Origin of the sequence: Flavobacterium sp. Root420, assembly GCF_001427905.1 — a bacterium.
Classification (GTDB): Bacteria; Bacteroidota; Bacteroidia; order Flavobacteriales; family Flavobacteriaceae; genus Flavobacterium.
This window is the reverse complement of the sequence record NZ_LMEF01000030.1, coordinates 1-57,671: the sequence shown is the minus strand read 5'-3', so window position 1 is coordinate 57,671 and position 57,671 is coordinate 1. Positions and strand designations below refer to the sequence as shown.

Below are 57,671 nucleotides of genomic sequence, written 5' to 3'. Positions count from 1 at the left end.
AAATCAGTTTTCAACGGAATAAATTTCGTGAAAAATAAAAATAAAAAAAAAGTTCATTCTTGTAATTGGGATTCATTTTTTCTATGAAAATTTGAACTATATTCGCTAAAAGTTCATGCCACTGAATTTTTGAAAACCCAAAAACAATTAAACCTGCATAGAATGAATTTTATAAAACTACTTTTATTTAGCTTATTTTTAATTTCCGTAAACACTTATTCACAAGTCGAGGTAAATAAAATTTCTCACAATGGTCGTGATCGCTATATCACTACTACTATTGGTTATCCAGTTCCCGGAGTTTATATACCAATGAATCAAAAAGAACCAAGTACCGTATTAAATCCGGACGGAACCGGAGTTATTCAGGCTGACGATTTATCCAAAAGTAAAATGAATTGGGGAATTGAATGCACAGAAGAAGGAGTTCCAATTTTTAGAGAAGGCTTTAATAGTGCTTCTTACACTTTTTGGTACAGACCAAACGATAGCAATGAATGGGTTAACTCTCAATTTTCTATTCATTTTACCAAGAAAAAAATGTATCTGATGGGTGAAAGAGTGAAAGACTATGTAGATTATAATGTGCAATAATTGGATAAAAATACAGAACTCAAATTAAAGGATTTTTAGTTTTTTCGAAAATTTACTACAAAAAAGAAAACGTTTTCGTTGATTTTCAATAGTCCCTATAAATTTTCCCATAAAATTTCACAAAATTAAAAATTATCCCTATTTTTTATTTAATTTGCAGTAAAATTCAATATATTAAACATGGTTTCAATCACACGCCTTTTTGATTTTCCCTATTATCAACAAGAAACTTATAACCTTCCGGTTGCTTTGGCAACGAAAAAAAACGGAGTCTGGGAAAAAACATCTAGCCAGGAATATATTGCAAAAGCTAATGCTGTTTCGAGAGCATTATTGCGCATGGGCATTCAGAAAGATGACAAAATTGCCTTAATTACCTCAAATAACCGTACCGAATGGAATATTATGGATATTGGTATTCTGCAGACCGGTGCTCAGAACGTTCCGATTTATCCAACTATTTCTGAAGAAGATTACGAATATATATTGAATCACAGCGGCAGTATGTACTGTTTTGTGTCTGATGATGAAGTACTTCAAAAAGTAAGACTGATCCAGGCGAATGTACCGACTTTAAAAGAAGTATATTCTTTTAATGAAATTCCGGGCTGCAAACACTGGAGCGAATTATTGACTCTTGGTGCAGACGAAAGCAACCAAAGTGAAGTCGAGGCCAGAAAAGACAGCATTCAAACTGACGATTTAGCAACCATTATTTATACTTCGGGAACTACAGGAAGACCTAAAGGTGTTATGCTTTCGCACAAAAACATTGTTTCGAATGTTTTAGACAGCGCTCCAAGAATTCCGTTTGATCCGGGAAAAAGTACGGCTTTAAGCTTCTTGCCTATCTGCCATATTTTTGAAAGAATGATTTTGTACATCTATCAATATTATGGTGTTTCGGTTTATTTTGGAGAATCAATTGATAAAATCAGTGATAACTTAAAAGAAGTTAGCCCGACTGTAATTACAGCGGTACCAAGACTTTTAGAAAAAGTTTACGATAAAATTTACGCAAAAGGAAGCGAACTAACCGGCATCAAGAAAAAACTGTTTTTCTGGGCTATTGATTTAGGCTTAAAATATGAACCATACGGAGCCAATGGTTTCTGGTATGAATTTCAATTAAAAATTGCCCGCAAACTTATTTTGAGCAAATGGAAAGAAGGTTTGGGAGGGAAATTAGATTTAATGGTTTCCGGAAGTGCCGCTTTACAGCCGCGTTTAACAAGAGTTTTTGCTGCTGCAGAAATTCCGGTTATGGAAGGTTACGGTTTATCTGAAACATCACCGGTAATTGCCGTAAACGATCAGAGAAATAAAGGATTTAAAATTGGAACTGTCGGGAAAGTAATTCGCAACGTTGAAGTTACAATTGCTGCAGACGGTGAAATTCTTTGCAAAGGACCAAACGTAATGTTGGGTTACTTTAAAGATCCTGAAAAAACGGCCGAAGCATTGCAAGATGGCTATTTCCACACCGGAGATATTGGTGAAATTGACAGCGAAGGTTTCCTGAAAATTACAGATCGTAAAAAAGAAATGTTCAAGACTTCCGGAGGAAAATATATTGCACCTCAGTTGATCGAAAATGCTATGAAACAATCTCGTTTTATAGAGCAAATTATGGTAATTGGAGACGGTGAAAAGATGCCGGCTGCTTTTATTCAGCCAAACTTTGATTTTGTAAAAGAATGGGCAAAACTTCATAAAATAACTTTAGGAAGCACCAACGCCGAAATAAGCGCTAATCCGGACGTAATCAAACGTATAGACGAAGAAGTGGAAGGAATAAATGAGAAATTTGGAAACTGGGAAAAAATCAAACGTTTTGAGTTAACTCCGGATGTTTGGTCTATCGATGGCGGACAGCTTACCCCTACTCTAAAATTAAAACGTAAAATCATTAAAGAAATTTATAAAAATCTTTACGCTAAGATCTATGGTCACGAATAACATTCCAAAATAATTTAACCAATGAAAAGGCTGTCTCCCAAGGACAGCCTTTTTTAATTGTGCAAACACCAATGCAAAATTTTAGCAATATTCTTTGCATCATCAATTCCGCGGTGATGTGTTCCTTCCAGCGGAATATCCAATAAATGCAAAGCTCCGTTCATCCCGGTTGGTTTCTGCAGACCAAATTTTTCTCCAAACCAGACTTTTACATTAATATGCTCGTCGGCCATTGGATACGGAATCCCGAATGATTTACATTGTTTTTTAAGCATATTGAGATCGTACTGACCGTAACTTGCCCAGGTATATAAATCGGGATTATATTCGGCAACTAATTTTTCAATTGCTTCCTCAAAACTCACTCCGTTTTTATCCAGTAAATCCTGGGTAATAGTTGTCAATTCCGTACAAAACGGACTTACGCTCGAGCGCTGCGGTTTGATCAAAATACCCTGATTTTGAGTTATCTCACCAGTTTCTGAATCCAGAACTGCCAAACCAATCTCAATAATTTCATTCTCCTGCCCCTGTGGGACCGCACTTTGCCAACACGTGGCTTCTAAATCGATAATAATAATTTTATCTGTTGTTTTCATTTTTTTTACTTTTTTAATAATTTATAATTCTCTCTCTAAAAAAGAGCCATTACTTCCCGAAAATTTTTCTTGATTGATGAATAGCGTTTGTTCCATTTAGAATTTTCGTTATTGCTTTTAATTTCTTTAGCTCCTTCAAGTTTATACATTTCGTGAAACTTTTTAAAAGGACGCGGTTCAAAATCAACCAAAATTGCAGCCATATTGATCGCATCAATATTTGCTGGATCTGTTTCGCCTTTAAAGAAGGTTTCGATAGGTCTGAACTTATCTTTTTTCTCCTTAAACTTATTCTTCTTGGTATGATCAAAATCCATAGAAAATAAATTTCTAAAAACATTCAAATCATCCTTAGTTGGATTCTTCTCGAAAATAAGCCAGCAAAAATCACGTAGTTTTCCACGAGAAGGGCTTTGCAAATAATCGAAGTATTTTCCTTTTTTTTCGGTTTCGTATTGAATCTTAATTGCTTTTTTGTATTCTTTTAATATTGTACTCATTGTATATTTTTTTATTTATTAATTTTTAAATCCTATTAATTTTTGTCACTAAGGCACCAAGGCCCTAAGTTTATATTCTTTGTGTCTTTGCGCCTTCGTGGCAAAACATACGGGCATAAAAAAAGCACCAGATAAAAGGTGCTTCATAACAAATACGATAATACAAATTATCCTATGCCTATAGTGATGCACCGATATGTTAATCCATTCCAGACCCGAACTGGCGTCTAAAGACTTGGCTTTACTACTGTTAGTTTTAAAATTCATTTTATATGTATTATATATTAAAATCATTGTGTTGTATAAATCTTTTGTTCTGATTTGTTTGGCAAAGATAAAGTCGAAAAATTCATTTATCCAAATATCTTTTAATATTATTTTACTGATTATCAATTAGTTATAATTAAAATTAAAGCAAAGAAATTCCTGTCCGCATGCTGGTGCAGAATTCTTTTTTATCAATTCACTGTTTCTCAATCAGATTACTTTCCAAGTTATAATTCGCTATTTTGTTTACTCATAAAACATTTGGTCAATTTATTTTTTTAATCGTTTTTAGTTATATGCTATTTTTCTTTCATTTTCTTTTCTTACTTATTGAAGCCGATTCTGCTTTAAAACAAAAAAAGCGTCCCAATGAGGACGCTTTTATCTATTTATGTTGAGTTTGAAACTACAATACATTTCTAATTCATTAAATACATATGACATCCTGAGTCATTAGCCGGAGAAAATCCCGCTAAACGATCGCTAACTTTTATGGCTGACAGGTTCATATGAATGTTTTTTATTTTTAATTCTAAGACAAATATAAATCATTTTTCGATTTAATACAACTTTTCCTCTTATAAATGTTAAAATTAACACAAAAAAAATATCGTTGATTTCAACATATTTTCATTTTGAAAGCTACTTTTGATTATTTTTATCTCACTTAAATGAAACCTATGAAAGAATATATCGACAGTATTGTTTGGTCTGAAGTTTGGGAATTTTCGAAACAATTTATTTTACCCAATATTGGTTGGTTTATATTCTGGACAGTTTTATTTCTAATTCTGGGTCTTATTCTCGGAATCATTTTCAATGTCTTTTTGTACAGAAAAAATATTTTTACCCGTGACAAGAAATACTACAATTGGATTGCCAAACTCTGGATTCCGTATTTTATGGTTGTTTTCCTTTATTTCTTTGCTATGATTGGCCTTTTGTATGGGGGGAAGTCAGTTTTGAAATCAGAAAACAAAAACATAACCGCCAATATTTATTCTAAAACAATCGGAACTACTTTTTCATCTGAAAAAGAGAAAAAAGAATTTCTGCATTCGCTTCAATTGCTTTCTAATTCTTCAGAAGATGTGAGTAAATCTTTGACCCAGGCATTGGCACTTTACATCAAACAAAACAACAGCGGTTTGCAAACTGTAGATAACTTTAAGAATTCGTCGACTTCGTATTTGCTTCAAAAATACGAGTCTGAAGTTTACAGCGCGTGCGTGTATGGCTTTATGAAGGTCGTTGACGACAAAGCCGACATGAAAAACGTAAAAGATATTGATTATGCCAAATTCAAAACGCTTTTGCAAAAATTAGATCAAATCGAACCTCAACAAATCGAAAACTCCATACAATCTGAAATGGGACGCAAATTACAAGCCGGAATGGATCTTATTTTTAAAGAAATCCTGAAACATGAATTGCTTTTTTTCTTTTTGTTTCTGATTATTCCTTTTGTGGAGTATTTTGTTTATTGGAAGTTTGTGAAAACTAAGAAATCTGATTTTAGCCGGCCGAAAACTGTGGAAAATGTAATTAAACATTAATCATTTAACGCTGCCAATTGTACGTTTAAAGTTGTTGAGCTTTATATGTGTTTAGTTCAAAGCTGAAAGGAAATAATATTCTTGAGAGATTTTATATATAAAATGCGCAAATCACTTTGCGCATTTTTTTTTTGGGGTTATTGATACAACTCTCCCTCCTTATTGATTAAAGTTTGGATTACTTTTTCTTCGTCACTTTTGTATAAAAGAGTTGTTAAGTTTATTTATTCTTCAAGGTTTAAAATATGCAAACTGGAATGATTTATTTTTCCAAAATATTAAAGATTTTTTTTCCTCTCCGTTTATTTTGAAAGTAATTGGTTTAAATGGTATTTCGATAGCATCAATACCATAACTGCCACTTACTTTTCCAAGTAGTAATAGCTCGTGCTCTGGTGCTAATTTAACCATGCCTAAAAATTTGCCAGCATCAATACCTACTGTAACCAAGTTTAATAAATTACTTATAGGGCATTTTAATTGGAATTCCGGGTCTAAAAGCAAACTATGTAATGGACTAGGATTTATTGATGCATTATATCGAACTTTGTCTACTTTAATATTTAAAAATAAATCTTCTCCTTCTTGTCTTGGAGTAATCAATATTTTTGAGGTAACTTCTGGAATATCTACATTTATATTACTGGAAATCTTTTTATCGTAGTTGGTAAAGCAAAAAAAGATATTCCCTAAATCAATTGGTTTTAATTCCAAATTAGCTCTTAATTTAGCATCAACTCCTCCGGAATATTTTAGCATGATTTCTGAAAGATCAGAATTAAAATTAAAAGATCTAAGATTAATAGTTGCTTTTCCACTCCCTGATACATCTCCTTTAAATCTCCCTAAAGCTAAAATACCTGTCGCTTCTCTCCAAACATTGCATGCAGCTACCTTCGCTTCATTTTGTACTTGACGAGCAATTCGAGCAGTTTCACGAGCAGTTTGCCACGCTATTCTTTCTGCTTCTACTCTTATTCTACATACTCTTCGTGATGCGGCGCATGGAGGATCTTCCAATCTTACTTTTTTGCAGAATGGGCAAATTCCAACTTTTATCGTATGCATACAATCCCAATCACAGCTATCTCCATTAAAATTAGGATAATTAAAATCAGTTCTTACTTTTTGACAATCAATATCTTCTTTTTTTACTTCCAATTTTTCATTAAATGTCGCCTCAGGAATAATGAAATTTTGTTTCAAAATTATTTGCTTAGATAAAGTCTCATTTAAAATTTTTGAAATTTCTGATTTGCTAATATTTGTAACAGCTAAGTGTTTTATATCAATAGGTTCAAAAATGCTTATCCAAGTACTATCATACTTTTCATTGAATGCATTAAATATCTTTGTTAATTCTGGATTAGTTTTCTGAGTAATTGTTGGAGTAGTTGATGTATCCTTTATTGGTTTATCTTTCATCAATTGAATCATTACCGAAATGCCATTAGATTTTATACGAATGCAAGATTTCTTAATAAATCGAGTTGCTGTTAATGAGTCTGCTATAACTTCTGTATTAGGGTCTTTAAACATTTTTTTGAGGCTCACTTTATAAGTCTCACCCCAACCAGTATAGATTGTTGTTGGCTTTTTTAAAAAAGTCCCATTTAAATTTTCAATATAGTTTTTAAGAATTGGAGAAATTAATTTTGCTAAAGCTTCTTTTGGTAATTTCGGTTTTTTTGTAAATTTTATGCTCTTTACTTTTAATGAATTTACTGCGCTTCTTAAATATAAGGAATCTGATTTAGTAGAAACTGCAGTCAAACCATTTAAATATCCTTTTATTTCTATACTCTCTTTGGGAATTTTAATTTTTGCATTTTCATTTAAAATTTTAATTTCTACATCATTTTTTGGAATAAGAATTGAAAAATCAGCTTCAATAAGAATACCTTGCCTGTCCAAAGATACTTTTGGTTCAATATTTTGAATTATAATGTTTTCATCATCGATTGATTCCGCTTCATTCTTGATTTCTGTAGGCAAATATTTCAGGATAATATCTTTATCAATATTTATTCCTACATGTGGTTCAAAGTCTGATATTTCTCCAAGGTTTCTTTCAATAGATGCATATTGTTGATCAATTGTAGAAAGTGGAGGAAATTGATTGTTTATAGCCGTTTTTAGAGGTTTGCAACTTGTAAATACAATTGCAACTACAAATATCGAAAGGTATTTAGTGTATTTCATAAAAATGGATTTTGATGGTTAGAAATTGTCTCTGTTGTTTTTAAAACTTATTTACAACGACCTACTTAGCAGTTTTAATTGGAAGTCGTTTGCAGTAATTAATTTTCTTCAATTCCTTTGTCTAAACTTATTTTCTTAACTTTAGATAAATTGTACGTTATTCCGAAAAAATTACCAAATTTGAATTGACTTTGAGTAGGTATATTTCCGGAATCTCCCAAGTTATAAGAACCACCAACTTGATAACCATCTGCAATTCTATCTACTTTTCCCATAGAAATACCTGCAGAAAAAATAATGCGTTCCTGTTTTCCTAATATCACTCCGCCACCCAAAAGCACTTGCAGCTTCTCATTCTGGGTTATTACTGCACCAAAATTAAGAGTTGGAACAATCCAGGAATTCATTCGAACATAAGTATTAATTGTAGAACCAAATGCCATATCATAGTCTCCACTATTTTTTAGCATAATGATCTTATTACCTGCTATAGCCGGATCGTCTCTTTTGTCATATTCTGAATCATAAAGCGACGTAAAAAATATCCCGGCACTAACATCTATTTTTAAGCCGCCTTTTATCCAGATATTATAAGATGTAGGTGCAAAATTAGTTTCTTCTGCTTTTGTCTCTTTATTAAAACGGCGTAGTTTAAACTCTATAACGTCAATATTTTTACCTTGTACATCGATTGGAAACGTATAAATATTTAAATCAACACTGTAGAATTTTTGTATGATTATTTTAATACTTTTTTCTGCTTTATCTTTTGTTTCAATTACACTTTTTTGTGTGCTTAAATATTGAATATCATCGTCTGAATTTTGCAAATTGTCTAATAATTCATAAGAACTCTTTAACTGTTCTTTTGCCGCAGTAAGGAATTCTTCCCTTTTAATGCTATAATCATTTTCGATGAGCTTGCTTTTTTGTTTTAAAATTTCATAAAAGCTTTCTATTTCAAAATTTAGACTGTCAATATTTCGTGCTAAGCTTTTGTTTTTTTTGATAATGCTTTCAATCGTTTTATTTTTAGCCCCCCATTCTAAAACCATTTTATTTGATTCTGTTTTTACTTCTTGAATAATTTCATCAGATTTTTTTTCGTTATTAAAAAATGAAATTTCTTTAGTATCAATTTTATAAGTATACCTTAAGGGATTTCCATTTATTAATCTGACAGCTACCATTTCTCGCGATTTTGCAGAAAGCCATTTACTGCAATCTAAAGCTGTAGACAAAGAATCCTTATAAACTGTAATGCTTTTTTTATGTGGCTTACTCAAATCGACTGTTATAATTTTAGTATCCACTTGGCTATAGCCAACAAATCCAAAGAATAAAAAATAAAGAATAATTAATCTTGTTTTCATGATTTCTATGTTTTTAGTTATGTTTCAAATGTATTTACAGAACAACATATCAATCAATTACCCTTTAGGGTGATATTTTATTTCTTACATTCTTATAATTTTTTTTGTAAGTTTATTGAATGTTAAATTTTATATCCCGATTTAGCCTAATTTCAAATATCACCCAAAAGGGTAATTGCGATCAATGCATTTATTGCACAACTTTGTAATGAAAATGTAACACCATGAAAATAAGAGTTGCTATAGTAGAGGATGATAAAAATTATAATCAGGCGCTGAAGAATATCATCGACTTTCAGGAAGATATGGAATGTGTAGCTCAATTTTTTAATGGTAAAAATGCTTTGCAAAAATTGGAAGCCATAGAACCGGACGTGGTTTTAATGGATATTCAACTGCAAAATTTATCGGGTATTGATATTGTTTTTAAACTAACCGAATTAATGCCCGGCACCACTTTCGTAATGTGCACGAGTTTTGAAAATGACGAAAAAATCTTTTCTGCCTTGCGTGCCGGTGCGAGTGGTTATCTTGTAAAAGGAGATCCTTTGGCTAAAATTATTCAGGCGATTCTGGAAGCGCATAAAGGAGGTGCACCAATGAGTTTTGCTATTGCCAAGCGTGTTTTACAACATTTTCAGGAATCAAAAGTACAAGTACAAAGTTTAGCATTACTTACTGTAACCGAAAAAGAAGTTCTTGAATTGCTGGCGCAAGGACTTCTCTACAAAGAAATTGCCGACAAGAAAAATGTCACAATTGATACCATCAAAAAACACATTGGTAATATTTATAGAAAACTACAGGTAAGTAATAAAATTGAAGCAATTAATAAATTTAACACCAAAAACTAAAAATCATGAAATTATTAAAAAAAGAAATTGATATTATCTTTAAAAAGAGGATAGAAAAAAAAGACGAAGATCTTTTTGTTATGAAATATAACGTTCTATCCAAAAAAATAAAAGGATTAATCAAAAGTTTTACTGTCGATGCAAAAAGATTTAAGGAATTACTCTTAGCAAATGAAGGTAAAAGCTATTGTAAATTTTATTTTTTAGAAAAGAATAATACTTTAAATATAGGCCTGTCTTTTTCGGACAATATTGATTGTCCAATTATAGATGAGGACATCTTGTATGTCTTAAACAATGACTTATTGATTGAAAGTGATTCTGTAAATTTCAACAATTTAGTCAATGCTTTTGAAATAGGTATCGGCAGCGAATTAGAACAACTCACGAAGATCAAAACTAGTCTGGTTTATTACGATTTTGATATAGTTAATACCTACGTAGCTACTTTAGGATTGCACTTCCCTCTTAATCAATTGAAATTTAATATGCTTCAATTTCGTAATGCAGATTTAGATGACATAATTATCCCTTGCTCTATAGGCAAAGATGGCAGAATCTCCTTTTGTGTACACGCATTAATTAATCGTCAAGACGATAAGAATGTATTAGTTGAAAGCGACGGTTATGACCTAGGCAACCTAAGACCTTAATGATATATGTTTATGAAATAATATTACTTTTAGCACTATTAAAATCAGTAGTTTTGGTTAGGAAGTTTAGTCTTTCTAGCCAAAACTTTTTATTTGTTTATCTTCTTGTTACCTTTCTTGTAGAACTATTTTCATGGATAATTCTTTTAATAGATAAAGATTCTAAATTTAGTTTTCAATACATTGTATATTGTATATTCTGCATACTATTTTTTTGGTTTTATTATTCCAGGCAATTTCATAAAAAGCTAAAGAAAAAAGTCAATATACTATCTATTATTCTCATCGTTTATGTTTTGGTATTTCCTGGTTTTTTGGGAGAAAACTTAGATTCGAGGTTAGTCATTGCTTTACCTATCTTTTATATTTTATATACGATGTTATGGTTTTATCAAAAAATAGCTTTTCCATCCAAAGATAAAATTATAGATGATCCTAATTTTTGGACTTCAACAGCTTTACTTCTTTGGAGTTGTTTTTTTATTTTCAGAGTAATTCCGAGATATTTTTTTGATACTATAGATAAAGATTTTTTAATTTTATTGAGAGAATTGGTATATATCATAAATAGCATTATGTATCTTTTATTTTTCAAAGCTTTGATGAAATACGAAGCCATTGCAAAAAATCCAAATAAATGAGCCAGCTTCCGCAAGAAATAAAACTCACTTATATCATTGCCATCATCGTAATGTTGGTTTTTGTGTGTTTCATTATTATGGTTGTGTTTATTTACAATAAAAAGCAATTGATTCAGCAGCAACAAGATCAAATACGGGAAAGCGAATTCAAAAACCAATTGCTGCAAAACGAATTAGAACGCCAAAAATCTATTCAGTTAGAGAGAGAACGTATTTCACAAGATATGCACGATGATTTAGGTGCGGGAATTTCCGCCATAAAACTTCAGGCTGAGTTTTTAAAATATAAAATGCCCGAAGAAAGTTATACAGAAGATCTGGAAACGATTATAAATACTTCTGAAGATATGAATTTGGCGATGCGCGAAATTCTTTGGAGTCTGAATTCGCAAAATGACACCGTTGGTAATTTTATAGAATATACAAGTTTGTATGTCAAACGTTTTTTAGACAAAACTAATATTGTCGCAAAATTTGACTCAAACATTCTTGAAAAAGAAACTACTTTATCTGTAAAAGCAAGGCGTAATTTATTTTTAGTGATTAAAGAAGCTGCTCATAATGTGTACAAACATAGTCAGGCAAACAACATCAATCTTCGATTTGAGCAAACCGAAGATTATTTCAAAATTACAATCATTGATGATGGTATTGGATTATCAGACAATATCCAAAAAGGAAATGGTTTAACCAATATGTTGTTGCGAATGGAAAATATAAATGGAACTTTTCAGATTCTTCCTGTTCAAAAAGGCTTCTGTCTGTTATTTCTATATCCTTTACAAGACTAAGTTTTTCACTTCCCTAGAAGTAATTAATAACCCCAAATAGCTTTTAGAATTTTTGTATTTTACTTCGCAACTATAATTTTCAAACCAAAAAATCCGAAACCAGTCGTTGTTTAAATCGATCAATAGGTTTCAAATCGACATTGGTATCTCCGTTGAGAATATCAAAAGGATCGTCTAAACCGCTAATTAATAAATACAAATAGCAAAACAAAAACGTAATCGCAGACGTTACCAGATAATCGGCTGAGGGGCTTTTGAATTTGGTAATCAGTAAAAGCGACATGACGATAAACAATATACTTTGCAGCAAGGTATAAGCCGGCTTGATGAAGTTGTTTCTCGAAATCGAATAGGCACGGGTAAGCTGTTTTCGCATCGCATTCGTATTTTCCTGTATGCCTTTTATGGCTTCTTTGTCGACACCTCTTTCTGCAAAATAATAGGCAATCTCATTCGATTTTCGAATTAAGGGAAAGATAACCGTAGAATCTTTTCCGTGGGAATAAATCCATGCAATAATGCCATCGGTAATGGCGATCATTTGCTCGCGTAAAAAAGTGCTGTCTAATTCTTCTTTGCACAAATCAGAAGTTCCTGTTCTTGGCGCCTTGAAAGCAAGATAAATCCAATCTTTGATCGCTTCCAGATTCGAAGCGACTTCGCCCGGTATTTTTTCACTTTCTTTAAAATCGGTCATGGTTGCGGCCAATAACAATCCGAATACAAAAAAGGCTCCGGTAAAAATAATCGTGATATCAGACAGCTCTATCAAATCGTGAAAATCCTGTCCATAAAGGGAAAGCTTTTTGAACACAAAATTTTTAATTAATAATATGGCCAGTGCGGCAATAAGTGACTTTAAGATTATGGTTCGCTGTTGTATAAATTTCATTAATTTTTTTTTGCGCAAATTAAAGTATTTTAATGCCACAAAGGTACTAAGGCACAAAGTTTATTAAATCAATGCTGAACCTTAGTATCTCAGCAACTTAGAAACTCAGCATCTTAAAAAATCAAAAATTCCCATAGTAAACCTGAAAACAAGGCAATTTTAAATCTTTTCGCCAGGTATCAACCACTTGATTTCTGTCGTCTAAAACAAATTCTATAAAATATTTTCTTTTTATAAAATCATTGTAAATTTCTGTTTTAATGATCGAATCTTTTCGGTAATCTTTTGCTCTTCGCATTAACAATTCATCAAATGTAATTTCATGTTTTTCGAGGAAACGCAATGTGGCTTCTTTATACACATTCTCTCTTCCGGAAACCAAGAGTATTTTATATCCTAACGTTTTATAATTCTTTAAAAGATTCGCCACCGGATGATTTAATAAGTCATTATCGCATTTGCTGGCATCAAAAGGATTTCGGCCATTCATTAAAGCTAATGTTCCGTCGAAATCGCAAATGATTGCTTTTGGTAAATCTATATTTTGTTCGCAATAGGCTGGTTCGTCTTTTATAATTCTATTTTTTGGATTGGGTCTGTTTATTAAATTTTCACTTTTCATAATTCCGTTTTTTTGATGATACAAAGGTTTTACTTTACTACGCAATTATTTTGCGCAGTAAAAAAGAATCTTTATTTTTGAGAAAAAACTACATGAATCTGAAACATAAATTTACCGAATTACTCACAAATATTGGTTTTAAAAAAGAAGAGATTCAGCAAAATTGGCTTGATTTAGAAAAGGCTTATTCTAAAAAATCCAGACATTATCATAATCTAACGCATATACAAGATATGATCGCCAGTTATGGGACCTATTTCGATCAGCTTCAATTTCCGAATGAAGTTTTGTATTCCATCTTTTATCACGACTACATTTATGTAAGCAGCAAAAAAGATAACGAATTGAAAAGTGCTGAACATGCCGTAAAGATTCTTCCGAAGCAAACCACTTTGAATTCGGAATTGGTTTTTGATGCGATTTGTGCGACGCAATTGCATCAGCATAATGAAGTTGAAGATATTAACTGGCTAATCGATTTTGATTTGAAAATTCTCGCCAGAGATTGGGACGATTATAAAATCTATTTTGAACAGATTAGAAAAGAATACCGTATTTATCCTGATTTTCTTTATAAACCCGGAAGAGCAAAAGCGTTGAAGCATTTTCTGGAGAATGAATTTATTTTTCAAACGGATGAATTCAGTAAATTATATGAAGAGAAGGCACGAACTAATATTGAAAAAGAAATAAAAATATTAAGTTAAGGTTGAGACTGTTTGAATCTTGCAATCCCGATAGCTATCGGGAGCAGAGTCGCAAAGTTTTGTTTCACGCAGATTTGCTTCGCCTGTTCGCTATCGCTCGGGTTACAGATTTAAGCAGATTTTATAGATTTTTTTAATCAATTGAATCCTCTAATCTGTGGCTATAAAAAATTTGGTGCAAAATTTTTCTCTCGCAGATTTTGCAGATTTTGCAGATTTTTTTGAATTTAATTAAAGGCTCCAGAGGAGCAATATGTTTATAGCTTAATATTGAATTATTGAATCAAAGCTCCAGCGGAGCGATATTCGGCTTTTTGTCAGAATTACAAAAAATATTTCACCCCGATGGGGTTCTGTAAATACGTTTTATTATTTCTATAAATATGTTGTCCCGCTGGTTTCTATAAACATACTGTCCCGCTGGGATTTAAATATTGTGACGGTAAATAATATTCTTATAACAAAAATACAACTTAAGAAATGCAGGCGCGTGAGGGATAGAGGCGATATCCTTTTGTGAAGTGGAACGGAGCAAAAGATAAAGCCGAAAGCCCGGCCCGGAGGGACACGCCCAAAAACTGGAAATAATTATACGTAATTGAAATACTGAAAATTTGAATCGCGCAAAGACGCAGAGTCGCAAAGTTTTTATAGCCACAGATTAAAGAATTAAAATGATTTAAAAAAATCTGCAAAATCTGCGTAAATCTGCGTGAAACAAAACCTTTGAGCCTTAGCGCCTTTGTGGCAAAACCTCAAACTATGTCACAAAACAAAAATGCCTTAATACGCTACAAAACGATTGACAAATGTCTGCAGAATAAATACCGGCAATGGACTCTGGAAGATTTGATCGAATGCTGTTCTGAAGCTTTGTTTGAATATGAAGGCCGGGAAAACCCGATCAGTAAACGAACGATTCAGATGGATATTCAGCTGATGCGCAGTGAAAAATTGGGTTATAACGCGCCTATTGTCGTTTATGATAAAAAGTATTATAAATATGAAGATGAGGAATTTTCGATAACCGATATTCCGCTGACGGAAACCGATATGAATGTTTTGACCGAAACGGTTTCGATGCTGAAACAGTTTAAGGATTTCTCTTTGTTTAGTGATGTCTCGGATATTTTACAGCGTTTGGAGGATAAAATCTATGCGGAGAAATCGCATACGAAACCGGTTATTTATCTGGACAAAAATGAAAACTTGAAAGGGCTTCATTTTTTAGACGAGATTTATCAGGCAATTATTAAGAAGGTTACGCTTGTCATTACCTATAAATCGTTTAAATCGAGAGACGAAACCAAATTTCATTTCCATCCTTTTATATTGAAGGAATTTAATAACCGCTGGTTTTTGGTTGGAAAAAAGAAAGCTTCACAGCCAATTACTAATTTGGCTTTGGACCGGATTATCGCGATTGACTACGATTTTAACCTTTCTTATATAGAGGAAGATTTTGATGCCGATTTGTTTTACAAAAATGTAATTGGCGTTACGGTTAATCAGGGCTTACAGCCGCGCAGAATCGAACTTTGGATTGATGCCGTAAATGCACCGTATGTTTTAACAAAACCGCTGCATTCGTCACAACGATTGATTAAAGAAAATGACGACGGAAGTATCATTGTACATCTGTTCATTTTGCCGAATTATGAAATGGAACGTATTTTATTGGGTTTTGGCGACGGGATCGAAATTCTACGACCCGAAAACGTAAGAGACCGGATGAAAAAAACGCTGAAAAAGGCACTTTCTAAATATGAATTGGATAATAATACTGCAGTATAAACATGAATTTTTACATTATATGGAATTTAACCCTGATTTAAAGTCATAAAACAATTTTTATAGCAACAAATTTGTTAAAATCTCAGAAAAGAATAGTATATTTCAAATAAAAAATAACCATAAAACACTGAAAACCAGAACAAAAAATTTATTAACCTTAAATTTATCAAAAAATAATATGCATGCATAGTATTTTTTGATTATATTTGAAATCGATATAGTTACCTATGAAAGATAAAACAATAGATTATATTTTAAGAGCTACATGGCAGGCTGTTTCAAGAATGTATAACGAAGAAGCTGCAAAGTACGATGCCACTATGGCAACAGGCTTTGCACTTTTGAGTATCGACAAGGAAGAAGGAACTCCCTCGACTGCCTTGGGACCAAGAATGGGAATGGAAGCCACGAGCCTGACCAGAACATTAAAATCAATGGAAGACAAAGGTTTGATTGTTCGCAAAAAAAATCCATCTGACGGACGTGGTGTTTTGATCTACCTAACCGAATTTGGAAAAGAAAAAAGAGATTTATCTAAAAATACAGTTCTGAAATTTAATGAAACGGTTAGAAAACATGTCTCAGACGAAAAGCTAAAGCATTTTATCGAAGTTTCTGAAATAATCAACGAATTGATTCAGGACAAAAACATATTTACGCAAACAGAAAACAAAGAAAAGGAATAAGCAGTATTCACAAATGGAGACAGCTTATTTCAATTCAAAATAAAAAAACAAATATTAACGACTTATTATGAAACGCACAATTAAAAAAGTTGCTGTAATTGGATCCGGAATTATGGGTTCAGGAATAGCTTGTCATTTTGCCAACATTGGTGTTGAAGTTTTACTGCTTGACATCGTACCACGCGAGTTGACAGAAGCTGAAGCTAAAAAAGGATTAACACTTGAAAGTAAAGCAGTTCGCAACCGTGTGGTAAACGAGCATCTGGCGAATTCATTAAAATCGAAACCGTCTCCTATTTACAGTCAAAAATTTGCTAGCCGAATCACAACTGGAAATACGACTGATGATATGGCAAAAATTGCCAATGTTGATTGGATTATTGAGGTTGTAGTGGAACGTTTGGATATCAAAAAACTGGTTTTTGAACAAATCGAGAAATTCCGCACGCCGGGAACTTTGGTTACCTCAAATACTTCTGGTATTCCGATTCATTTTATGAGCGAAGGAAGAAGCGAAGATTTTCAACAACACTTCTGCGGAACCCACTTTTTTAACCCTGCGCGTTACTTAAAATTATTTGAAATTATTCCCGGTCCAAAAACTTCGACTGAAGTATTGGATTTCTTAAACGAATACGGATCTAAATTCTTAGGAAAAACTTCGGTTGTGGCTAAAGATACTCCGGCGTTTATTGGAAACAGAATCGGTATTTACGGCATTCAGAGTTTGTTCCATTTGGTAAAAGAAATGGGATTAACAATTGAAGAAGTTGATAAATTGACCGGCCCGGTAATTGGTCGTCCAAAATCGGCTACTTTCCGTACTGTTGACGTTGTTGGTTTGGATACTTTGGTACACGTTGCCAACGGTATTTATGAAAATTGCCCAACTGACGAACAACACGAATTGTTTAAACTTCCTGATTTCGTCAACAAAATGATGGCAAATAAATGGTTCGGAAGTAAAACAGGACAAGGTTTTTACAAAAAAGTAGACAAAGATATTTTGTCTTTAGACTTAGATACACTTGAATACCGTGCTGCTAAAAAAGCAAATTTTGCTACACTTGAACTGACAAAAACTATTGATAAACCTATCGATCGTTTTAAAGTTTTAGTAAAAGGAAAAGACAAAGCGGGAGAATTCTACCGTAAGAGTTTCTCTGGAATGTTTGCTTATGTGTCAAACAGGATTCCTGAAATCTCAGACGAATTATACAAAATTGATGATGCGATGAAAGCTGGTTTTGGATGGGAAAATGGTCCATTCGAAATTTGGGATGCGATTGGTGTTGCCAACGGAATCGAAATCATGAAAGCAGAAGGTTTAGAGCCAGCTGCATGGGTTACTGAAATGTTGGCTTCCGGAAGCGACAGTTTCTATACTGTAAAAGAAGGTGCTTCTTATTTCTACAATATCCCAACAAAATCACAAGTAAAAGTTCCGGGACAAGACTCCTTTATTATTCTGAACAACATTCGCGAAAGCAAAAAAGTTTGGAGCAATAGTGGAGCCATTATTCAGGATTTAGGAGACGGAATTTTGAACTTAGAATTCCAATCTAAAATGAATACTATTGGTGGCGATGTACTTCAGGCTATCAATAAAGCGATCGACTTATCTGAAAAAGAATATCAAGGTTTAGTTATTGGTAACCAGGCAGCGAATTTCTCTGTGGGTGCTAATATCGGAATGATTTTCATGATGGCAGTTGAGCAGGAATATGACGAATTGAACATGGCAATCAAATTGTTTCAGGACACTATGATGCGCGTTCGTTACTCTTCTATTCCAGTTGTTGTGGCTCCTCACGGAATGACTTTTGGTGGTGGATGCGAAATGAGCTTACATGCTGATAAAGTGGTAGCTGCGGCAGAAACTTATATGGGATTGGTTGAGTTTGGAGTTGGTGTACTCCCTGGTGGTGGTGGATCTAAAGAAATGGCTTTAAGAGCTTCAGATTTATTTCGCAAAAATGATGTGGAATTAAACGTTCTTCAGGAGTATTTCTTAACAATCGCTATGGCAAAAGTATCCACTTCTGGTTACGAAGCTTTTGATACCGGACTTCTTCAACATGGTAAAGATATTATCGTAGTAAACAAAGACCGTCAGATTGCTGAAGCTAAAAAACATGCTTTGTTAATGGCAGAAGCTGGTTATACACAACCGATCAGAAGAACTGATGTTAAGGTTTTAGGTAAACAGGCACTTGGAATGTTCTTAGTTGGAACAGATCAAATGGAAGCTGGAAAATACATTTCTGAGCACGATAAAAAAATCGCTAACAAACTGGCTTACGTAATGGCTGGTGGTGATTTATCTGAAGCTACTTTAGTATCTGAACAATATTTATTAGATATCGAACGTGAAGCTTTCCTGAGTTTATGTACAGAAAGAAAGACTTTAGAGAGAATTCAGTATATGTTAACTAAAGGAAAACCACTTCGTAACTAGAAAATAGAACAAAGAAAATAGAATATAGATTTTAGGACTTAGTAAAGTCTATTTTCTATACTCTATATTCTATCCTCTTAAAAAACAAAACACATGAAAACAGCATATATAGTAAAAGCATATAGAACAGCAGTTGGAAAAGCACCAAAAGGAGTCTTCAGATTTAAAAGACCTGATGAATTAGCAGCAGAAACGATTCAGTTTATGATGGACGAACTGCCTGATTTCGATAAAAAACGTATCGATGACGTTATGGTAGGAAACGCTATGCCGGAAGCAGAACAAGGACTTAACGTTGGACGTTTGATCTCTTTGATGGGATTAAAAGTAGAAGATGTACCAGGAGTTACTGTGAACCGTTATTGCGCATCAGGATTAGAAACTATCGGAATGGCAACTGCTAAAATCCAATCAGGAATGGCAGATTGTATTATCGCTGGTGGTGCAGAAAGTATGAGTTTTATTCCGATGGGAGGTTACAAACCAACTCCGGATTATAAAGTTGCGGCTGCAGGTCACGAAGATTATTACTGGGGAATGGGTTTAACTGCTGAAGCGGTTGCGAACCAATACAAAATCTCCAGAGAAGATCAGGATGAGTTTGCTTACAACTCTCATATGAAAGCATTGAAAGCTCAGGCTGAAGGGAAATTCGACAAACAAATCGTTCCGATTACTGTTGATCAGACTTTCATCAATGAAAATGGAAAAAAAGAAACTAAATCATATGTTGTAAAACAAGACGAAGGTCCTAGAGCCGGAACATCTGTAGCTGCTTTAGCCGGATTGAAACCTGTTTTTGCTGCCGACGGAAGCGTTACAGCAGGTAACTCATCACAAATGAGTGATGGTGCCGCTTTTGTTTTAATCATGAGTGAGGACATGGTTAAAGAATTAAACCTTGAGCCAATTGCCAGATTAGTAAATTTTGCTTCATCTGGCGTTGAGCCAAGAATTATGGGTATTGGTCCTGTAAAAGCAATTCCGAAAGCCTTAAAACAAGCTGGTTTAGAATTGAAAGATATTGACTTAGTTGAATTAAACGAAGCTTTTGCTTCTCAGTCTTTGGCTGTAATTCGCGAGTTAGGTTTAAATCCGGATATCGTAAACGTAAACGGTGGAGCAATCGCTTTAGGTCACCCTCTGGGATGTACAGGTGCTAAACTTTCTGTTCAGTTATTTGATGAGATGAAACGCAGAGGAAACAAATACGGAATTGTTTCTATGTGTGTGGGGACTGGACAAGGGTCTGCAGGGATTTACGAGGTATTATAGAAAAGAAAATAGAATATAGAGAATAGATGTTTTTATTGAGAAGAAAGAGATAGGACTTTTTGGAATGACAAGATGTTTTAAGAGCAATTAAAATAGTAATAATCCTACTTTTTTTTGCTTTAATTCTTTAACTTGCATCAAAAAACCTGAGACATAATTATAAGAACTTGAAGATTTGGAAACTTGGAATTTCAATTGCTAATGATATTTCGGATTTATTGTTAGACTTTCCGAAACATGAAAGATATGATCTAAGTTCTCAAATAAGTCGATGTTCTGTTTCGATGCCTAGTAATATTGCTGAAGGTTCATCACGAACAGATAAATCTTTCAGTCATTTTTTAGACATTTCTCTTGGTTCTTCATTTGAACTCATTACGCAATTATTGATTGCAACACATAGAAAATACATAAACGAAAAACAATTTAACCAATTAGAAATTAAAATAGAAGAATTTCAAAGAATGACAATGGGTTTCCAAAACGGACTAAAATAAGTTCAGTACGAAGTCTATTCTCTATATTCTATTTTCTTTTCTCTAAAAAAGAATAAAAAATGGCAGATACAATCGAAAAAAACGTAACCCGTGGTGGTCAGTTTTTAGTTAAGGAAACAAAGTGCGAAGATATCTTTACACCAGAAGATTTTTCGGAAGAGCAATTAATGATGCGTGACTCTGTAAAAGAGTTTGTAGACAAAGAAATTTGGCCTAATAAAAATCGTTTTGAGAAAAAAGATTACGCTTTTACTGAAGAAAGTATGCGCAAAGCAGGTGAACTAGGACTTCTTGGAGTTGCGGTTCCTGAAGAATACGGTGGATTAGGAATGGGATTCGTATCGACAATGTTAGTTTGCGATTACATTTCTGGTGCAACTGGATCTTTCTCAACTGCTTTTGGTGCTCATACCGGTATTGGAACTATGCCAATTACACTTTATGGAACTGAGGAACAAAAGAAAAAATACGTTCCTAAATTGGCTACCGGAGAATGGTTTGGAGCTTATTGCTTAACGGAGCCAGGCGCAGGATCTGATGCTAACTCAGGAAAAACAAAAGCTGTTTTATCTGAAGATGGAACGCATTATAAAATTACAGGACAAAAAATGTGGATTTCGAATGCAGGTTTCTGCAGCGTTTTCATTGTTTTTGCCCGTATTGGAGATGATAAAAATATTACCGGTTTCATTGTAGAAAACGATCCTTCAAACGGAATTTCTATGAATGAAGAAGAGCATAAATTAGGAATTCGTGCTTCTTCTACTCGTCAGGTTTTCTTTAACGAAACGAAAGTTCCGGTTGAAAACATGTTGTCTGAGAGAGGAAACGGTTTTAAAATTGCAATGAATGCTTTGAACGTTGGACGTATTAAATTGGCTGCTGCTTGTTTAGATGCACAACGTAGAGTAACTTCAGGAGCTGTAAAATATGCTAACGAAAGAATTCAATTCAACACTGCAATTTCATCTTTTGGAGCGATTCGTTCTAAACTAGCTGAAATGGCAACTAATGCATACGCTGGAGAAAGTGCTTCTTACAGAGCTGCAAAAGATATCGAAGACAGAATCGCTGCTCGTGAGGCAGAAGGAACTTCTCATCAGGAAGCTGAATTGAAAGGTGTTGAAGAATATGCTATCGAATGTTCTATTTTGAAAGTAGCGGTTTCTGAAGATGTTCAGAATTGTGCTGACGAAGGAATTCAGATTTTTGGTGGAATGGGATTCTCCGAAGACACTCCAATGGAAAGTGCGTGGAGAGATGCTCGTATTGCCAGAATTTACGAAGGAACAAACGAAATCAACAGAATGCTTTCTGTAGGTATGCTAATCAAAAAAGCAATGAAAGGCCATGTTGATTTATTAGGACCTGCAATGAAAGTTTCCGAAGAATTAATGGGAATTCCATCTTTTGATACTCCTGATTTCTCTGAATTATTTGCTGAAGAAAAAGGAATCATCGCTAACCTGAAAAAAGTGTTCTTGATGGTTGCTGGTAGCGCTGTTCAAAAATATGGTCCAGATTTAGATGCTCACCAACAGTTATTAATGGCCGCTTCTGATATCTTAATCGAAATCTATATGGCGGAAAGTACTATTCTAAGAACGGAGAAATTAGCCAAAAATCAAGGTGAAGCGAAAGTACAAGAGCAAATTGCTATGGCAAAATTATACTTGTATAAAGCGGTAGATATCGTAAACTCAAGAGGAAAAGAAGGAATTATTTCTTTTGCTGAAGGTGACGAACAACGTATGATGTTAATGGGATTAAAACGTTTTACAAAATACACAAACAATCCAAATGTTGTGGCATTAAGAGAAACGATTACGTCTAAATTAGTTGCAGAAAACGAATACTGCTTCTAATACAAAAATAGTTTTTAGCTTTTAATTTGTTTAAACCCGCACAAGTCCGAAACTGTGCGGGTTTATTTTTTATTTTATATTTCACCATATGTTTTTTTTTACCATATAAGTAATATAAGGTCCTTTAAAAGTAGAGACGCATAGCATATGTCTAAATCACAGTGCATAAGGTAGAGGCGCACAGCAGTGCGTCTACACGCAGCAGAGACGACTGCTGTGTGCCTCTATACTATCCTGCAAATCATTTCACAAATCTTTATTAAATTATATTTGTTCTACAAAATGGGTAGTGAATTTTCGATTCTAATGTTTTATATTTAGCATTCAAAAAACAACAAACTTTAAAATGAAACAAATTAACCTGATTGCCTTCTTTTTATTGTGCTTATTTACTACAAACAGTTTCGCACAAAAAAATAAAAAAATGGATATCATTGCTTACTACACAGGTGATGACAAATTAATTAACGAATATGAAGTCAACAAACTAGATCAAATTATTTTTAGTTTCTGCCACCTAAAAAACGGCAAACTAAGCGTTGATTCGCCTAAAGATTCGATAACAATTAAACACCTCGTTTCTTTAAAAGCTAAGAATCCACAATTAAAAATTGTTTTATCTCTTGGTGGCTGGGGTGGCTGTGAACCTTGCTCTGCTGCATTCTCAACTCCGGAAGGAAGGTTAGCTTTTGCAAAATCAGTAAAAGAAGTAAGTACTTATTTTAAAGTAGATGGTTTAGATTTGGATTGGGAATACCCGGCTATAGAAGGACTTCCTGGACATTTGTATCAAGCTGTTGATAAGCCAAATTTTACAGAACTAATCAAAATTTTACGTTCGACTTTAGGAAAAAAATATGAATTGAGTTTTGCTGCCGGTGGTTTTCAAAAATACCTGGACGAATCTATAGATTGGAAAGCTGTTGCGCCACTTGTAAATCGTATCAATATTATGAGTTACGATTTGGTTAACGGGTATTCTAAAGTTACGGGACACCACACTCCATTGTACAGCACAAAACCAAACGAAGAATCAACAGACAGAGCCGTAACCTACTTATTAAATCAGGGAGTCCCTGCTGATAAATTAGTTATTGGTGGCGCTTTTTATACCAGAACCTGGAAAAACGTTGAAAATATCAATAATGGTTTATATCAGGCTGGTGAACATATTGAAGGTGTAAATTTTAAAAACTTTGCTACAACTTATACAGAAGCAAACGGTTGGAAATATTTTTATGATGAAAAAGCGCAAGCACCTTATTGGTACAACGCAGGAACAAAAACATTTGCAACAGCTGATGATATTAAATCCATCAAAGCTAAAACAGAATATGTAAAAGCTAAAAAATTAGGCGGAATTATGTTTTGGGAACTTACTTTAGATAGTTCGAAGGATGGAATGGTTAACGCCATTTACGAAGTTAAAACAGCAAAATAAATAGTCTTAAAATAAGAAAAGCGGCAGTTATAGATTTCTACAACTGCCGCTTTTTTTAAACATTTATGCACTATCAAATAAACTAATTCTAAACACATTACATTATTTTCATTTCTAGAAGAAAGAGTATTGATAAGCAGCTGTTATTGCATAATAATTTAATCCATTGTTGGTATAAGCTCCCACATGATATTGAAATCTGATTGATTGCCCTTTTGCTATTGGCGTTGAAAATGTTGCTCCTACTCTCCAGTTATCTATTGCGCTGGCATCTGAAACTCCGTCTGTAATTGTTTTGCCTCCAAAAAACCAATTCGTATTAAAACCAACCCACATACTGTTCTTAAAATAATAACTGGTGTGTGCCTGTAAACTATAAGTTGGTTTCTGTTCCAATTTTTTTCCTAAAAAATCATTGTTATCGGTATAGAACCAAACACCGCCATAGACTTCGGCATAAAAATGAGAAAATCGTTGCGAGACACCAATTTCAGGCTTAAAGCCCCAACGGTTTGTACCTATATTCACTCGTTTATCGTCATAATATTTTCCTGTGGGAATAGACGTTACCAAACTCATCCCTAAAATGGTCTTTTGTTCGTACTTTCTAAACTCAGCTTTATCAAGAGCCGGAGAACCTAATAAATTAACTCCAAAGCGGACTTTCATGTCAGCAAAACCAGTTCTCGAACCTGTTATATTTTCACCGTTTACATTCGCCGATCCATCCATAAAAGTAAATGGCAATGCGACTTGTACACGCGCCAATTTGTTTGACAAACCAAATGTTCTTACATAAGTTGCGGCCAGATTATGACTTTGAATAGTGAAATCAGAAATAGGCAAGGATGGTTCTGTCAGGACATTTCCATCCATGTAGGCATATCCTATGGCGGCTACATTTAAATTTTTCGGAACATTAGCATAAACCCTTGGTTCTAAATCCTGACTAAAAGCTGAAAATATTCCCATGAAAAACAACATCATAAAATGATGTTTCTGAATCAAAACATTAAAAGTACTTTTTGGCATAAATTGAAAAATTCAGAGAATAATTAGACTAAAACGCTCTTTTTATTTTTTATTTTCATCCGCTTTTGGAGCTTCAATTTCTCCATCATATGAAATCGATGCCCTGTTATTACTATTTACAGACAGCGTTGCTCCTCCATCAAAGAAAACATTAAAGTAAAGTGTATAAACATCATCTTTACCTTTAACTGTTGCTTTGACATTAATCGATTTTTTCTTTTTCTCAATTTTTATATTTTCTGGGATACCTTCAAATTTAATTCCGCCATCTCCTCCATAGGCTACATTAAAAGCCCGACCAAAAAAAGGCAGATCGCAAGTTGTCTTTTCGGTATTAAATTTCAAAAAATAAGTATTGTAATCTAAATTCAACATTCGGCCGCCTTGTGGCGTGACTTTTTGTGCTTCAAAAACAAAATTTTTAGAATCGATAAGCGTTTCAATTTCTTTTTGTTTTTGTAATTCTCTGTCTGCTTTTAATTCTTTCTTTGTTTTTTCCTGAGCCAAGACCGGAAAACTTAAAAAGCACAATAACACTAGTAAAATCAATAGTTTACGTTTCATAAAATAAATATTTAATAGAGTTAATAAAGTAGAACTTACTTTTTGGTAAATCGCATCATAGCAATGTCACCAGAAATAAGATTCAGTGTTTTACCATCATCAGTTACATCATAAGATGTTATTTTTTGCAAAGTGCTCATAAACACCTGTTCTCCCTGTCCGTCCTGACACATCATTTTGGTCATCGCCATAGGTTGGGCAAAATCAATTTTATTAGCGTCGAGAACCAGTTTTCCGTTAAAAGAATTACAGCTACTGTTCCCGGAAATATGATTTTCTTTCAGGTCAAAATTTAGGATTGGTTTTTTATTTGGATACAAACCATCAAAAGCTATTCGTGGTCCTGAAATATAATTTAATTCCCAATTTCCTTCTAGTTTAGAAACTGAATCTGTTTTTTTGCATTTACACGAAAGTAAGACCGTGCTACAAAAAACAAGGATAAGAATATTCTTCATCATAATGTTAAGTGTTAAATATTAATGAATTAGAAAACCGGATTTGGGAATTTTTTGATTAAAAACCTTTACGAATTTAAGCAATATTTTTGTCTTCAGCCTTAAACTGTTATTAAAATACGATAAAATAGTTTTAGATTTTTTTAACTTAAGACGTTAAGTTATATCGTATTTTTTATGTTAAATTTACTTAATCTTTAATTTAAAAGTCTCACATATGAAAAAAATAATTGTTTCTTTCGCTATAATTACAGCCTTAATTATTGGCTGTAAGACAAATACAAAATCGAATGATGCCAAAACTTTAACTGTAAATTTAGAACCAAAAAGTAATAGTACCGTAAGTGGAACAGCTACTTTTACAGAGAAAAACGGAAAAGTAACTTTTGTTGCAAAAGTGGCCGGATTACAACCTGGAGTTCACGCGATTCACATTCATGAAAAATCAGATTGTACTGCAGCTGATGGAAGTTCAGCCGGTGGACACTGGAATCCTACCTTTAAAAAACACGGAAAATGGGGCGTTGGCGAATACCACAAAGGTGATATTGGTAACTTTACTGCTGATGCAAAAGGTAACGGAACCATTACATTAACGACAGACGAATGGTGTGTAGGTTGTGGTGATGAAACCAAAGATGTTTTAGGAAAAGGTTTGATCGTACATCAGGGAACAGATGATTTTACGACACAACCAACTGGAAATGCCGGTGGGAGGGTTGCCTGTGCAGGAATCATCAAATAAAATACAATAACCACTATTTTTCACAAAATCTAGTGGTTATTTCATTTTAAAAGTAATTCTAAAACAAGAAAAAGATATAGCTTTGTAGCCTCAAACAAAAGTTAATGATTAACCCATCAGCACCAGGTTGGATAGATAAGTTTTTTAGCGAACAAAAGTTTTCAGAAGCTATTCCTTTTGAAACTAATGAATCGTTTTATGATAAAGTCAGAGCGACCGGGTTCATTTATGGGCATATCATTTCTATTGATTCCCAAATTCCAATTCCGATAAAAGGCTGGTTTAAAACTGAAATTTCTAAAATTGCTTTATTAAACACTTTATATGGTGTCTTTTGCTTAGAGAAAAAAAATTCTGAGCCCAATAACTTTACTACCGAAGTTTTAAAATTTTATAAAGAAATGAATCCGGAAGGGTTTAGTTTGTTTAAAATTTTACTTCCAAAAGATACACCTTCCCTTTCGTTAGAAAGTATAATCGATCAGAGAGTTCAAACTAACGATAGCATCATCAGTAAAAACTTTTCGCATTTAGTAACCAACGCATTGTTGTTTATTGATGTACTGGCTTTTAGACAATATTTAGAACATGGCGCAATTCCGGAGAAATATTTAAAACGAATTGAAGAAACCGTTCTTGGAATTGTTGGTTTGGCCTTAAAAACCAAAACAGTAAAATCACAACACGACGATTTATTGATTAAACTTTTTGAAGCTTCAATTCGATATTCAAAATTTTCAAAAGTTACGGTTGATACTTTAGAAACTTTACAACTTGATAATTTTACCAATAAACTGGAGCATTATTACCTTATTGACATGGCCGGAATGGCTTTATGGAGTGATGGCGTTGTAGAAAATGAAGAAGCATACTTTTTATATTCATTAGGATCAATGATGAGAGTTTCTGATGATTTTATAACGCATAGTATTGATACCACCAATTCGTTTATAACAACACATAAAAAGAAAATTCCATATTTCAATTATTCAAATCCTGTAAAGCATTTTTACGATCAAATGACACACACTGTCGTAAAATTGATTATTAGAAACAAAAACAGGCTTGTTAAGGAAATAGTTCAGAGTAAAGAATTAATGGTTCTTTTAGCTTATTCCACTACCAGAGATCTGGATGCCAAGGAAAAGAAAAAAGTAAAAAAACAGCTTTTGGATATTTGTAAAACGATTCCGTCACTTACTATCTTTTTACTTCCCGGCGGAAGTTTATTATTGCCGATTTTAATAAAGTTTATTCCAACAATGTTACCATCAGCTTTCAACGAAAATCTAGATGAAAACGAATAAAAAAAATCGCCCTTTTGAGGCGATTTTTTATTCTTATAATTTAATCTTCTTAAAGATTACTTAATTGATATACATCATCTAATTCCTCATTTGAAGCAATGTTTACATTCAAATCAGTTATAAAACCAGAATTTAAACCGTAAACCCATCCGTGAAGCATTAATTCCTGACCATTTTTCCAGGCTCCCTGTACGATAGATGTTTTTGCTAAGTTGTAAACTTGCTCTTTAGCATTGATTTCAACAAAAGCATTGAAACGTTCTGTTTCATTTTCAATTGAATTTAAGTATTTATCGTGTAAACGGTATTCATCCTTAATATGACGAATCCAGTTGTCGATGATTCCAACAGACATATTTCCCATTGCAGCTTTTACACCACCACATCCGTAATGTCCGCAAACAATAACGTGTTTTACTTTTAAAACGTTTACTGCATAATCCAGTACACTTAACATATTCATGTCTGAGTGAACAACCATATTGGCAATATTACGGTGTACAAAAACTTCACCTGGTTTAGCACCAATAATTTCATTTGCAGGAACACGGCTGTCAGAACATCCAATCCATAACAATGGCGGTGTTTGTCCTTTAGCTAAATCCGCGAAATAATTTGGGTCTAATGCTAATGATTTTTCTACCCATTTTTTGTTGTTTTCTATTAACTGCTTATAAAACTCTTTCATTATTTTTTTAATTTTTGAGTGGCATTTCTATGCGATTAGACGTATCAAAAAGAACTTATGTAAAGTTACCTAAATTTTGATACTTCAAACAATTTAGAAATACCTTAATTTATTTAATTTGTTTTAAATTTCTATTTTAATGTTTCCTTTTTAACCAATGCTCTCTTTGCAACATCATAATAATGCTCGATCGAAACGTGATTGTCTTTATCAGGAGTATTTTCTAACTGATATGCTTTTTTAAAGCCTTTAAGTTTTACCTTGATATTTTCATCAATGGCACGCGTTTCTTTAAACTCACGAATTAAATCCAAAACATCGTGTGCTATATATTCGGTATCGTGCGCGTTGATAATCACTTTTGAGTTTTCAGGGATTTCATTCAAAGTCAATTTGATAGCTGCTTTGTTTAAGAATGAAACTTCCTGTGCTAAGTCGATATGAATAACATCGCCGTCTTCGTATTCTTCTTTTTTAAAGCTGTAAGCTCTTTTCAGGTTTCCTCTCAAAACAAAAATAATACTGATGATAATTCCTAATGCTACACCTTTCAATAAATCTGTTGCTACAACAAATACTAAAGTGGCAATAAAAGGTACGAACTGATATTTTCCTTTTTCCCAAAAATGGAAGAAAGTTGCCGGCTTCGCTAATTTATATCCAACTAATATCAAAACAGTAGCCAAAGTAGCCAACGGAATTTTATTTAATAACGCCGGAATACTCAAAACACTTACCAATAAAAGTACACCGTGAATAATAGCAGACATTTTAGATTTCGCTCCTGCATTATTATTCGCAGATGATCTCACCACAACAGATGTCATTGGTAATCCACCTAAAAGTGAACTTACAATGTTACCAATTCCCTGAGCCCTAAGTTCCACATTTGTATTGGTATAACGTTTTTGAACATCCATTCTGTCTGCAGCTTCAATACATAATAAAGTTTCAATAGATGCTACAATAGCAATGGTAACCCCTACTACCCAAACCTGCGGATTTGTAACAGCAGCAAAATTTGGCGTAATAAGAATTGATTTAAATTCGTCAAAAGATTTTGGAACTGGTAAGGAAACCAAGTGATCCTTTGCAATTGCTAAGGAACTTCCTGTTGAAATAAAAATCTCATTTAAAACAATACCAGCAATAACGGCTATTAGTGCACCCGGAACTAATTTTAATTTCTTCAAAAAAGAAACTTTATCCCAGGCAATTAATATTACTAATGAAACTAACGAAATAACTACAGCTCCTAATTGGATATGATTAATTACATCGAATAAAAAGGAGAACGAATTGCTTCCGTCATTCTGAATAAAAGCCTGATCACCTTCAAAATCAGCATCATAACCAAAAGCGTGCGGCAACTGTTTCAGAATGATAATAATTCCGATACCCGCTAACATTCCTTCAATTACATTGGTTGGAAAATAATTTGAAATACTTCCGGCTTTTAAAAATCCTAATGCTAATTGAATTAATCCAGCAATAAAAACAGACATTAAAAACACATCAAAGGCACCAAAATCAGTGATCGCGGTTAACACAATAGCTGTTAAACCAGCTGCCGGGCCAGATACACTAATATGCGACTGGCTCAAACAACCTACCACAATACCACCAATAACACCTGCGATAATTCCAGAAAATAAAGGCGCTCCAGAAGCCATTGCTATACCTAAACACAACGGAAGAGCCACCAAAAAAACCACTAAACCTGAAGCAAAATCAGATTTAAGGTTGGCAAAAAGATTAATTTTTTTTGACATAATACAATACTAAAAAATTGATACATTAAAGATCTACTGCATTTACTATAAATACAGTTAGTTTAAAATAATCGGAAGTATTATACCAAGTTGGGAGGTGGAGCAAATATGCTCGGCGAAATATTGTCTAGTTTTACAATATTTTCAGACACGATGGTCTTTTTTTCAATATATACAGGCATAATAACTTCATGCTGAAGTATTGCCGGATAAACAGCAGCCTTAAGTTCTTTGTGTGAATGCTCCTCTTCAGAAAAACTGAAAAACATAGACGTATCATTACTTTTCTTCATCAACGTCACAATAGTTGGCGTTGCTAAGAAAGCAATAAATATGAATAATAATATGCGAGCGATTAATTTCATTGTCGCAAAAATAGTGTTAAAGAAATAAAATCAAAGCCTGAAGCAAAAAATTTTATAGAAATTTAACATTCATAAAAAAAGCAGTACTATCCGCAGGGATCATACTACTTTTTAATCTATTTATAAACAACGAATTACAGCTCTTCTTCAAGCCATGCATTCATCATCCAGATCGTTTTTTCCTGCTCTGCAATGAAGTCGCTCATCATCGAATTTGTACCTTCATCATTGATTTCAGCTGATTGTTTTAGGATTTCCCTTTCAATTTTCAGCAAATCAGACAAAGAAGTAACGATCAGGTGAACTGCTTTTTCATCATTTGAGATATTTTTTCCAACGGTTAATTTGTTATTTTTAATATAATCTTCAAAAGTATGTAAAGGTGTTCCTCCAATTGTTAAAACTCTTTCCGCTATCATATCAATTTTTAACTGAGAATCTGTGTATAACTCTTCAAACTTTACATGTAAATCAAAGAAACGTTTACCTCTAATATTCCAATGAATTCCTCTTAAATTTTGATAGTAAACCTGAAAATTAGACAATAATACATTCAATTCTTTTACTAATAATTCTGACTCTTTTACAGGCAATCCTAAAATATTCGTTTTCATGTTTTTATTATTTTACAGTAAGTTACTACAAATTTAAAGGAACTTCTATAAAAAAGTTATAAAAAAAAATTATATTTTCTTATTTTTGCATCACAAAATACTATCAAAATGACTATAACTCAATTACAATATGTGTTAGCTGTTGCCGAACACAAAAACTTTACTCTTGCCGCCGAAAAATGCTTTGTGACCCAACCCACTTTAAGTATGCAGATTCAGAAAATTGAAGATGAACTTAATATCTTAATTTTCGACAGAAGCAAAAAACCCATTCAACTTACAGATATTGGTCAGAAAATTGTAAATCAGGCTAAAAACATTGTAAACGAAGCGGATCGAATCAAAGACATTGTAGAACAGCAAAAAGGTTTTATTGGCGGAGAATTTCGTTTGGGAATTATTCCGACGATTATGCCAACACTTTTACCGATGTTTCTGAACAATTTCATTAAAAAATATCCAAAAGTAAAACTCTTGATTGAAGAATTGAACACAGATGAAATTATCATAAAACTTAAAAATGGTCATTTGGATGCTGCAATTGCCGCTACTCCACTTGAAGATGAAAAAATAAAAGAGATCGTTTTGTATTTTGAGCCTTTTGTGGCTTATATACCAGAGCATCATGTCAATTTTCAGAAAGAAGAAATTGAGGTTTCCGATTTAAATATCAATGAAATTTTGTTGTTGCAAGACGGGCATTGTTTTAGAGATGGTATATTGAATTTATGCAAAAACGGAACTGATATCGAACAAAACAATTTTCAGATTCAAAGCGGAAGTTTTGAAACACTGATAAAATTGGCCGACGAAGGACTGGGCACAACGTTACTACCGTACTTGCACACCATGGATTTAAAAGATTCCGACAAGCTGAAACTTCGTAATTTTAAGGAACCAAAGCCTGCTCGTGAGGTAAGTTTAATTTACCCGAAGAGCGAATTAAAAATGCAAATCATTGACGCGCTTCGATCAACCATTGCCGGCGTTGTAAAAGGAGCAATCGTTTTTCAGAATGTTCAAATCATCAGTCCGCTACAAAAGAAATAAAAATAAAAAAGGAGCCAAATTGGCTCCTTTTTTTATACTTTAATTAGTAGTAGACTTTGTTTTAATTCTGGTTTTTCAATAATAAAATTCAACAACCATTCTTTCAGTTGTTCCATCTCATACGGTAACAGCGTTTTGATAGCTTTTTCTACTTCTTTGCAGAAAAGTATCGGATCGAAACTAACTCTCTCAAGTATTGATTTCGTGTAATCAAACATCATTTTTGACATAATAAAATAAGATTTTGGGGGGTTATCTATATTTTTAAACTCGCAGCAAATTTAAACAAATAACCTATACAACACTTCATTTTAACTCTTTTTTTTAAAAACTTTAGCAACGAAACCGTTTTCTTAGTACGGATAAATCAATATAGAATAATTCTAAATAACTCATTTAAACCTTTTTAAACGTCCGAAACATCTCGCGTTTTCCTGGAGGACCTGCCAATTTTTCGACCGTAAATCCTACTTCAATCATGCTTCTTTTAACAACTCCCCGGGCGGCATATGTTACTAAAACGCCATTTGGTTTTAAACTATTGTACATTTTCTGAAAAATTTCTGTACTCCATAATTCAGGTTGCACACGATATCCGAAGGCATCAAAGTAAATCAAATCAAAAGCTTCAAAATCGTTTATTTCATCAAAAAATTGTTTTCTTTTAGTTAAGGAAAATTCGGAACTAATTTCGTTTTTTTGATCCCACCCGACTTCATGCATTTTCTGAAAGATACTTTCAAAATCACCTGCTTCAAGTTCATCCACATAATTCATTCCTAAAACTTCTTTTGCGTCAACAGGATAAGCTTCTACTCCAACATAATCAATCTGCTGCTTTTTTTCTATTGATTCTAAAAAAGTGATAAAAGCATTTAGACCAGTTCCAAAACCAATTTCAAGAATACTAACCGGCTTATTTTCAAATAAGGAGAGTCCGTTTTTTATAAATACATGTTTTGCTTCCTGAATGGCACCATGTTTAGAATGATAACACTCATCCCACTCTTTCAAATGAATTGTTGTTGAGCCATCTAGCGTTTTAATTATTTCTCTTTCCACTTTTTCGATATTATCAATGTAATTATATTGTTTTTCAGCGCATTTTGTTAGTCAAATTTAGTCAAAACAAATGCGTAAAGCCTTAAAAATCGATACTTTTTTCATAAATTCTTTATAAAAGTCAGTGATTTTTTTAGGTTTATTATAGGATAAATAAATCTCAGTTAAACAGCGTAATTAATGCGGTTTTAGTAAGTAATTTATATATTTTTACTTAATTTTGCATTCAATAAAACCTATTTTACACCAAATCATTACTTTAGAATTCATTCTGTTGCGATGAAAATTAGATAAAACATATATTATTATGAGTACAACTCAAACAAGCAAAATTGAAATCAGAAAAGCTACTTCGTCAAAAATAAGCGCAGTAGACTTTGAAAACTTAAGCTTTGGTGCTGTTTTCACAGACCATTTATTCGAATGTGATTTTAAAAATGGGGAATGGCAAACTCCTGTCATTAAGCCATATGCTCCTATTTTGATGGATCCTTCTTCAAAAGTCTTTCATTATGGCCAGGCTATTTTTGAAGGAATGAAAGCTTATAAAGATGTCAATAATGATGTTTGGTTGTTTAGACCTGATGAAAATCATAAGCGTTTCAATAATTCTGCAGTTCGTATGGCAATGCCAGAAGTTCCGGAATCTATTTTTATGGATGGTTTGAATGAATTATTAAAAATAGACCAGGAATGGATTCAAAGAGGAAACGGAAGCAGTATGTACATCCGCCCATTTATGATTGCAACTGGCGCCGGAGTTGTTGCAAATCCTTCTGACGAATATAAATTCATGATTTTACTATCTCCTGCAAAATCATATTATGCTGGTGAAGTAAAAGTAATTATTGCAGAACATTATAGTAGAGCTGCAAATGGTGGAATTGGAGCTGCAAAAGCGGCAGGAAATTATGCTGCACAGTTTTACCCAACAAACCTGGCAAATAAAGACGGTTTCCAACAAGTAATCTGGACAGATGATGCAACGCATACTAAACTGGAAGAAGCAGGAACAATGAACGTATTCTTTAGAATTAACGATACTTTATTGACTGCTCCAACAAGTGAAAGAATTTTAGATGGTATTACCAGAAAAAGTTTGATTGCTATGGCAGAAAAAGAAGGTCTTAATGTAGATGTTCGTCCTGTTATTGTTTCAGAATTAGTTGAAGCAGCTAAAAACGGATCGTTAAAAGAAATTTTCGGAGCCGGAACTGCAGCTGTTGTAAGCGTAATCAAAGGATTCTCTTATCAGGATGTTTATTATGAAATGGCTCCAATTGAAAATTCTTATGCTTCTCTTTTAAAAGAAAAACTTACAAGTCTTCAAAACAAACTTTCTGAAGATACTTTTGGATGGACTGTTAAAGTTCAATAATCAAAAGACTTATATAAAAACAAAACCCGACAGCTTTTAGAAGTTGTCGGGTTTTCTATTTTATATTTGTTTTATAACTGCTAAAAAATGACTAAAAATCTAATTTTAAAAAATGTTGCAAAACATATTTCACTTGATGAGAATGAAACATCTTATTTTCTTTCAATTTTGAAGGAAAAAAAATATCCTAAAAAAAGCATTATTTTAAAAGAAGGAGAAACTTGCAGCGCGATTAATTTTGTACAATCAGGAACTTTAAGAGCATTTTACAGAAGTGCAGAAGGAAAAGAATCAACCATAATGTTCGCAATTGCTGATTGGTGGATTACTGATATAGCTTGTTTTATAAATCAACAGCCCGCCATTCTAAATATTGAAACAATAGAAGAAAGCGTTATATTTCATTTACGAAAAGAAGATTTAGATGATCTTTATCTTAAAATCCCAAAATTCGAACGTTTTTTCAGAATCATTATGCAAAATGCTTATATAAGAGAACAGTTAAGAGTCATTCAAAACCTTTCACTATCAGCAGAGCATCGTTATTATATCTTTTTAGAAAAGTATCCGCAGGTAGCAAAACAAGTTACTCAAAAACAAATAGCATCTTATTTAGGCATTACACCTGAATTTTTAAGTATGATAAGAGCCATTAAAAAATAGTTATTTCTTAAACTACATTATTTTTTTACTCTACTATCTTTACGTGCTTTGCTTTATAAAAAATAAAGCTATGGTTATACTTATTGCAGGTCCTTATCGTGGTGGAACAAACGACGATCCTAAATTAATTCAGCAAAATTTAGACAAATTAGAAGCCGTAGCGCTTCCTTTATTCAAAATGGGGCATTTGCCATTAATTGGCGAATGGATAGCGCTGCCATTAATGCATTTAGCTGGCTCAAAACATATTGGCGATAGCGTTTGGGATGAAATACAATATCCCGTGGCTCATCGACTTCTTGAAAAATGCGATGCGGTTCTTCGTCTTGAAGGAGAATCAAAAGGAGCAGACAATGATGTTAGAATTGCCAAAGAAAGAGGATTGAAAATTTATTATCGTTTAGAAGACATTCCCAACGAAGCGTTATAAAATAAAAAACCTAATAGGTTTTTAAGCCTATTAGGTTTTTTATTTTACAGTAATTTAGAAAAATCAGGTTTAAAATAATTTGGGCCTTTCATAACTTTTCCGTCTTCACGATAAATAGGTTGCCCGTCTTCACCTAATTTACTCATATTACTACGCTGAATTTCATCAAAAACAGCTTCAATTTTATCCTGCAAACCATGTTCGATAATGGTTCCGCATAAAATATACATCATATCTCCAAGAGCGTCAGCAATTTCGACCAAATCATTATTCTGAACTGCATCAAGATATTCTTCATTTTCTTCTTTCATTAAATTATAACGAAGAAATTTTTTGGTTTCGCCTACATCAGCAATTGGTGTTTCGCTATGTCCTATTTTAAAAGCAGTATGAAATTCCTTAACTGCGTCTATTTGTTTTTTCATATATAGATAAATTTGTTTTTTAATGAAATGAAAAGCCAAATTAGCAACTATTCATATACAATTCTCTAAATTTGCCAAAAATAATTTCAACTATGTTTAGTCAGGGACAATTAATATTCGCAGTCTGTTTTTTCATCGCCTTTGTAATCGTAATGATATTTGCTTATCGAAAAGATCTGGCATTGCACAAAATTTTTTACAAAGGAAATTATAAAGTCTTAATCGTTTTCCTACTTTTTATTGCCATTTTGTTTGTCATCAAATTCTTTTTTAAAAGGTAATTCCGTAATTTATTTCTATATTTAAAAATATAAAATAAATGCCGAAGTTTTACAATTAAACTACATCAGAATCGCTTTGTCTGAAGTTGATTTTAACCTGAAGAAACAATTTAAAAAGTATAATTTTATTTTTTTTCTGCTATAGTGCGACTAGTAATAAAATTTATAACTTTACGACACCAAACCTACACCAATGAAGATTTTAAAATATTTATTTCTTTTATCGTTATTAAGCTTAGTTGCGCTAACCGTTTTTGTTGCCACACAAAAAGGGATTTTTTCTGTAGAGAGAAGCAAAGTCATAAACTCACCACGAATTACTGTTTATAACTACGTAAACGATTTTAGAAATTATGAAGATTTTGAATCCTGGTCAGTAGAAGACCCTACTATGCGAATGACTTTTCCGAACAAAACAGTAGGAAATGGCGCTTCATTTTATTGGGAAGGTACTGATGGAAAAGGAAATGCTATAACCCTTAAAACAAAAGAAGGGGAAAGTATTCAGCAAAAAATCAATTTTGATGGCACTCAGGCTGATGTTAACTGGACATTTAAAGATACTCTGGCAGGTAAAACCAAAGTAACCTGGAAAGCCAAAGGAACCATGAGTTTTTTGTTTAAAATCTATACTGCCTTAAATGGAGGTTCAAATAATATTATTGGAACCGTTTCTGAAAAAAGTCTTGCTAACATTGATAAAAACCTGGATTACGAAACCAAAACTTACACGATAAAAGTAAATGGTGTTGTTAAGAAAATCGAAACACCTTACATTAAACAAACTTTTACAAGCGAAATTCAGAAAGTAAATAAAAATGCCAGAATTGTAATTCCGAAACTAATAGAATTTAGTGAAACGAATGGCTTATCTACCAACGGAAAACCGTTTATTATTTACCATACTTATGATACTGCTAGTGGATTGGCTAAAATTTCAATTTGCTTACCAATCAACAAAGAAATCTCGACAAGTGCAGGAAGCGATATTACAGCAGGAAAACTAAATGGGTTTGAAGCTGTAAAAACAACCTTAAAAGGAGATTACACACATATAAATGAAGCTATTGCTAAAACAACAGCTTTTATTAACAATGAAAAAATCACTCCTGAATTAAGTTGGTCACATCTTGAAATATGGACCATTAGCAAATTGGATGTAAAAAGTCCGTCAAAATTAATGACGGAAATTTATTTTCCAACGAAACCTAAAGTAATTCCGGTTGCAAAAGTTCCTGTTTATCAACCTCAGACCCAAACACAAACTGCAAAACCTGCAACTCCTGCTCCAACTACACCAAAAACAACTGAAGAAGAAGATTCGGAATTCTAAAAAAAGTAAAGACGATTAAACCTTTTGTTTAAAATTCATTCTAACTGATATAGAGTTAAAATTCCTAACTTTATATGTGGTAACAAGATAAAGTTTAAAGCTTGACAAACGAGAAGGAATTTATAGCACAATTATTAGATCCTAAAACGCAAAATACTGCGTTTCAAAAGCTCTTGTCTGATTATCAAAAACCGTTGTATAATCATATTCGAAACATTGTTTTGAATCATGATGATACAGATGATGTTTTACAGAATACTTTTGTGAAAGTTTTTCAGTATTTAAAAAGCTTTAAAGGAGAAAGTAAACTCTTTTCCTGGATGTATCGCATTGCTACCAATGAAGCATTAACATTCCTAAACCAAAAAGCAAAGCTAAACGGAATAACATCTGAAGCATTGCAAAACAAAACCATAGACAATTTAAAAGCTGATGTTTATTTTGATGGAGACGAAATTCAGATTAAACTTCAGAAAGCGATTGTCACATTACCGGAAAAACAACAATTAGTCTTTAAAATGAAATATTTTGAAGAGCTAAAATACGAAGAAATTGCAGAAATTTTAGGAACCTCAGTCGGTGCATTGAAAGCTTCTTATCATCATGCAGTTAAAAAAATTGAATTATATGTTACGTCAAATTAAACCTTTTGTAACTAAACCTATCTTATAGACATTATGAAAGCATTTAAATTAGAAAACGAGCCAAAAATAAAAACCGGGTTTAAAACTCCGGATCATTACTTTGATGATTTATCGGCAAAAGTTTTACAGCAAATAAACGAAAAAGAAGTAAAAGTAATTCCGATTTACAAACGTAAAAAAGTACTTTCGCTAATGGCTGCTGCTGCAATTGTAATAGCTCTTATGATCCCTGTAGTAAACAATTACAATGCAACATCAAAAAATCTTGATGAAGCTACTATAGAAACTTATTTATCCTATCAATCCAATTTAAATCAATATGATTTAATAAAGGAGCTTGACACAAAAGATATTGACAAACTTGGAAAAAGCGTAGTTCTTGAACAGGAAACGCTAGAAGATATTTTGTCTTCAAACCCTAATATTGAAAATTTAATTTCAGAATAAGATAAAAATTAAAAAAAGATGAAATTCAAAAACATACTACCGTTATTTATGTTCCTAATCACTTTTTCATTTTATGCCCAAAATGATAAAAAAGTAGATGAAAAACGCGAAAAAATCAAAGCCTACAAAGTATCCTTTTTAACTACAGAACTTGAGCTTACTTCGACCGAAGCAGAGAAATTCTGGCCTATTTATAACGCTTTTGATGACAAACAATATGAGTTGCGTCATGATAAAATGAAGACTTATATGAATAAGCTGGATGATGACAAGATCAATTCAATTTCAGAAAAAGAAGCAGCTACCCTTTTATGTCAAATCGAAAGTACAGATAAGGAACTTTATCTTTTACGAGAAAAATACATGTCAAATCTTAAGAAGATACTTTCACATAAAAAGATATTAAAGCTTAAAAAATCTGAAGACGATTTTAACCGAAAATTGCTAAAACAGTATAAAGAAAAAGCCGGCAAATAAAAGAAACAACAGCGATAAGCCCCCTATATAATAATACTTACTTTATTATTTAGGGGGCTTATTATTTTTTAACTATTTTTTTTAACTATTTAAATCGAAGTCTTACCACTTTATTATGACCTGCAGCAATTGCGGTATTTCTATTGATAAAACGAATTGTAAATAACTTCGAATCAGTAGATAATTGTGTCCAGTTTTCACCACCATTTTGAGAATATTGTATTCCTTCAGAGCCTACGCAAATAATTTCTTTACCATTTCCTCCCGGAACGTATTGCACACATGATGCGTAACCAAATCCCATATCCTGACCTATTAACAACCAACTCTTTCCTCCATCAGTAGTAAAAGCTTTATTACCTGATTTTTTGTTCGGAAGTTCATAATCCCCACCTGCAATAAACCCATGGTTAGAATCGTAAAAATCGGCAGTAAAAATACCCGTCATTGGTTTTCCCTGAACAATAGGGGTTTCAATTACTTTCCAGGTTTTAGCTTTATCCGGCGAATAAAAAACACGGGCTTTTTTTCCTCCTGAAACTAGCCACGTTTCATCTCCTTTTATTACAATATTGGTATTACTTGCCGCAAAAGCTCCTTCACCCTGAGAATTCGTTGGTAATTTATCTGACAATAATTTTGTCCAGGTCTCTCCTCCATCACGTGTAACAATCACTGAAAAAGTGTCTTCGGTTGGATCTCCAATGGCGATTCCTTCTTTATCATTCCAGAACTGCATACTATCATAAAAAACTTTTGGATGCACTTCTTTATAAACCAACCTCATTTTGTTGTCTTTTTTAGAAACAGCGTAAAGTAATGCAGGATTTCCTACACTTAATAAAAAGATATCTTTTGAAGTTTGAGCAATACTTCTGAACTCTAATTTTAAAGTATCGCGATAAATATGTTCTTCAAATTTTTCTTTTTTATCTAAATCATAATACCCAAAGCGAGAATTATCCCCTCCATACCAAACCTTATTTTTATCAATAACGATGGCTCTAATACTAATCTTATCCTGAAATAATGTGTCTATCTGCATTGATGTAAAACCACCAAAAACCATCCCTTTATCGCTATCACTCAATGTTTTAAAGGACATAAACAAAATAAAAGCGCAACAAAATAATAATACTTTTTTCATACAGGTTAAGATTTATTGGTGCTAAAATACAATTATTTACAACATATAAAATACGTTTTGTTTTTTTTTCTGGCACAGTAATTGGATATCTCAGAATATTAATCTTTAATATAATTTGCCATGAAAGCCAAAGTACTTTTTTTAGTGTTCTTAGCAATAGGTTTTAGCTCTTGTTCTGCACAAAGCCAAACCACAGTATATGCAAAAAATTCAGACATCAGCGATAATTTAGATTTAAGAGCTGTTGCTTCCATTTTCGGAGAATCAGCTAATCTACAGGATTTCGAAAGACGTTTAAATGATCCAAAATATCAAATATCAAATCTTGATTTAAATGGTGATGATCAGGTTGATTATCTTCGTGTAATCGAATCTGTAGAGGCCAGAACTCACGTAGTAATTATTCAGGCAGTTCTTGATCGTGACGTGTATCAGGATATTGCTACAATCGACGTAGAGCGTGATAATTCTAACCAGGTAAGCGTTCAGGTTGTTGGTAACAGTTATTTATATGGTGCAAACTATATTTATGAGCCCGTTTACAGCGTAGCTCCGGTAATTTATACCTCATTCTGGATAACAAACTACAGACCTTATATTTCTACCTGGAACTGGGGATATTATCCAACATACTATTATGCCTGGAGACCTTATCCAATTTACAGATACAGAAATAACATCAATGTATGTATAAATGTAAACAACCGTTACAATTACGTAAACTACAGAAGAAGCTACAGGGCTCCTGTTTTATACGAATCAAGACGTGCTTACGGATATGAAAGAATGCGTCCGAACAATAGTTTTGCGCAAAGACATTCTAACGTTAGTAATAGATACGAATTAGACCAAAGACGTGTTGCAAGCAGAGAAACAAACAGAAATTCGAATGTTTACAACAGTAACAGATCTAATACGAATAGAGTTTCTGATAACAATACCAGAAATATAAACAGAGATAATAATCAAAACAGAACAACTTCTGATAGAAATTACAACTCAAATCCTGTTGCAAGCAGAGACAATCAGAACAGAGTAAGTGTGCCTTCGAGAGCTGAAAATACTCCAAGAACTGCTGAACCAAGACGTGATTATTCTGAAAACAATAACTCAAGAGGAAATTCAGAAAACAGAATGAGTACAGACAGAACAGCTGCAACTCCCCGAGCAGAAGCTCCACGAAACTATGATAATAATATGAATAATTCCAGAGGAAATTCAGATAATAGAATGAATACTAACAGAGCGGCTTCGTCTCCAAGAGCAGAAGCACCAAGAAGCTACTCTGAAAACAGAGCGAATACTGCAAGACCACAAAATGCTCAAAGATCTGAAGCGCCACGAGTAAGTCAGGAGTCAAGAGGAGGAGGTCAATCACAAAGAGAGAACAACTCCGGAGGTTCAAGAGGCGGCGGTAGAAGAATGTAATTTGAAAACAGATTTTCTATAATAAAACTAAAAGCACAATTAAACAATTGTGCTTTTTTTTATTTTTACTATTAATTGACGCTAATTTATTTTAAAACAGTAAATTTGCAACCGTCTTTTATAAAAATATACATGAGCGCAGCGCATAAAAACTTACACAGTAAGTTGTCTATTGGAGGTTTATTGATCACATTAGGGATTATTTATGGAGATATTGGTACATCCCCATTGTATGTAATGAAAGCCATACTTGGTGAATATGCAATTAATGCGGATATTGTTTTAGGTGGAATCTCATGTGTCTTTTGGACCCTGACTTTACAGACTACTATAAAATACGTTCTTATAACACTAAGTGCTGATAATCATGGTGAAGGAGGTATTTTTGCTTTGTATGCCTTAGTTAAAAAAACCAAAATCCAGTGGCTCATTGTACCCGCCATTATTGGGGGGAGCGCGCTACTTGCTGATGGAATTATAACCCCTCCCATTTCGATTTCCTCTGCAGTAGAAGGGATCAGGGCATTCTATCCCACAATGGAAACTTCGACCATTGTCTATATTGTAATCGGAATTTTATTCATATTATTTACCATTCAACAATTTGGGACAAAGCTGGTTGGGAAGTTTTTTGCTCCGATGATGCTAATCTGGTTCGCAATGTTGGGAACATTGGGAGCTATCCAAATCCTAAATCATCCGGAGGTTATAAAAGCTGTTAATCCATATTATGCTTATCACCTGTTATCGATACATCCTGATGGTTTTTTCGTTTTAGGTTTTGTATTTTTATGTACTACGGGAGCTGAAGCACTTTATTCTGACATGGGTCACTGTGGAAGAAAAAACATCAGAATTAGCTGGATTTTTGTAAAAACAACTTTGGTCTTAAACTATTTTGGTCAGGCTGCTTATTTAATTCACCACGAAGGAAACACTTTACAACAATTAGGTGGAGAAAACGGAAACCCGTTTTATCTTATCATGCCACATTGGTTCCTGCCATTCGGAATTGTAGTAGCTACTTTGGCGGCCGTAATTGCGTCTCAGGCACTTATTAGTGGTTCATTTACATTGATCAATGAAGCAATGCGTTTGAATTTCTGGCCAAAAGTAAAAATTAAATATCCTACTGAAGTAAAAGGACAATTATATATTCCGTCAATCAACTGGTTATTGTTTTTTGGTTGTGTGGGCATCGTATTGCACTTCCAGGAATCAGGAAATATGGAGCATGCATACGGTCTTGCCATTATCTTATGTATGATCATGACAACCATTTTATTGAATTATTATTTAATCATGAAACGTGTGAAACTATACTTTATGGTTCCGCTGATTACGATTTATTTAATAATTGAATTCAGTTTTCTTTTTGCAAATATTACCAAATTTGCCGAAGGTGGTTACGTAACTTTAATCATTGCGATCATGCTTATTTCGATCATGACGATTTGGTATTTGGCTAAGAAAATTAATAAAAGCTACACTAAAATTATCAAGATTGATGATTATAAGAAAGTTTTAATGGAGCTGAGCGAAGATCTTTCGATCCCTAAATACGCAACGCATTTAGTATACATGACAAATGCGAATCGCGTTGATGAACTCGAGGAAAAAGTAATTTATTCGATTCTGCAAAAACGTCCAAAAAGAGCTGATATTTACTGGTTCGTTCACGTAAACATTTTGACAGAACCTTATAAAACACAATATAAAGTTACCGAAATTGCAAAAGACGATATTTACAGAATCGATTTTAACTTAGGATTTAGAGAGCCTACCAAAATCAATTTAATGTTCAGAGAAGTAATTCGCGATATGGTAAAACGTGGCGAAGTGGATATTACCAGCCGTTACGAATCATTGAACAAAAACAATATTATTGGTGACTTTAAATTTGTATTGTCTGAGAAGTTCTTATCAAATGACAACGATTTAAGATGGCATGAAAACATCATTATGAACTCCTACTTCTTCATTAAAAAACTGAGTTTATCTGAAGAAAGAGCTTTTGGTTTGGATAGTAGTTCGGTAAAAATTGAAAAATTCCCAATGGTGCTTCACGCTCCGGAAAACATCGGATTGACCCGAATTATAAAATAAATCATTTATAAAATAACTTAGAAAAACACTCTTTTAAACTTTATCAGAGTGTTTTTTTTCTTTTAGTGAAAGTCGAAAAATAACAATCAAAATTAAAAATTTAACTTTCAATCAATTAATAGTACCTTTGCAACTCAAATAATTAAAATGAGATTACACAGAAATTTAGTTTATACTACCATCGATTCTTTAAATGCAATCTTCAATGAAGGAGAATATGCAGACAAAGTGGTAGCAAGAGCATTAAAAAAAGACAAACGTTGGGGAAGTTCTGACAGGAAGTTTGTTGCTGAAACGATATACGAAATTGTTCGTTGGAAAAGATTATACGCTGAAATTGCCGAAGTTAAAGAACCTTTTGACAGAGACAATTTATGGAGAATGTTTGCTGTTTGGGCAGTTTTAAGAGGATATCCTATTCCGGATTGGAGACAATTGGAAGGAACTCCTGAAAGAAAAATAAAAGGCCGTTTTGACGAACTTTCAAAAATTAGAGCCCTAAAAGAATCTATTCCGGACTGGATGGATGAATTAGGCGTAAAAGAATTGGGAGAAAAAGTTTGGTCGACCGAAATTGCGGCTCAAAACCAACCTGCAAAAGTTATTTTAAGAACAAACACACTTAAAGGAACTAAGGAAAGTTTAAGAAATACGTTGATGGATTTAAATATTGAAACAGAATATTTAAAAGATCAGCCGGAAGCTTTAGTTTTAAAAGAAAGAGCAAACGTATTTTTAACAGATGCTTTTAAACAAGGGCTTTTTGAAGTTCAGGATGCCAACTCACAATTGGTTGCTGGTTTTCTTGATGTAAAACCTGGAATGCGTGTGGTAGATACTTGTGCCGGAGCCGGAGGAAAAACATTACATATTGCTTCTTTAATGGAAAACAAAGGACAATTGATTGCAATGGACTTGTATGAAAGTAAATTGAAACAATTGAAATTAAGAGCCAAAAGAAATGGCGCTTTTAATATCGAATATCGTATTATTGACACTACAAAAGTGATCAAAAAATTACATGAAAAAGCAGACAGAGTTTTAATTGATGCGCCATGTAGTGGTTTAGGAGTTTTAAAAAGAAACCCGGATGCGAAATGGAAATTACAACCTGAGTTTATCGATAATATCCGTAAGGTGCAGTCTGAAGTTTTAGAGAGTTATTCTAAAATTGTCAAACCAGGCGGAAAATTAGTTTACGCAACTTGTTCTGTATTACCATCAGAAAATCAGGAACAAGTGGAGAAATTCTTAAAAACTGAAATCGGAAAACAATTTACATTTATAAAAGATCGTAAAATTTTGGCTTCAGAATCTGGTTTTGATGGGTTTTATATGGCTCTTTTAGAAAGGAAAGCGTAAAATTCAAATTCCAAAAAATAAAAAATTCCAAATCCCAATTCTAAATTCTAACTTTGGGATTAAATTCCAATAAAAAAATTCCAAATTCCAACTTTACAATGGGGATTTGGAATTTTTTGTTTCCTTAGGATTATAAAATACCTGAAATGATTGTCTTATCCCGTTGGAGCTATATCAAAATTGGAATTTGGAATTTATATTTTGGAATTTAATTAAAGTAAACTTGGCTTTCTTAACAACTTTCCATTTTCATTTTCTTTGAATTTTGGCACAAAAACTATTTCTTTTGGTTTTTCGAATTTATGTAAAACATCAAAAAAGTCAGAAGAAAAATCTTGCTTTTCTCCTTCAACAACCAGAACTAATTTTTCTCCTAAAACAGGATCAGGCAATCCCGTTACAAAAAATCTGGAATCTATTTTTTCAATTAGCTTTGCTTCTATTTGCTCCGGAATCAGCTTCACTCCTCCACTATTAATTACATTATCAATTCTTCCTAAAAAAATAAATTGATTTTCTCTTACCACCTCAACCAAATCATTTGTAACAATTGGTTCTTCAGAAATAGCAGGAACTGTAATAACCAGACAACCCCGATCATCCTGAGCAATATTTACATTTGGTAAAACGGTAAAAACATTTTCCCCCAGTTTCTTTGCTGCAATATGGGTAATGGTTTCCGTCATGCCATAGGTTTCGTAAATCTCCGTTTTTAAAGGCAAAAGTTTCGCTTCAAGCGTTGTATCCATTTTTGCGCCCCCGATAATTAACTTTTTTACATTTCGTAAAGCTTCAATCGAATTTTGAACCTGTAACGGTACCATAGCAACAAAATCATATTGTGTTTCATTTAAGGCAAGCGGATCTGTACTTGGCGTTACTATATCTAAATCTAGTCCTAAAATTAAGCTTCGAACCAACATCATTTTACCTGCTATAAATTGTACAGGTAAACAAAGTAAAGCTTTATTGTGAGGCTCTAACCCAAAGAAATCACCTGTAGCTAATGCCGATTGAATCATGGCTTGTTTTTCTAACTTCACCACTTTAGGAAGTCCTGTTGTCCCCGAAGTTCTCATTTCAATATACTCCTTGTCATCGAACCAATCCAACAAAAATTCGCCTATCGCCTGTTCATTCGCATTTCCTTCTTTTATATAATCATAAGCCACACGACACAAATCAATTGCGTTTAAATGGAATCCATTTATTCTAAAATGGTTGTGAACGTTTTTGTGCGTTAATTCTAACATAAGTATTTAATTTGGTGACTCTAAGGTAATAATTTTCCCTGTTAATTTCTCTTTCCAATTGCTCCAATTGTATTTTTTACTAAAAATGAAGAGTAAAATAGGATACACCACAAAAATAGGAAGGATAACATCCAGCCCGGCGGAAGGCTCTGACATATCTTTAAAAATAGAATAGGTCTGAAAAACCGACCAATCTGAAGTCACTAATATTGCACCAACTAAATTGTTAGCAGCATGAAATCCTAAGGCCAGTTCTATTCCTTCATCCATTAGCGTGATAACCCCCAAAAACAACCCGGTTCCTATATAGTAAATCATAATAACGTAGCCCATCTTTGTCACTTCAGGATTAAAAACATGCATCGATCCAAAAATTAAAGAAGTCATGAGAAGCGGAAACCATTTGTTTTGTGCCAAATTGGCAAATCCCTGCATTAAATATCCTCTAAAGACATATTCTTCAGTACTAGTTTGAATGGGAATCATTATTACTCCAACTAACACTAAAATTAGAAAGGGAATTAATTTAAAATTCCACACGAAATTTTCCGGAGACCTCAGGTAAACTGCCCAAAAACTTAACGCTGAAAAAATAGACCATACTACAAATGAAAATAAAATACGGCTCCAGTCTACTTTTTTTCTTGATGTTGTTACTGATAAAAGCGTTTGATTATGCAAATATTTTACAACATAGTAAACTCCGGCAAAAGCAAAGACAAAAGAGATCATAACCAGAAATAATGTTAGATTTGGATCAAAAATTCTCATAACCTCAGCATTATCTGTCGGAAAAGCTTTTTTGTTTTTAAAAATAGAATACAAAATAGCAACAGAAAAAGGAATTTGTCCGATAAAAGATGCGATAATGATTAAAACTGACCCAATAAGATATAGCCAGAATTTATTCTGAGGTTTAATTCCTTGTTCTAAAAACATACTTTAAAATTTAAAAATGAGAATTCCATTTAATAAGTAAATCTTATTTTTGGTGTAGCTAAAATACCCAATTTTGCATTAACTATCTTACAACATCCTAAATATAACAAAATGATACAAATTTATCACAATCCACGTTGCGGAAAATCAAGAACTTGCCTCGCTTTTTTAGATCAGGCCAATCAGGAATATGAAATTATTCCTTATTTAACAGACACTCCAACATTTGATGATTTAAAGGTTTTACTTGAAAAATTAAACCTGGACCCAATTCAATTGATTAGAATTAAAGAAAAAATCTGGATTGAAAATTATAAAGGAAAAGCAATGACTAACGATGAAATCATTCAGGCAATGGTTGACAATCCCATTTTGATTGAACGCCCGATTGTCATAAAAGATGGAAAGGCCATTATTGGCAGAGATTTAGACGCCGTTGCCTCTTTTTTAGACTGAATATAAAGTATCGAATTAACATTTTTTTGTGATTTCACTCTTTAAACCAAAGGCTACATTTGCCGTCTAAGAGTAAATGAAACCAAAAATAACAATGAAAAAAATCAAATTTGCTGTATTACTTGTTCTTTTTTTTACAAGTTTTTACAACTATGCACAACAGGCACCTTCTGGCAAAAACAAGGTAAAAGTTACCGGAAAAGTATTCGAAAAAGTTAGCAAACAACCACTTGAGTATGCTACAATCTCGATCATGGCTCCTAATGACACCAAAGTTATTGCAGGCGGAATCACCAACCCAAAAGGTGAATTTGAAGTAGCTGTTGCTCCCGGAACTTATGATATTAAAGTTGAATTTATTTCATTTAAATCGACTGAAATCAAAGGAAAAACCATTTCAGGAGATACCAGTTTAGGAGTTGTAAATTTATCAGAAGATGCAGCACAATTGAATGAAGTTGTGGTTCGTGCCGAAAAATCTACAGTTGAAATAAAACTGGATAAAAAAGTATACAACGTTGGTCAGGATATGATGGTAAAAGGCGGAACTGTAAGTGACGTTTTAGACAATGTTCCCTCTGTTTCTGTTGATACTGAAGGAAATGTAAGCTTAAGAGGAAGTGATAATATCCGAATTTTAATTGACGGAAGACCTTCAAACGCTATAAATGTTGCTGAGGCTTTACGTCAGCTTCCTGCAGATGCCATTGATAAAGTTGAAGTTATTACCAATCCATCAGCCCGTTATGATGCTGAAGGTGGTTCAGGTTTGATTAATATTATCCTTAAAAAAGGTAAAAACCAAGGTGTAAACGGAACTTTTATAGCCTCTACCGGACTTCCGGAAACTTATGGTTTAAGTGCTAATTTGAACTATAAGACAGAGAAATTAAACTATTTCACTACAGCAGGTTATAACTACAGAACTAATGAAGGTGGTGGAGAAACTAATACCTCTTATTTTAATGCTGATGGCACACCAAAGGGATATCTGGATGAAGATCGTGATACAAAAAGAACAAATGAGGGATTTAACGGAAGAGCTGGTATAGAATGGACAGTTGCACCAAATACTTTTTGGACAAATGCTATTAATTATCAAAAAAATTCAGGAAGTACGACAGACTTAATCAATTATAACAACTTTGATGCCGCTCATGCTTTTACAGGATCTTCGTATCGTTTAAATAATGGTGATACCGGAAGTGAAAATGTAGAATATACTTCTAATTTAATTAAAAATTTCAACGACAAAGGACACAAACTTACAGCCGATTTATCGATTTCAAGAAATACAGACGACAGTAATAGTATCATTACAGCGTCACCAAATTTCAATACTACATTAAACGATCAGGTTCAGAAACAAATTCAGGTACAGGCGGATTATGTATTGCCTTTAGGAAAAGGAAGTCAACTTGAAGCTGGATACAAAGGGAGTTTTGGTGATCTAAACAACGAATATTTCGTTACTGATGATCAGGGTGTAAACGACCCAAATTTATCAAACACTTTAGAATACAAAGAAAACATTAATGCGCTATATACTTCATACGGATTTAAAGTAAACAAATTCTCTTATTTGTTTGGCTTACGTTGGGAAGACACTAATATACAGGTTAACTTGTTAGACACTAACGATTTCAATACAAAAAAATACAACAACCTGTTTCCAAGTGCTTTTATCAGTTATGAAATCTCAGATCAAAGTAACTTTACAGCCAGTTATAGTAAACGTTTAACGCGACCAAGAGGACGTTTCATGAATCCGGCAGTAAACTATTCAAGTAACGTTAATATTTTTCAGGGAAATCCAGATTTAGATCCTTCATTAACTGACAAATACGATATTGGATATATCAAGCGTTGGGAAAAAGTAACTTTTACAACATCAGCTTATTTTGAAGATACAAAAGATGTTTTCAGTTTTGTGAGAACGCCAAACGGTCAGGAAGTAAACGGAATTCCGGTTATTCTAAGCAGACCGATCAACTTAGGAGAAGAGCAAAAATTTGGTTTTGAATTTACATTCAATTACAATCCATACAAATGGTGGAGAATAAACAGTAACTTCAATCTTTATAATGTAAAAACTACCGGGTCAAACACTTATACAGACACCAATGGAAACGATGTTGTTCAGAATCTTGATAACCAAGCCAATACCTGGTTTGCCAGAATTAGCTCAAAAATAACTCTACCATACAAAATAGACTGGCAATTAAACGGTACTTATAATGGAGAGCAAAAAACAGCACAGGGTAAAAACTTAGGCCAATTTGCTATGAATACCGCTTTAAGCAAAGATGTATTAAAGGACAAAGGAACTATTGCTTTCAATATCAGCGATATTTTCAACTCAAGAATTATGAGATCGTATACGTACCTTCAGAATGATGCAACATTTGAAAGTCAAACTTCTTATGGTGAAATGCAATTTCGTAAACGTCAATTCAATTTATCGTTTACATATCGTTTCAACAAACCTAAAAGTGAAAGAGATAAGAATGCCCAGCCTAGAAATGAAGACGGTGGCGGAGATTTTCCTGGATAATATAGGTTAAATTCCAAAAATAAAAATTCCAAATTCCAATAGTAAGACTTATAAAAGTTTTTAAAATTGGAATTTGGAATTTTTTTTACAAAAAAAAAGGACTCGTATAAACGGGTCCTTTCTTTATGAAGTCAATTTAAAATTAAATTGATTGTTCTTCTTGTCTCTTTTTTGCTCTTTTCTCTTTGAACATTTCCCAGCTTGCTCCCGTAACCCAATAAGATACGAAACCAACTAAGAAAAACATCAACCAAAACCCTATAGTTAGTATGGTCAAGAAAAGTAAAAAGCCTAAGTACTGTGAAAATTCAAACATGTTTTCCGGAATTTTTGAATGTAAGGACAAATGTAAGTTTTATATTTTTCCTTAGCAATAAAATCCAAATCAATTTTTATAAAAACACAATTATCCGTATATTTAAACTCATTTTAAATAAGGGATTTTTTCAATTATTATTTAACTACCTAAATTAGAAGAATATGAGTGTTTTCAGGAGCTGGTTCCTGCTGTCCACTATATCTTTTATGGTGAACCCCACCATAAAAGGATGCCGTTTCCATCAGGGCTAGGGAATCATTTTCAAAAGACCATTCATTTTAATAACATTTTGAATTTTTAGTCATCCAAACAACAAACAACAAACACACATATATAATGAAATACAGAATAGAAAAAGACACCATGGGCGAAGTACAAGTCCCGGCAGATAAATATTGGGGTGCACAGACTGAACGTTCCCGAAATAATTTCAAAATTGGACCGTCTGGCTCGATGCCACCAGAAATCATCGAAGGTTTTGCTTATCTAAAAAAAGCAGCTGCTTATGCCAATTATGATCTCGGTGTTTTACCTATAGAAAAAAGAGATGCTATTGCAGCAGTCTGCGACGAAATTTTAGAAGGAAAATTAGACGATCAATTTCCACTTGTAATCTGGCAAACCGGTTCAGGCACGCAAAGTAACATGAATGTAAATGAAGTAATTGCAAATCGCGCTCAAGTCCTAAAAGGTTTTAAAATTGGCGAAGGCGAACAATTTATAAAAGCCAATGATGATGTCAATAAATCACAATCATCAAACGATACTTTCCCAACCGGAATGCATATTGCGGCATACAAAATGATCGTGGAAACCACAATTCCCGGAGTCGAAAAATTACACGCTACATTATCCGCGAAAGCGAACGAATTCAAAGACGTCGTAAAAATTGGCCGTACGCATCTTATGGATGCCACACCTTTAACTTTAGGTCAGGAAATTTCAGGTTATACCGCTCAATTGTCTTTTGGTTTAAAAGCGCTTAAAAACACTTTGGCGCATTTATCAGAAATTGCTCTGGGTGGAACCGCTGTCGGAACCGGACTTAATACGCCAAAAGGGTACGACAAAAAAGTAGCCGAATATATTGCCGAATTTACCAATCACCCTTTTGTAACGGCAGAAAACAAATTTGAAGCTTTGGCGGCACATGATGCTATTGTTGAAACACATGGTGCTTTGAAACAATTGGCAGTGTCTTTAAACAAAATTGCCAACGATATTAGAATGCTGGCTTCAGGCCCTCGATCCGGAATTGGAGAAATTCACATTCCTGAAAATGAACCGGGATCTTCTATCATGCCTGGAAAAGTAAACCCAACACAATGTGAAGCCTTAACTATGGTTTGCGCACAAGTAATTGGAAATGACATGGCAATTACCGTTGGCGGAATGCAGGGACATTATGAATTAAATGTTTTTAAACCGGTTATGGCGGCAAATTTCCTTCAATCAGCACGATTATTGGGTGATGCCTGCGTTTCATTCGACGAACATTGCGCTCAGGGAATTGAGCCGAACTACAAACGTATTAAAGAGTTAGTAGATAATTCGTTAATGTTGGTTACCGCTTTAAATACAAAAATTGGATATTATAAGGCTGCGGAAATCGCGCAAACAGCTCACAAAAACGGAACAACCTTAAAAGACGAAGCTGTTCGTTTGGGATATGTTACTCCAGAAGATTTTGATGACTGGGTAAAACCGGAAGAAATGGTTTAAACTAATTGTGAATGGTGAATGGTAAATTGTGAATTATTAATTTAAAAAAAGAGCTTCATAAATTTTAAGTTTTATGAAGCTCTTTTTTTAAATGAAAGTGTGAAAAATAATTCACAAATTAATAATTATTTCCCGTCTACATAATCTTGCAAATAAGCAAATCTTGGAGTTAATTTTCCTTTCTCTGTAATTTTGGCGCGTTGTAGAATTCCGTCTTTGTCTCCATTAAAAAATGCAGGAATAACATGTTCCATAAATTGTTCTCCAAAACCTTCACTTGCATCTTTCGGGATTTCGCATGGTAAATTATCAACTGCCATCACTACAATTGCTGCAGGATGAAAAACGTCAACTTCTTTATTCTCTAATGGAAAGTACCCATAAAGAGGTTCTTCAATTGTCGAAGAACGCAATGTGCAGGCAATTGGTCCGTTAACATCACATGAAATATCAGCAACGACTCTTAATTTGCAGTCACTTGCATTCAGCATTTCCTGTGTTAAAATCATTGGCGCTGCATTGTCATAAAAGTGACCTGCATAATAAATATCAGACACTTTAGTGAATTTTTCAAAATCAGAAACATAGGCTTCAGGATGCGAGGTAAAATCATTAAAATCTAAAACCCGGCCGTCAATTCGTTTGTTATATTCTAAAACATCCAACTGCACGTAAACCGACTGTGTATAATTTTTAGTCAAATAATTATCTACCGTAACTTCTTTTACTTTAATGGCGTCTAAAATTTCTTTTGCACCACTCCCTACTTTTCCGGTTCCTGTAACAACAAATTTCAAAGGTGGTAAAGTAATGCGTTTTAAGTGCGCGATTAAAGCTTCTTTCCCCGCTAATGTTTCGGCTTTAGGCAATTTGAACAATTCAAATTTTATTCCGAAAGCACGAATTCCGTTATAAACACCAACCATTCCGGCATATTTTCCGAAGCCAATTAAACGACGATTTTCAGCATCAACAATAGTTTCATGATCGTATAAATCGATATTCTTTTCTAAAATTGCCTTTAATAGTTTTCTATTATAAGGTTGCTTTTTTATGGTATGCGAAAAAAAGAAATAGGCCTTGTTTGGAATCAAATTTTCAACAGGAACTTCTTTTACACCGAATAAAACGTCGCAATCCGAAACATCATCCGTAACAGTTATACCCATGCTTTTGTACTGGGCGTCTGAAAAAATTCGGATATCAGAATTTTCAACCTCAACAGTGGCTTCATGATAAAGCTGTTTTAATTTAGCAAGTTCATTAGGTGAGAATACTACACGTCTGTCTGGTGGGGATTTTCTTTCTTTTATAATTCCAAATTTCATTTATACGAGATTAAGATAGGTATTAATATAACTTTTTTAATTCAATTTGTTTCAAATATAACAAAATTAGTTAAATTTTTGTTGTTATTTTCTTATTTCAAACATTTTTATAACGCTACTAGCTGATGCACAATTAACTAACAAAAAAAGAAGTTAAAACAATGTTAAAATAAGTTTTTTAAAGGAGTCAAAAAAACAAAAACATAAATATTGAATTCTATATATTTGTTTTTAAAGAATGATGAAAATGAGTCTCCTAAAAAAAACAAATATACCACAAATACTTTTTCTAATCTTAGTTTTAAGCTCATGCGGAAAAGATAAAAAAACAATTGTTGACACTACTCCAACAGTTGAAGATACAATGCCAAAGATGAAGCCATTAGGTCCGGAGAAGAGACTTAGCCAGGCTTATATCAATTCAGTAAAAGGAAGAATAAATCATTTTTACGTTAAAAACTGGCCAAACAACAGTATGAACGGCAGCTTTCTGGTTGCCAGAAATGGTCAGATTATCTTTGAAAGATATAATGGATATGCCAATAAAAACGAAGGCACCAAAATAACGGCAGATACTCCTGTACAAATTGCTTCTGTCAGTAAAGTTTTAACTGCTACAGCTGTTCTAAAATTGGTCAATGCAGGTAAAATTGATCTGGACCAAAAAGTAAATACAATTTTAAAAACATTTCCATATGAAGATTGTACAGTCCGAATGCTTTTGAGTCATCGCAGCGGCATGCGTAATTACGCCTATTTTACAGACCACGACAAATCCGTTTGGGACAGGCACAATCAGCTTACCAATGCAGCCATTTTAGATATTTTAGCAACAAAAGATATTGGATTGGAATCAAAAACAGGAACACGTTTTGGTTATTGCAATACCAATTACGCAATGCTGGCGCTTATCATCGAAAAAGTTACCGGATTGACTTATAAGGAAGCAATGTCTGAAATCATTTTTAAACCTTTAGGCATGAGACATACTTATGTTTTTGATGATGACAAGGATAGAAAAAAAATTGTTCCTTCATACAAAGGCAATGGTGCAGAAATTGGTTTTGATTATCTCGATAATGTTTACGGAGATAAAAATATCTTTTCGACTGTTCGCGATCTTTTAAAATTTGACAGAGCCAGAAATTCACCTGACTTTTTGAAACCTGCTTTGCTAAAAGAAGTATTTACAGGTTACAGCAATGAAAGAAAAGGTACAAAAAATTATGGATTAGGTATCCGAATGATCAATTGGGAAACCGGACAAAATTTCTATTTCCATAATGGCTGGTGGCATGGTAATACCTCATCTTACATTACTTTAAAGAAAGAAAATGTTACCATTCTTGCCTTATCCAATAAAATGACCCGAAATACGTATGCAGTTCGCAAACTGGCACCAATTTTTGGAGATTATCCTTTTAATTTCAAGGACGAAGAATAATATAATTTTAAGTCAAATTTATTATTTATCTAACAACAAATAGTATAAATTTGCAAACTCAATTTTGGGGTCGACTGGTTTTGACAGCAAGTCGAATTGAAAAGTAAGCACGTCGAGCATTGAGACCTTGCTCGTAAATATAAGATCTTACAATCTTACACGGCGAAAATAACTACGCTTTAGCTGCATAATCTGAATTATAGTAAGATTAGCCACGTCCCTATCAGATAGGGAAGCTGGATTCTCCTTGAAAGCCTTGGTTTGTGGCGTTCAGTATAGGAGAACCGTAAAAATAAACCTAGATTTCCATGAGCTTCGGGTGGATTTCGAAATTAAGAAGATAAGTGTTGAGTGGTTGTTCCTGACCTAACTTAACATTGAAAATCCAATCAGGAAATAAACGCGTAGAAAGCTCTTTAGTTGCTTGTTTGGACCCGGGTTCGATTCCCGGCGACTCCACTGGACGGGATGATATCAAAATCATCCCGTTTTTTTATAAATCAAACATCTTTTTTTCTTCATTATCACGAGTATTAGTAAAAATACTTTCAGAGAAATCTGGAGCTTTTTTATTTTATACTATTTTTCTCAAAGTATTCTTAACTTAATTTAGATTGTGGGTGCGAAATCAGTCGGTATTCGTACAGCTTTTCACAAGGAACACTTCGAGAGCGTGAAAAGTATAGAACTAAATAAGTAATAAAAGTGATTTTAATCGAAATCTCTTTTATTTTTGCCAAATGTTAGAAATTCTTTACCAAGACGAATATATTATAGCAATTAATAAACCAAGTGGATTGTTGGTTCATAAATCATTTTATGCACGCGATGCAAAAGTGTATGCTATTCAAGAATTGAGAAATCAAATAGGAGGCCGACACGTTTATCCTATTCATCGGTTAGACCGCAAAACATCTGGTGTCTTATTATTTGCGTTGAATAAAGAGGTTTTGAAAATTATGAATGATCGTTTTGCCACACGCGAAGTCGAAAAAAAATATTTAGCAATTTTACGTGGTTGGTCACCCGAAGAACTAACGATTGATTATGATTTAACCAATGATGATGACGTTAAACAAAATGCAATAACATACTTTCACCGTTTGCAAAATGCCGAAGTTGAGTTAGAATTTAACAATCAACCAACGTCACGATATTGTTTGGTAGAAGCGATTCCTGAAACTGGACGTATGCATCAATTACGAAAACATTTCAAGCATATTTTTCATCCCATTTTAGGAAGTCGTCCACATGGTTGTAACAAACAAAATAAATTATGGTTGGAGAATTATGACCTGACAGGAATGATGCTTCATGCACATCAGTTAATTTTTAATCATCCAATAAAGAATGAACGACTAATCCTGAATGCAAAGATTAATGAAGAGTTTAGCAGAGTAGGCACTATTCTTAATCTAGATTTGAGTAAATATAAATAGAATAATAATTTGAAATCTAAGACGCGCATACTAAAATATTATAACAATCCTCAAAAAAACTGGTTAGCTATTTCAATGTTTCCCGTTACGAGACAAAAAAGCTTCAGAGAAATCGAGGGCACTGAAAAACATCCCTTATTTTAATCAGGTTTATTTTTTAGACAACAAAAAAACGCTTATAACGGGATTTAAAAAGATCCGTTGTAAGCGTTT

55 protein-coding genes and 1 other RNA gene (1 of these 56 running past the window's edge) are annotated in these 57,671 nt (G+C 33.3%); 35 read left to right on the top strand and 21 right to left on the bottom strand.

The window, feature by feature from the left end:
* From ASC72_RS17660 to ASC72_RS17650, 3 genes are all read left to right on the top strand, one after another.
* A protein-coding gene (locus ASC72_RS17660; protein ID WP_056193797.1) for a TonB-dependent receptor domain-containing protein crosses the window boundary here: on the top strand, positions 1 to 22 show its end. Its footprint begins 2,384 nt before the window's first position; the window shows 22 of its 2,406 coding nt (coding positions 2,385-2,406); its start codon lies off the left edge, out of view; the stop codon is at positions 20 to 22.
* 140 nt (positions 23 to 162) lie between these two features.
* Positions 163 to 594, top strand: coding sequence for a hypothetical protein (locus ASC72_RS17655; protein ID WP_056193794.1), 432 nt, complete (start codon positions 163 to 165; stop codon positions 592 to 594).
* A 180-nt stretch (positions 595 to 774) separates the two neighbouring features.
* Entirely contained in the window at positions 775 to 2,553 is a 1,779-nt protein-coding gene (locus ASC72_RS17650) for a long-chain fatty acid--CoA ligase (protein WP_056193792.1), read from the top strand.
* A 53-nt stretch (positions 2,554 to 2,606) separates the two neighbouring features.
* Here the strand turns inward: ASC72_RS17650 and ASC72_RS17645 are convergent, their stop codons facing one another.
* Complete coding sequence (locus ASC72_RS17645) at positions 2,607 to 3,152, bottom strand: 3'-5' exonuclease (protein WP_056193789.1); 546 nt, start codon at positions 3,150 to 3,152, stop codon at positions 2,607 to 2,609.
* 35 nt (positions 3,153 to 3,187) lie between these two features.
* Complete coding sequence (locus tag ASC72_RS17640) at positions 3,188 to 3,652, bottom strand: hypothetical protein (RefSeq protein ID WP_056193785.1); 465 nt, start codon at positions 3,650 to 3,652, stop codon at positions 3,188 to 3,190.
* A 947-nt stretch (positions 3,653 to 4,599) separates the two neighbouring features.
* On the opposite strand from ASC72_RS17640, the gene ASC72_RS17630 reads away from it, so the two are divergent.
* Complete coding sequence (locus ASC72_RS17630; RefSeq protein WP_131725837.1) at positions 4,600 to 5,475, top strand: hypothetical protein; 876 nt, start codon at positions 4,600 to 4,602, stop codon at positions 5,473 to 5,475.
* A gap of 231 nt (positions 5,476 to 5,706) precedes the next feature.
* Here ASC72_RS17630 and ASC72_RS17625 read toward each other — a convergent pair whose 3' ends face one another.
* The gene (locus ASC72_RS17625) at positions 5,707 to 7,677 is read right to left on the bottom strand and encodes a hypothetical protein (RefSeq protein ID WP_056193775.1); all 1,971 of its coding nucleotides are present in this window, start codon (positions 7,675 to 7,677) and stop codon (positions 5,707 to 5,709) included.
* 98 nt (positions 7,678 to 7,775) lie between these two features.
* Positions 7,776 to 9,050, bottom strand: a complete 1,275-nt coding sequence (locus ASC72_RS17620) for a hypothetical protein (RefSeq protein WP_056193772.1) — start codon at positions 9,048 to 9,050, stop codon at positions 7,776 to 7,778.
* 224 nt (positions 9,051 to 9,274) lie between these two features.
* Here ASC72_RS17620 and ASC72_RS17615 point away from each other — a divergent pair, with 224 nt between their 5' ends.
* From ASC72_RS17615 to ASC72_RS17600, 3 genes are all read left to right on the top strand, one after another.
* Positions 9,275 to 9,904 (top strand): response regulator transcription factor, encoded by a 630-nt coding sequence (locus ASC72_RS17615; protein ID WP_056193769.1) that lies wholly within the window; start codon positions 9,275 to 9,277, stop codon positions 9,902 to 9,904.
* 5 nt (positions 9,905 to 9,909) lie between these two features.
* Positions 9,910 to 10,557, top strand: a complete 648-nt coding sequence (locus tag ASC72_RS17610; protein ID WP_056193764.1) for a hypothetical protein — start codon at positions 9,910 to 9,912, stop codon at positions 10,555 to 10,557.
* A 637-nt stretch (positions 10,558 to 11,194) separates the two neighbouring features.
* Positions 11,195 to 11,989: a sensor histidine kinase gene (locus tag ASC72_RS17600; RefSeq protein ID WP_056193758.1), complete on the top strand. Its 795-nt coding sequence runs from the start codon at positions 11,195 to 11,197 to the stop codon at positions 11,987 to 11,989.
* Between the two features lie 79 nt (positions 11,990 to 12,068).
* Here the strand turns inward: ASC72_RS17600 and ASC72_RS17595 are convergent, their stop codons facing one another.
* Both ASC72_RS17595 and ASC72_RS17590 read right to left on the bottom strand, forming a co-directional pair.
* A complete protein-coding gene (locus ASC72_RS17595; protein WP_056193755.1) occupies positions 12,069 to 12,881 on the bottom strand; it encodes a hypothetical protein in 813 nt (270 codons plus the stop codon).
* 121 nt (positions 12,882 to 13,002) lie between these two features.
* Positions 13,003 to 13,503: a hypothetical protein gene (locus tag ASC72_RS17590; RefSeq protein ID WP_056193752.1), complete on the bottom strand. Its 501-nt coding sequence runs from the start codon at positions 13,501 to 13,503 to the stop codon at positions 13,003 to 13,005.
* A 77-nt stretch (positions 13,504 to 13,580) separates the two neighbouring features.
* Here ASC72_RS17590 and ASC72_RS17585 point away from each other — a divergent pair, with 77 nt between their 5' ends.
* From ASC72_RS17585 to ASC72_RS17550, 8 genes are all read left to right on the top strand, one after another.
* Positions 13,581 to 14,210 (top strand): hypothetical protein, encoded by a 630-nt coding sequence (locus tag ASC72_RS17585; RefSeq protein ID WP_371258470.1) that lies wholly within the window; start codon positions 13,581 to 13,583, stop codon positions 14,208 to 14,210.
* Between the two features lie 762 nt (positions 14,211 to 14,972).
* Complete coding sequence (locus ASC72_RS17580; protein WP_056193746.1) at positions 14,973 to 16,004, top strand: YafY family protein; 1,032 nt, start codon at positions 14,973 to 14,975, stop codon at positions 16,002 to 16,004.
* A 227-nt stretch (positions 16,005 to 16,231) separates the two neighbouring features.
* Positions 16,232 to 16,690 (top strand): MarR family winged helix-turn-helix transcriptional regulator, encoded by a 459-nt coding sequence (locus ASC72_RS17575; RefSeq protein WP_056193743.1) that lies wholly within the window; start codon positions 16,232 to 16,234, stop codon positions 16,688 to 16,690.
* Between the two features lie 67 nt (positions 16,691 to 16,757).
* A complete protein-coding gene (locus ASC72_RS17570; RefSeq protein WP_056193740.1) occupies positions 16,758 to 19,148 on the top strand; it encodes a 3-hydroxyacyl-CoA dehydrogenase/enoyl-CoA hydratase family protein in 2,391 nt (796 codons plus the stop codon).
* A 93-nt stretch (positions 19,149 to 19,241) separates the two neighbouring features.
* Positions 19,242 to 20,423 carry an acetyl-CoA C-acyltransferase gene (locus tag ASC72_RS17565; RefSeq protein WP_056193737.1) on the top strand — a complete coding sequence of 394 codons (1,182 nt, stop codon included), beginning with the start codon at positions 19,242 to 19,244 and terminating at the stop codon, positions 20,421 to 20,423.
* A 146-nt stretch (positions 20,424 to 20,569) separates the two neighbouring features.
* On the top strand, positions 20,570 to 20,920 hold the full coding sequence (locus tag ASC72_RS17560; RefSeq protein ID WP_056193734.1) for a four helix bundle protein: 351 nt from the start codon (positions 20,570 to 20,572) through the stop codon (positions 20,918 to 20,920).
* A gap of 59 nt (positions 20,921 to 20,979) precedes the next feature.
* Positions 20,980 to 22,785: an acyl-CoA dehydrogenase family protein gene (locus ASC72_RS17555; RefSeq protein ID WP_056193731.1), complete on the top strand. Its 1,806-nt coding sequence runs from the start codon at positions 20,980 to 20,982 to the stop codon at positions 22,783 to 22,785.
* Between the two features lie 424 nt (positions 22,786 to 23,209).
* Complete coding sequence (locus ASC72_RS17550) at positions 23,210 to 24,226, top strand: glycoside hydrolase family 18 protein (protein WP_241775749.1); 1,017 nt, start codon at positions 23,210 to 23,212, stop codon at positions 24,224 to 24,226.
* Positions 24,227 to 24,340: 114 nt separating this feature from the next.
* Here ASC72_RS17550 and ASC72_RS17545 read toward each other — a convergent pair whose 3' ends face one another.
* From ASC72_RS17545 to ASC72_RS17535, 3 genes are read right to left on the bottom strand one after another with little or no spacing between them, the layout of a single operon-like run.
* Positions 24,341 to 25,258, bottom strand: a complete 918-nt coding sequence (locus ASC72_RS17545) for a transporter (protein ID WP_241775748.1) — start codon at positions 25,256 to 25,258, stop codon at positions 24,341 to 24,343.
* 42 nt (positions 25,259 to 25,300) lie between these two features.
* On the bottom strand, positions 25,301 to 25,822 hold the full coding sequence (locus ASC72_RS17540; RefSeq protein WP_056193724.1) for a DUF4251 domain-containing protein: 522 nt from the start codon (positions 25,820 to 25,822) through the stop codon (positions 25,301 to 25,303).
* A gap of 35 nt (positions 25,823 to 25,857) precedes the next feature.
* Positions 25,858 to 26,283, bottom strand: coding sequence for an META domain-containing protein (locus ASC72_RS17535; RefSeq protein ID WP_117595814.1), 426 nt, complete (start codon positions 26,281 to 26,283; stop codon positions 25,858 to 25,860).
* 214 nt (positions 26,284 to 26,497) lie between these two features.
* Here ASC72_RS17535 and ASC72_RS17530 point away from each other — a divergent pair, with 214 nt between their 5' ends.
* Together ASC72_RS17530 and ASC72_RS17525 are read left to right on the top strand one after the other, a co-directional pair.
* A complete protein-coding gene (locus ASC72_RS17530; protein ID WP_056193722.1) occupies positions 26,498 to 27,025 on the top strand; it encodes a superoxide dismutase family protein in 528 nt (175 codons plus the stop codon).
* 104 nt (positions 27,026 to 27,129) lie between these two features.
* Positions 27,130 to 28,332 carry an LETM1-related biofilm-associated protein gene (locus tag ASC72_RS17525; RefSeq protein ID WP_056193719.1) on the top strand — a complete coding sequence of 401 codons (1,203 nt, stop codon included), beginning with the start codon at positions 27,130 to 27,132 and terminating at the stop codon, positions 28,330 to 28,332.
* Positions 28,333 to 28,381: 49 nt separating this feature from the next.
* Here the strand turns inward: ASC72_RS17525 and can are convergent, their stop codons facing one another.
* The 4 genes from can to ASC72_RS17505 form a co-directional block, all read right to left on the bottom strand.
* Positions 28,382 to 29,020: a carbonate dehydratase gene (can, locus tag ASC72_RS17520; RefSeq protein WP_056193716.1), complete on the bottom strand. Its 639-nt coding sequence runs from the start codon at positions 29,018 to 29,020 to the stop codon at positions 28,382 to 28,384.
* Between the two features lie 131 nt (positions 29,021 to 29,151).
* The gene (locus ASC72_RS17515) at positions 29,152 to 30,792 is read right to left on the bottom strand and encodes a SulP family inorganic anion transporter (RefSeq protein ID WP_056193713.1); all 1,641 of its coding nucleotides are present in this window, start codon (positions 30,790 to 30,792) and stop codon (positions 29,152 to 29,154) included.
* A gap of 80 nt (positions 30,793 to 30,872) precedes the next feature.
* On the bottom strand, positions 30,873 to 31,157 hold the full coding sequence (locus tag ASC72_RS17510) for a hypothetical protein (protein WP_056193710.1): 285 nt from the start codon (positions 31,155 to 31,157) through the stop codon (positions 30,873 to 30,875).
* A gap of 134 nt (positions 31,158 to 31,291) precedes the next feature.
* On the bottom strand, positions 31,292 to 31,771 hold the full coding sequence (locus tag ASC72_RS17505; RefSeq protein ID WP_056193707.1) for a Dps family protein: 480 nt from the start codon (positions 31,769 to 31,771) through the stop codon (positions 31,292 to 31,294).
* 108 nt (positions 31,772 to 31,879) lie between these two features.
* On the opposite strand from ASC72_RS17505, the gene ASC72_RS17500 reads away from it, so the two are divergent.
* The gene (locus ASC72_RS17500; protein WP_056193704.1) at positions 31,880 to 32,821 is read left to right on the top strand and encodes a LysR substrate-binding domain-containing protein; all 942 of its coding nucleotides are present in this window, start codon (positions 31,880 to 31,882) and stop codon (positions 32,819 to 32,821) included.
* Between the two features lie 32 nt (positions 32,822 to 32,853).
* Here ASC72_RS17500 and ASC72_RS24630 read toward each other — a convergent pair whose 3' ends face one another.
* Entirely contained in the window at positions 32,854 to 33,051 is a 198-nt protein-coding gene (locus ASC72_RS24630) for a hypothetical protein (RefSeq protein ID WP_026984669.1), read from the bottom strand.
* Positions 33,052 to 33,217: 166 nt separating this feature from the next.
* Entirely contained in the window at positions 33,218 to 33,883 is a 666-nt protein-coding gene (gene mnmD / locus ASC72_RS17490) for a tRNA (5-methylaminomethyl-2-thiouridine)(34)-methyltransferase MnmD (RefSeq protein ID WP_056193702.1), read from the bottom strand.
* Positions 33,884 to 34,190: 307 nt separating this feature from the next.
* Between mnmD and ASC72_RS17485 the strand changes: the two genes are divergently transcribed.
* From ASC72_RS17485 to ASC72_RS17475, 3 genes are all read left to right on the top strand, one after another.
* A complete protein-coding gene (locus ASC72_RS17485) occupies positions 34,191 to 35,261 on the top strand; it encodes a branched-chain amino acid aminotransferase (RefSeq protein ID WP_056193699.1) in 1,071 nt (356 codons plus the stop codon).
* An 87-nt stretch (positions 35,262 to 35,348) separates the two neighbouring features.
* A complete protein-coding gene (locus tag ASC72_RS17480; RefSeq protein ID WP_056193696.1) occupies positions 35,349 to 35,924 on the top strand; it encodes a Crp/Fnr family transcriptional regulator in 576 nt (191 codons plus the stop codon).
* Positions 35,925 to 35,994: 70 nt separating this feature from the next.
* Entirely contained in the window at positions 35,995 to 36,354 is a 360-nt protein-coding gene (locus ASC72_RS17475; RefSeq protein ID WP_056193693.1) for a DUF4406 domain-containing protein, read from the top strand.
* A 44-nt stretch (positions 36,355 to 36,398) separates the two neighbouring features.
* Here ASC72_RS17475 and ASC72_RS17470 read toward each other — a convergent pair whose 3' ends face one another.
* The gene (locus tag ASC72_RS17470) at positions 36,399 to 36,779 is read right to left on the bottom strand and encodes a nucleoside triphosphate pyrophosphohydrolase family protein (RefSeq protein ID WP_056193691.1); all 381 of its coding nucleotides are present in this window, start codon (positions 36,777 to 36,779) and stop codon (positions 36,399 to 36,401) included.
* A gap of 92 nt (positions 36,780 to 36,871) precedes the next feature.
* On the opposite strand from ASC72_RS17470, the gene ASC72_RS24625 reads away from it, so the two are divergent.
* From ASC72_RS24625 to ASC72_RS17450, 5 genes are all read left to right on the top strand, one after another.
* Complete coding sequence (locus ASC72_RS24625) at positions 36,872 to 37,060, top strand: hypothetical protein (protein WP_072972699.1); 189 nt, start codon at positions 36,872 to 36,874, stop codon at positions 37,058 to 37,060.
* A 193-nt stretch (positions 37,061 to 37,253) separates the two neighbouring features.
* Positions 37,254 to 38,393, top strand: coding sequence for a transcriptional regulator (locus ASC72_RS17465; RefSeq protein ID WP_056193687.1), 1,140 nt, complete (start codon positions 37,254 to 37,256; stop codon positions 38,391 to 38,393).
* Between the two features lie 101 nt (positions 38,394 to 38,494).
* Positions 38,495 to 39,037, top strand: a complete 543-nt coding sequence (locus tag ASC72_RS17460; RefSeq protein ID WP_056193684.1) for an RNA polymerase sigma factor — start codon at positions 38,495 to 38,497, stop codon at positions 39,035 to 39,037.
* Between the two features lie 33 nt (positions 39,038 to 39,070).
* On the top strand, positions 39,071 to 39,484 hold the full coding sequence (locus tag ASC72_RS17455) for a hypothetical protein (protein ID WP_056193681.1): 414 nt from the start codon (positions 39,071 to 39,073) through the stop codon (positions 39,482 to 39,484).
* 18 nt (positions 39,485 to 39,502) lie between these two features.
* Positions 39,503 to 39,961 carry a hypothetical protein gene (locus ASC72_RS17450; protein WP_056193678.1) on the top strand — a complete coding sequence of 153 codons (459 nt, stop codon included), beginning with the start codon at positions 39,503 to 39,505 and terminating at the stop codon, positions 39,959 to 39,961.
* 85 nt (positions 39,962 to 40,046) lie between these two features.
* On the opposite strand, the gene ASC72_RS17445 is transcribed toward ASC72_RS17450, so the two are convergent.
* Complete coding sequence (locus ASC72_RS17445) at positions 40,047 to 41,108, bottom strand: hypothetical protein (protein WP_056193675.1); 1,062 nt, start codon at positions 41,106 to 41,108, stop codon at positions 40,047 to 40,049.
* Between the two features lie 120 nt (positions 41,109 to 41,228).
* On the opposite strand from ASC72_RS17445, the gene ASC72_RS17440 reads away from it, so the two are divergent.
* The 3 genes from ASC72_RS17440 (at position 41,229) to ASC72_RS17430 (ending at position 46,004) form a co-directional block, all read left to right on the top strand.
* Positions 41,229 to 42,536 carry a hypothetical protein gene (locus ASC72_RS17440; RefSeq protein WP_056193672.1) on the top strand — a complete coding sequence of 436 codons (1,308 nt, stop codon included), beginning with the start codon at positions 41,229 to 41,231 and terminating at the stop codon, positions 42,534 to 42,536.
* A 132-nt stretch (positions 42,537 to 42,668) separates the two neighbouring features.
* Positions 42,669 to 44,642: a KUP/HAK/KT family potassium transporter gene (locus tag ASC72_RS17435; RefSeq protein ID WP_056193670.1), complete on the top strand. Its 1,974-nt coding sequence runs from the start codon at positions 42,669 to 42,671 to the stop codon at positions 44,640 to 44,642.
* Positions 44,643 to 44,789: 147 nt separating this feature from the next.
* Positions 44,790 to 46,004, top strand: a complete 1,215-nt coding sequence (locus tag ASC72_RS17430) for an RsmB/NOP family class I SAM-dependent RNA methyltransferase (RefSeq protein WP_056193668.1) — start codon at positions 44,790 to 44,792, stop codon at positions 46,002 to 46,004.
* A gap of 212 nt (positions 46,005 to 46,216) precedes the next feature.
* On the opposite strand, the gene ASC72_RS17425 is transcribed toward ASC72_RS17430, so the two are convergent.
* Complete coding sequence (locus ASC72_RS17425; RefSeq protein ID WP_056193665.1) at positions 46,217 to 47,257, bottom strand: AMP-binding protein; 1,041 nt, start codon at positions 47,255 to 47,257, stop codon at positions 46,217 to 46,219.
* A 6-nt stretch (positions 47,258 to 47,263) separates the two neighbouring features.
* Positions 47,264 to 48,196 (bottom strand): CPBP family intramembrane glutamic endopeptidase, encoded by a 933-nt coding sequence (locus tag ASC72_RS17420; protein ID WP_056193661.1) that lies wholly within the window; start codon positions 48,194 to 48,196, stop codon positions 47,264 to 47,266.
* Positions 48,197 to 48,307: 111 nt separating this feature from the next.
* Here ASC72_RS17420 and ASC72_RS17415 point away from each other — a divergent pair, with 111 nt between their 5' ends.
* The gene (locus ASC72_RS17415) at positions 48,308 to 48,652 is read left to right on the top strand and encodes an arsenate reductase family protein (RefSeq protein WP_056193658.1); all 345 of its coding nucleotides are present in this window, start codon (positions 48,308 to 48,310) and stop codon (positions 48,650 to 48,652) included.
* Between the two features lie 94 nt (positions 48,653 to 48,746).
* The gene (locus tag ASC72_RS17410) at positions 48,747 to 51,206 is read left to right on the top strand and encodes an outer membrane beta-barrel family protein (RefSeq protein WP_056194517.1); all 2,460 of its coding nucleotides are present in this window, start codon (positions 48,747 to 48,749) and stop codon (positions 51,204 to 51,206) included.
* A 142-nt stretch (positions 51,207 to 51,348) separates the two neighbouring features.
* Here ASC72_RS17410 and ASC72_RS24385 read toward each other — a convergent pair whose 3' ends face one another.
* Positions 51,349 to 51,522: a hypothetical protein gene (locus ASC72_RS24385; RefSeq protein WP_026984685.1), complete on the bottom strand. Its 174-nt coding sequence runs from the start codon at positions 51,520 to 51,522 to the stop codon at positions 51,349 to 51,351.
* Positions 51,523 to 51,861: 339 nt separating this feature from the next.
* Between ASC72_RS24385 and fumC the strand changes: the two genes are divergently transcribed.
* Complete coding sequence (gene fumC, locus ASC72_RS17400; protein WP_056193655.1) at positions 51,862 to 53,247, top strand: class II fumarate hydratase; 1,386 nt, start codon at positions 51,862 to 51,864, stop codon at positions 53,245 to 53,247.
* Between the two features lie 125 nt (positions 53,248 to 53,372).
* Here fumC and ASC72_RS17395 read toward each other — a convergent pair whose 3' ends face one another.
* Positions 53,373 to 54,575, bottom strand: a complete 1,203-nt coding sequence (locus tag ASC72_RS17395) for an NAD(P)-dependent oxidoreductase (RefSeq protein WP_056193653.1) — start codon at positions 54,573 to 54,575, stop codon at positions 53,373 to 53,375.
* Positions 54,576 to 54,816: 241 nt separating this feature from the next.
* On the opposite strand from ASC72_RS17395, the gene ASC72_RS17390 reads away from it, so the two are divergent.
* The 3 genes from ASC72_RS17390 (at position 54,817) to ASC72_RS17380 (ending at position 57,458) form a co-directional block, all read left to right on the top strand.
* Positions 54,817 to 56,019, top strand: a complete 1,203-nt coding sequence (locus ASC72_RS17390) for a serine hydrolase (protein ID WP_056193649.1) — start codon at positions 54,817 to 54,819, stop codon at positions 56,017 to 56,019.
* A 66-nt stretch (positions 56,020 to 56,085) separates the two neighbouring features.
* Positions 56,086 to 56,481, top strand: a transfer-messenger RNA (tmRNA) gene (gene ssrA, locus ASC72_RS23745).
* A 278-nt stretch (positions 56,482 to 56,759) separates the two neighbouring features.
* Complete coding sequence (locus tag ASC72_RS17380) at positions 56,760 to 57,458, top strand: pseudouridine synthase (RefSeq protein ID WP_056193642.1); 699 nt, start codon at positions 56,760 to 56,762, stop codon at positions 57,456 to 57,458.
* The last annotated feature ends 213 nt before the right edge of the window (positions 57,459 to 57,671 follow it).

Excerpts from the sequence above, each read along its gene's own strand:
- can (WP_056193716.1), bottom strand. The coding sequence starts at position 29,020 with ATGAAAGAGTTTTATAAGCAGTTAATAGAAAACAACAAAAAATGGGTA.
- ASC72_RS17580 (WP_056193746.1), top strand. The coding sequence starts at position 14,973 with ATGTCACAAAACAAAAATGCCTTAATACGCTACAAAACGATTGACAAA.
- ASC72_RS17415 (WP_056193658.1), top strand. The coding sequence starts at position 48,308 with ATGATACAAATTTATCACAATCCACGTTGCGGAAAATCAAGAACTTGC.
- ASC72_RS17420 (WP_056193661.1), bottom strand. The coding sequence starts at position 48,196 with ATGTTTTTAGAACAAGGAATTAAACCTCAGAATAAATTCTGGCTATAT.
- ASC72_RS17600 (WP_056193758.1), top strand. The coding sequence starts at position 11,195 with ATGAGCCAGCTTCCGCAAGAAATAAAACTCACTTATATCATTGCCATC.
- ASC72_RS17545 (WP_241775748.1), bottom strand. The coding sequence starts at position 25,258 with ATGCCAAAAAGTACTTTTAATGTTTTGATTCAGAAACATCATTTTATG.
- ASC72_RS17550 (WP_241775749.1), top strand. The coding sequence starts at position 23,210 with ATGGATATCATTGCTTACTACACAGGTGATGACAAATTAATTAACGAA.
- ASC72_RS17645 (WP_056193789.1), bottom strand. The coding sequence starts at position 3,152 with ATGAAAACAACAGATAAAATTATTATTATCGATTTAGAAGCCACGTGT.
- ASC72_RS17380 (WP_056193642.1), top strand. The coding sequence starts at position 56,760 with ATGTTAGAAATTCTTTACCAAGACGAATATATTATAGCAATTAATAAA.
- fumC (WP_056193655.1), top strand. The coding sequence starts at position 51,862 with ATGAAATACAGAATAGAAAAAGACACCATGGGCGAAGTACAAGTCCCG.
- ASC72_RS17440 (WP_056193672.1), top strand. The coding sequence starts at position 41,229 with ATGAAAGCCAAAGTACTTTTTTTAGTGTTCTTAGCAATAGGTTTTAGC.
- ASC72_RS17470 (WP_056193691.1), bottom strand. The coding sequence starts at position 36,779 with ATGAAAAAACAAATAGACGCAGTTAAGGAATTTCATACTGCTTTTAAA.
- ASC72_RS24385 (WP_026984685.1), bottom strand. The coding sequence starts at position 51,522 with ATGTTTGAATTTTCACAGTACTTAGGCTTTTTACTTTTCTTGACCATA.
- ASC72_RS17510 (WP_056193710.1), bottom strand. The coding sequence starts at position 31,157 with ATGAAATTAATCGCTCGCATATTATTATTCATATTTATTGCTTTCTTA.
- ASC72_RS17430 (WP_056193668.1), top strand. The coding sequence starts at position 44,790 with ATGAGATTACACAGAAATTTAGTTTATACTACCATCGATTCTTTAAAT.
- ASC72_RS17525 (WP_056193719.1), top strand. The coding sequence starts at position 27,130 with ATGATTAACCCATCAGCACCAGGTTGGATAGATAAGTTTTTTAGCGAA.
- ASC72_RS17500 (WP_056193704.1), top strand. The coding sequence starts at position 31,880 with ATGACTATAACTCAATTACAATATGTGTTAGCTGTTGCCGAACACAAA.
- ASC72_RS17535 (WP_117595814.1), bottom strand. The coding sequence starts at position 26,283 with ATGATGAAGAATATTCTTATCCTTGTTTTTTGTAGCACGGTCTTACTT.
- ASC72_RS17455 (WP_056193681.1), top strand. The coding sequence starts at position 39,071 with ATGAAAGCATTTAAATTAGAAAACGAGCCAAAAATAAAAACCGGGTTT.
- ASC72_RS17485 (WP_056193699.1), top strand. The coding sequence starts at position 34,191 with ATGAGTACAACTCAAACAAGCAAAATTGAAATCAGAAAAGCTACTTCG.
- ASC72_RS17640 (WP_056193785.1), bottom strand. The coding sequence starts at position 3,652 with ATGAGTACAATATTAAAAGAATACAAAAAAGCAATTAAGATTCAATAC.
- ASC72_RS17505 (WP_056193707.1), bottom strand. The coding sequence starts at position 31,771 with ATGAAAACGAATATTTTAGGATTGCCTGTAAAAGAGTCAGAATTATTA.
- ASC72_RS17435 (WP_056193670.1), top strand. The coding sequence starts at position 42,669 with ATGAGCGCAGCGCATAAAAACTTACACAGTAAGTTGTCTATTGGAGGT.
- ASC72_RS17475 (WP_056193693.1), top strand. The coding sequence starts at position 35,995 with ATGGTTATACTTATTGCAGGTCCTTATCGTGGTGGAACAAACGACGAT.
- ASC72_RS17445 (WP_056193675.1), bottom strand. The coding sequence starts at position 41,108 with ATGAAAAAAGTATTATTATTTTGTTGCGCTTTTATTTTGTTTATGTCC.
- ASC72_RS17390 (WP_056193649.1), top strand. The coding sequence starts at position 54,817 with ATGAAAATGAGTCTCCTAAAAAAAACAAATATACCACAAATACTTTTT.
- ASC72_RS24625 (WP_072972699.1), top strand. The coding sequence starts at position 36,872 with ATGTTTAGTCAGGGACAATTAATATTCGCAGTCTGTTTTTTCATCGCC.
- ASC72_RS17590 (WP_056193752.1), bottom strand. The coding sequence starts at position 13,503 with ATGAAAAGTGAAAATTTAATAAACAGACCCAATCCAAAAAATAGAATT.
- ASC72_RS17620 (WP_056193772.1), bottom strand. The coding sequence starts at position 9,050 with ATGAAAACAAGATTAATTATTCTTTATTTTTTATTCTTTGGATTTGTT.
- ASC72_RS17530 (WP_056193722.1), top strand. The coding sequence starts at position 26,498 with ATGAAAAAAATAATTGTTTCTTTCGCTATAATTACAGCCTTAATTATT.
- ASC72_RS17630 (WP_131725837.1), top strand. The coding sequence starts at position 4,600 with ATGAAAGAATATATCGACAGTATTGTTTGGTCTGAAGTTTGGGAATTT.
- ASC72_RS17575 (WP_056193743.1), top strand. The coding sequence starts at position 16,232 with ATGAAAGATAAAACAATAGATTATATTTTAAGAGCTACATGGCAGGCT.
- ASC72_RS17565 (WP_056193737.1), top strand. The coding sequence starts at position 19,242 with ATGAAAACAGCATATATAGTAAAAGCATATAGAACAGCAGTTGGAAAA.
- ASC72_RS17480 (WP_056193696.1), top strand. The coding sequence starts at position 35,349 with ATGACTAAAAATCTAATTTTAAAAAATGTTGCAAAACATATTTCACTT.
- ASC72_RS17395 (WP_056193653.1), bottom strand. The coding sequence starts at position 54,575 with ATGAAATTTGGAATTATAAAAGAAAGAAAATCCCCACCAGACAGACGT.
- ASC72_RS17410 (WP_056194517.1), top strand. The coding sequence starts at position 48,747 with ATGAAAAAAATCAAATTTGCTGTATTACTTGTTCTTTTTTTTACAAGT.
- ASC72_RS17650 (WP_056193792.1), top strand. The coding sequence starts at position 775 with ATGGTTTCAATCACACGCCTTTTTGATTTTCCCTATTATCAACAAGAA.
- ASC72_RS17540 (WP_056193724.1), bottom strand. The coding sequence starts at position 25,822 with ATGAAACGTAAACTATTGATTTTACTAGTGTTATTGTGCTTTTTAAGT.
- ASC72_RS17625 (WP_056193775.1), bottom strand. The coding sequence starts at position 7,677 with ATGAAATACACTAAATACCTTTCGATATTTGTAGTTGCAATTGTATTT.
- ASC72_RS17615 (WP_056193769.1), top strand. The coding sequence starts at position 9,275 with ATGAAAATAAGAGTTGCTATAGTAGAGGATGATAAAAATTATAATCAG.
- ASC72_RS17515 (WP_056193713.1), bottom strand. The coding sequence starts at position 30,792 with ATGTCAAAAAAAATTAATCTTTTTGCCAACCTTAAATCTGATTTTGCT.
- ASC72_RS17450 (WP_056193678.1), top strand. The coding sequence starts at position 39,503 with ATGAAATTCAAAAACATACTACCGTTATTTATGTTCCTAATCACTTTT.
- ASC72_RS17595 (WP_056193755.1), bottom strand. The coding sequence starts at position 12,881 with ATGAAATTTATACAACAGCGAACCATAATCTTAAAGTCACTTATTGCC.
- ASC72_RS17465 (WP_056193687.1), top strand. The coding sequence starts at position 37,254 with ATGAAGATTTTAAAATATTTATTTCTTTTATCGTTATTAAGCTTAGTT.
- ASC72_RS17425 (WP_056193665.1), bottom strand. The coding sequence starts at position 47,257 with ATGTTAGAATTAACGCACAAAAACGTTCACAACCATTTTAGAATAAAT.
- ASC72_RS17555 (WP_056193731.1), top strand. The coding sequence starts at position 20,980 with ATGGCAGATACAATCGAAAAAAACGTAACCCGTGGTGGTCAGTTTTTA.
- ASC72_RS24630 (WP_026984669.1), bottom strand. The coding sequence starts at position 33,051 with ATGTCAAAAATGATGTTTGATTACACGAAATCAATACTTGAGAGAGTT.
- ASC72_RS17655 (WP_056193794.1), top strand. The coding sequence starts at position 163 with ATGAATTTTATAAAACTACTTTTATTTAGCTTATTTTTAATTTCCGTA.
- ASC72_RS17570 (WP_056193740.1), top strand. The coding sequence starts at position 16,758 with ATGAAACGCACAATTAAAAAAGTTGCTGTAATTGGATCCGGAATTATG.
- ASC72_RS17610 (WP_056193764.1), top strand. The coding sequence starts at position 9,910 with ATGAAATTATTAAAAAAAGAAATTGATATTATCTTTAAAAAGAGGATA.